This is a genomic window from Streptomyces sp. NPDC056231, assembly GCF_048270745.1.
Lineage (GTDB): Bacteria > Actinomycetota > Actinomycetes > Streptomycetales > Streptomycetaceae > Streptomyces.
In genome coordinates this window covers 1-50312 of the sequence record NZ_JBLVKW010000032.1, presented here as the reverse complement: position 1 = coordinate 50312, position 50312 = coordinate 1, and the positions used below count along the sequence as shown (strand labels likewise).

Below are 50312 nucleotides of genomic sequence, written 5' to 3'. Positions count from 1 at the left end.
GCGTGTTGTACAGATGAATATCTGCGCTGGGCTACCAGGACTCGAACCTAGAATGACGGTACCAGAAACCGTAGTGTTGCCAATTACACCATAGCCCATGGTGAAAACCGTACCCCCGACCGGATTCGAACCGGCGCTACTGCCGTGAGAGGGCAGCGTGCTAGGCCGCTACACAACGGGGGCCCTAGCGATCCTGCATCGAGATCGTGGGTGCGACCCAGATGATCTCGCGGGAAGGATCTGTACCCCCGACCGGATTCGAACCGGCGCTACTGCCGTGAGAGGGCAGCGTGCTAGGCCGCTACACAACGGGGGCGTGTTGTACAGATGAATATCTGCGCTGGGCTACCAGGACTCGAACCTAGAATGACGGTACCAGAAACCGTAGTGTTGCCAATTACACCATAGCCCACCAAAACTCAACCCCCAGAGGGGATTTTGTTCGGCTTGCGCTTCCCGACCGGATCTTCCGGCCCGCTCGGGCGGCGCAGAAAGAACATTACCCGAAGGTGTCCGGCGCTCCAAAACGGGTATCGCCTGCCAGCAGTCCGGGGAGCTGATCGAGGCCGGTGATGCGCTCCAGTTCGGGCCGTCCGCCGCGCCCTCCCCGGTCCAGCCAGATCCCCTTCAGCCCCGCCGCCACTGCCCCGGCTGCATCGATGTCCGGATGGTCTCCGACGTACACGACGTCCTGCGGCTCCAGCCCGAGCGCCTCACAGGCGGCATGGAACGCGCCGGCCTCGGGCTTGGAGATGCCGAGCTCCACGGCGCACACCACGGCCTCGAAACGGTCCCGCACTCCGAGGATGCGCAGCTTGCGGTCCTGATTGACGATGCTGGAGTTCGACAGGACGGCCTGCCGGTAGCGGCCGGCCAGCACGTCCAGGACCCGCAGGGCGTCCGGGAAGAGCGACCAGGCGGCCTCGTAGTGCGCGAGATGCCGGGCAAACCACTCGTCGGCCTCCGCGTCCGTGAGGGGCCGTCCGAGGAACGAACGGACCCGGTCCCGGCGCTGCCCCTGGAAGTCGGTCTCCCCGGCGGCGAAACGCGCCCAGTGGACGTCGGTGATCGCCCGCCACGCATCGAGGGCCTGCGCGGCAGAACCGTATCCGCCGGGCAGGCCCTCGCCCTCCAGATGTTTCTGCAGGCCGACGCGGTCGGCGCCCGTGTAGTCGAAGATCGTGTCGTCGATGTCCCAGAGCACGGCTCGGATCGGCATACGGCCACGCTACCGCCCGCCCCGCGAGGGGGCCGGGAAATGCCCTGGACGCCGTCCGCGACGCCCGGCCTGTGACAATGCGTGCATGAGTGAGCGCGACAGAGACGGTCTGCTGGCCGAGGCCATCGGGCTGCGCGAGCAGGGGCAGGCGGAAGAAGCCAGAGAGCGGCTGCTGATGCTTGCCGCCGGGCATCCCGAGGACGCGGAAGTGGCGTACCAGACCGCCTGGGTCCATGACGTGCTGGGCCTGGAGGCCGAAGCCGTCCCCTTCTACGAACGCAGCCTGCGGGGCGCCGGGCTGCCGGAGGAGGACCGCCGCGGTGCGCTGCTCGGGCTCGGCAGCACCTACCGGGTACTGGGTCGGTGCACAAAGGCCGTCGAGACGCTGCGACTTGGCGTCGCGGAGTTCCCCGAGGACGGCGCCCTGCAGTCCTTCCTCGCGATGGCCCTGTTCAACACCGGGCAGCATCACGAAGCCGTGCAGATCCTGCTGAGACTGATCGCCACGACCAGTCAGGACGCCTATGTGCAGCGGTACCGGCGGGCCATCGAGCACTACGCGCGGGACCTCGACGAGACCCTCTGAGGCATGCAGAAGGGGCGGTCACCGGTACGGACCGGTGACCGCCCCCTCGGGCGTACAGGAGACGCTTACGCGGCCAGCTTCGCCATGGCCGCGTCGATGCGGGCGATCGTCCTCTCGCGGCCCAGGATCTCCAGGGACTCGAAGAGCGGCAGACCGATCGTGCGGCCGGTGACGGCGACGCGGACCGGGGCCTGGGCCTTGCCGAGCTTCAGGCCGTGCTCCTCACCGGCGGCGAGGATGGCGTTCTTGAGCGCCTCGGCGTTCCACTCGGCGCCGATCAGCTTGGCCCGGGCAGTGGTGAGCAGGGCGTCGGAGCCCTCCTTCATCGCCTTGTTCCAGGACGCCTCGTCCTCGACCGGCTCGTCGAGGAAGAGGAAGTCGACGTTGGCCGTGATGTCCGAGAGGACGGTGACGCGGGTCTGTGCGTGCGGGGCGATGGCCTCGAACTGCGCTGCGTCGAAGGCCTCCGGGGCCCACGGGGCGAACGGCGCCTTCAGCCAGGGGCCACACGCCTCGGTGAAGGTCTTCACATCGAGCATGCGGATGTGCTCGGCGTTGATGTGCTCGCACTTCTTCAGGTCGAAGCGCGCCGGGTTGGCGTTGACGTCCTTGATGTCGAACGCGGCCACCATCTCCTCGACGGAGAAGATGTCGCGGTCCTCGGCGATCGACCAGCCGAGCAGCGAGAGGTAGTTGAGCAGCCCCTCGGGGACGAAGCCGCGCTCACGGTAGAGGTTGAGCGAGGCCTGCGGGTCGCGCTTGGAGAGCTTCTTGTTGCCCTCGCCCATGACGTACGGGAGGTGACCGAACGCGGGGGTGTCCTTGGCGATGCCGAGCTCGATCAGCGCCTTGTAGAGCGCGAGCTGGCGCGGGGTGGAGGAGAGCAGGTCCTCACCGCGCAGGACGTGGGTGATCTCCATCAGCGCGTCGTCGACCGGGTTGACGAGCGTGTAGAGCGGGGCACCGTTGGCCCGGACGATGCCGTAGTCCGGCACGTTCTCCGGCTGGAAGGTCAGCTCACCGCGGACCAGGTCCGTGAAGGTGAGCGCCTCGTCGGGCATCCGGAAGCGGACGATGGACGTCCGGCCCTCGGCCTCGTACGCGGCAATCTGCTCGGCGCTCAGGTCGCGGCAGTGACCGTCGTAGCCGGACGGCTTGCCGGCGGCGCGGGCGGCTTCGCGGCGGTCGTCGAGCTCCTCGGTGGTGCAGTAGCAGTGGTACGCGTACCCGCCGGTCAGGAGCTTCTCGGCGACATCCTTGTAGATGTCCATGCGCTGCGACTGCCGGTACGGGGCGTGCGGGCCGCCGACCTCGGGACCTTCGTCCCAGTCGAAGCCGAGCCAGCGCATCGAGTCGAGCAGCTGGTTGTACGACTCCTCGGAGTCGCGGGCCGCGTCGGTGTCCTCGATGCGGAAGACCAGGGTGCCGCCGTGGTGCCGGGCGAACGCCCAGTTGAACAGTGCGGTGCGGACGAGGCCCACGTGGGGGTTGCCGGTCGGGGAGGGACAGAAACGTACACGGACGGGTGCGTTAACCACGCTTGATCACCTTGTTGGTGAGAGTGCCGATGCCTTCGATGGTGACGGCGACCTCGTCGCCGACGTGCAGGGGCCCGACCCCTGCCGGGGTGCCGGTGAGGATCACGTCGCCCGGGAGCAGCGTCATCGCCTCCGTGATGTGGACAACCAGGTCCTCGATGGAGCGGATCATTTCGCTCGTACGGCCCAGTTGGCGTTGCTCGCCGTTGACCGTGGTCTGGATGGCGAGGTCGCTGGGGTCGAGGTCGGTCTCCACCCAGGGGCCGAGCGGGCAGGACGTGTCGAAGCCCTTTGCCCGGGCCCACTGCTTCTCACGCTGCTGGGCATCGCGGGCGGTGACGTCGTTGGCGCAGGTGTAGCCGAAGATGACGTCCTTGACCCGCTCACGCGGCACTTCGCGGCACATACGGCCGATGACGACGGCCAGCTCGGCCTCGTAGTGCACTTCGTTGGAGAAGGAGGGGTACTCGATGGCGTCCCCGGAGCCGATCACCGAGGTGGTGGGCTTGAAGAAGGCGACCGGTACGTCCGGGACCTCGTTGCCGAGTTCGGCGGCGTGCTCCGCGTAGTTGCGGCCGATGGCCACGACCTTGTTGGGGAGCACGGGCGGCAGAAGCCGGACCTTGCTCAGCGGGACCTTGGTGCCGGAGAGCTCGAAGTCGGCATACGGAATGCCCTTGATGATGTCGAGGACGAGGTCGGAGCCGACGGTGCCGTCGCCCTCGACTGCGCCGAAGGCGACATTGCCGTCGATGGAGAACCTGGCGATGCGCACGGGATGCTGTCGCCCCTCACTTGCTGGCTGGCGGAAGACTGACGCTCCAGGCTAACGCGGGTGAGGGGGACAACCGCGCCCATTACCCGGCGGTCGAGGCGGCTGCTGCGGCCGGGGCCACCATGAGGACGGTGCGACGCGGGTTGGCCGTCTGTGCCGGCAGCTCGACGGCGTGCTCCGGCTGCTCCGGCGTCTGCAGCGCTTCGGCGTCCTTGAGGTGCGCCAGCGTGATGCGCCGGGGGTTGGCAATGGTGCGGACCATCATCGTCGTCTTCATCTGCCGTTCGGACCCTGTCGGTACGGGCGCCACCCGGAGGGGCGCCGGTTGTCGGATTTGCCATCCCTGTAAAGCGCCAGGCTAAACATTCAATTCCCTCCGGATCTCCGGAAGAGACGGCGATCATGATGTGAGTTTGCTCACGACCGCGTGGATAATTACCTCATTTCGGGCGGTCGATCCAGGTCGGGGAAACGGACATTGCACCACTGAATGAATCATTCCGCTCCCGATCATCTCGACTGGGACACTCTCCACTCCCACCCGTTGCGCCCTCTATCGCCCCCTTTGACCATGAACACGCTCCACGGTTGGTGACTCGTCCATCACAACGTGTCACCCAGGTCGCAGCCCGGTACGCGGGCCTTGTTGGAGATCCGGCACTGTGCTGGAATTCCACGCACCGCCGCGGGTTTCAGGCCGGCGAGCAGGGGGCGCAACGCAGCGCCGAGTGGCGGCGGGAAGGGGAAGAGCGCCGGTCACTCACGACCACCAGGGGCGGGTACAACGCCCCACGACGCCGACACCGTCCCGCCCGTCTACGCGGAGGGACGCCTGGTCCAGAGGTTGCGACGCTAGTGCAGGGACGTTTCAAAAGGGATGGCAGCGCTGCGGCGGAACAGGAGCCGCGCGGCGGGACCGACCGCGGTTCCTCGCCCCAGCACGCCCAGAACCCGGGACCGGCCGCGGCCGGCGACAACGGCGAGCGCGCTCCGCGCTCCGGTGCCACGGAGAACAGCGGAACCGACCCGGCCGCTCCGCTCAAGCCCCGGGGGCCCGTCAGTGCGGGTTCACGCGTGGCTCTGCGCAACTGGCGCATCAGCACGCGCCTGGTCTCCCTGCTCGCTCTTCCGGTAGTCGCCGCGACCACCCTGGGTGGTCTGCGCATCAACGACTCCATGAACGACATGCAGCAGCTGGACCACATGCAGCTGCTCACCAAGATGACCAAGCAGGCGACCTTTCTCGCCCAGAAGCTCCAGGAGGAGCGCGACAGGTCGGCGGGTCCGCTGTCCAACGGCGTGAAGGCCGATGACTTCAAGGTCACCGAGCCGCGCAAGACCACCGACCGGGCGAAGACCGCCTTCCTGCAGACGACGAACGAGATCGGCGACACCCAGGGCGACGACGCCCTGAAGTCGATCAAGGCGAGCGTCGACCAGATCGCCACCCAGCTCGGTCAGATCCACGACATCCGCAAGACGGCGTACGAGGACGGCAGCCCGAGTCTCCAGACCGTCGACAAGTACAGCCAGCTGATCACCTCGCTGCTGAGCCTCTCGCAGGACATGGCGCAGGCGACCAGCAACCCGGAGATGATCAAGCGGACCCGTGCCCTGGCGTCCTTCTCCTCCGCCAAGGAGTACGCGTCGATCGAACGGGCGATCATCGCCGCGGCCCTGCCGGGCGGGGGCGGCAGCCTCAAGGGATCGCACCTCGACGAGAACGACAAACAGTTCGGCAAGGCCGCCCTCGCCAAGGAGCGGCTGGCCATGAAGGCGTTCAGTGCGAACTACGCGGCCACCGGTCAGAACGCCGACCAGCTGACGGCGTCGCTGAAGAACGGCAACCCGGAGATCAAGGCCGCCGACGCCTACGCCTCGCAGGTGCTCGAAACCCCCAACGGCATGGCGGGGGCGCAGCGGCGCTCGTACCTGGACTGGTACGAACAGAGCTCCACCAAGCTCAACGCGATGCAGACCATCGAGCAGACCCTCCTCAGCGACATGGAGGGCAAGGCCCGCGAGCTCCGCGACGCGTCGAAGCGCGAAGCCATCATCAGCGGTGCGCTCATCCTGCTCGTCCTCGGTGTCTCCCTGGTCGGTGCCTTCGTCGTCGCCCGGTCCATGATCCGCTCGCTGCGGCGGCTGCAGGACACCGCGACCCGGGTCGCCCAGGACCGGCTGCCCGAACTCGTCAAGCAGCTCTCCGAGTCGGACCCGCAGGACGTCGACACCTCGGTCGAGTCCGTCGGTGTGCACTCCCGGGACGAGATCGGCCAGGTGGCCGCGGCCTTCGACGACGTGCACCGCGAGGCGGTCCGCCTCGCCGCCGAGCAGGCCCTCCTGCGGGGCAACGTCAACGCGATGTTCACCAACCTCTCGCGGCGTTCGCAGGGTCTCATTCAGCGTCAGCTCTCGCTCATCTCCGAGCTGGAGTCCCGCGAGGCCGACCCGGACCAGCTGTCCTCGCTCTTCAAGCTCGACCACCTCGCGACCCGTATGCGCCGTAACGGCGAGAACCTCCTCGTCCTCGCGGGCGAGGAGCCGGGCCGCCGGTGGACCCGCCCCGTCCCGCTGGTCGACGTGCTCCGTGCCGCCGCCTCCGAGGTGGAGCAGTACGAGCGCATCGAACTGGCCGCGGTGCCCGCCACCGAAGTGGCCGGCCGCGTGGTCAACGACCTCGTGCACCTGCTCGCCGAGCTGCTGGAGAACGCCACCTCGTTCTCCTCGCCGCAGACGAAGGTCCGGGTCACCGGTCACGCACTGCCCGACGGGCGGGTGCTCGTGGAGATCCACGACACCGGCATCGGTCTCTCCCCCGAGGACCTCGCGGCCATCAACGAGCGGCTCGCGTCGCCGCCCACCGTGGACGTCTCCGTCTCCCGCCGCATGGGTCTGTTCGTGGTCGGTCGGCTGTCGCTGCGTCACGGCATCCGGATCCAGCTGCGGCCGTCCGACTCCGGTGGCACGACCGCACTGGTCATGCTCCCCGTCGATGTCGCACACGGCGGCAAGCAGCCGGTCTCGAAGCAGACGCCGGGTCAGCAGCAGTCCGCCCCGGGCGGTCTGCTCGCCGGCGGCAACGGCGCGGGCAACGGCAACCGTCCGGGTCCCGGCGGTGCTCCGCGGGGTCTCGGCGCGGCTCCCCGTGGACAGCGCGAGCAGGTCGGTGCGGGACCCGGTCCGCGCGCGGCGCTGCCGGCGCGCGACCAGGGTTCCCACCAGCAGCCGAACCAGCAGCATCAGCAGGGTCAGCAGAACGCCGGCTTCCAGAACTCCGGTTTCCAGAACGCCGGCCCGCAGGACGCTTCGCGGCAGGATCCGCCGCGTCAGGGCGGCGGGCTGTCCGGCGCCTTCGGCGGCAGTGCGCGGCTCGGCGCCCGCGGCGACCAGGGCGATTCCGGTCGTACGGAGTCGGGTCAGACCGACCTGTTCGCTCAGAACCGGCCGGGTCAGGCCGGTCAGCAGAACGGTCCGGGTCCCTGGCAGGCCCCGCAGCAGCCCCGGTACAACGCTCCCGACGGCCAGGACGGCTTCCAGCAGCCTGGCGGTCCGGGTAACCCCGGCCGTCAACTGCCGCCCGTCGGCGGTCCGCGCGCCGAGCTGCCCGGTGGCAACCCGCAGCCGCAGCGCCCGCAGACCACCAGCTGGGGCACCGAGGACCCGTCGGTCCCGCGGCATGCTCCGCTCGACGCCCCGCGCGGTCACGAGGAGCCTGAGTCCACCGGCCAGTTCCAGCAGCCGATGAGTCCGTCCATGGACCGGCGCCCGCCGATGGACGACCTGCAGGGGCCGGGCTCCACCGCCGAGTTCGCCCGCCCGGACTTCTCGGCCCCGGCCCCGCAGCACCAGGACCCCGCGAGCACCTCGCAGTTCGCCCGCCCGGACTTCGGTGTCCCGCAGTCCTCCCAGGACCAGGGCATGCCCGGACCGCGTCAGCGCGGCCTGGACACCGGGGACTTCGGTGCGCCGCGTCCGGCCGCCGCTCCCGCCCCCGAGGCGCAGTACCGCCCGGTGCTGCCGCCCCAGCCCCAGCCCGAGGCACTGCCTCCGTCAGGTCTCGGGGACGGTCGTACCCCGCTGTACGACACGCTGGAGACGAACTGGTTCCACGGCCCGCAGCAGGGCGGCCAGCAGCCGTCCGCCGAGCCGCAGGCGCCGGGCGCCCCTCAGCAGTCCACCCCTGATCGTCCCGCTCCCCCCATGCCGCGCCGCGGCGCGGGCGACACCGGCACCACCAGCTCCTGGCGTGCCTCGCCGAACGACGAACTCGTACGGCAGGCAGAGCGGGCCAAGAAGCCCGCAGCAGGCGGAATCACCACTTCCGGACTGCCTCGCCGGGTGCCGCGTGCCAATCTGGTGCCGGGCACCGCCCAGCAGCAGAACCACCAGTCCGGTCCTCAGGTTTCGCGTGCGCCCGATGATGTACGCGGGCGCCTGACCAATCTCCGCCGGGGTATCCAGCAGGGTCGGCAGGCCAACAACGACCAGTCGACCGGCAGTTTCCCACTCGGCCCCACTCACCAGCAGGAGCGTTAGTTGAGCCCGATGAGTCAGGCCGCGCAGAATCTGAACTGGTTGATCACCAACTTCGTGGACAACACCCCCGGGGTGTCGCACACGGTGGTGGTCTCCGCCGACGGACTCCTGCTGGCCATGTCCGAAGGATTCCCGCGCGACCGTGCCGACCAGCTGGCGGCCGTTGCTTCCGGGCTCACCTCGCTGACCGCGGGCGCCTCCCGGATCTTCGAGGGCGGCGCTGTCAGCCAGACCGTGGTGGAGATGGAACGCGGGTTCCTCTTCCTGATGTCCATCTCTGACGGCTCCTCACTGGCCGTGCTCGCCCACCCGGACGCCGACATCGGTCTGGTCGGGTACGAGATGGCCCTCCTGGTCGACCGCGCGGGCACGGTCCTCACCCCGGACCTCCGTGCCGAACTCCAGGGCAGCCTGCTCCACTAGGCGGCGATGAACCGGTGACCGACACGATTGCCCCAGGTACCGCACCCCAACCCTCGCCCGTCCGGCCGTTTCAACCCCCCACCGGCCCCTTCAGACGGCAAGCCGACCCCTTGCTGTCACGCCCGGAGGATTCATGACCCCGCCACCCGCCTCACCCGATCCGTACGGCGCACTGCACCACGCGTCGTACGAAGGTGAAGGCGACCAGCCGCTGGTCCGTCCCTATGCCATGACCGGTGGCCGGACCCGGCCGCGCTACCAGCTCGCCATAGAGGCCCTGGTCTCCACCACGGCCGACCCGGCGCATCTGGCGACGCTGCTCCCGGAGCACCAGCGGATCTGCCACCTCTGCCGTGAGGTCAAGTCGGTGGCCGAGGTATCGGCGCTGCTGTCGATGCCACTCGGTGTGGCCCGGATTCTCGTCGCGGATCTGGCGGAAGCCGGCATGGTGGCCATCCACCAGCCGGGCAACGGAGAGGCCGGCGGCACGCCGGATGTGACACTGCTCGAAAGGGTGCTCAGTGGACTTCGCAAGCTCTAGCGGCGGAGCGGCCCGGGCCACCACCTCGGCGAAGATCGTGGTGGCGGGCGGCTTCGGCGTGGGTAAGACCACGTTCGTCGGTGCCGTTTCGGAGATCAACCCGCTGCGTACCGAAGCCGTGATGACGTCCGCGTCCGCGGGCATCGACGACCTGACTCACACCGGCGGCAAGACCACCACGACGGTGGCCATGGACTTCGGCCGTATCACCCTGGACCAGGACCTGATCCTGTACCTCTTCGGTACCCCCGGTCAGGACCGCTTCTGGTTCATGTGGGACGACCTGGTCCGCGGCGCGATCGGCGCCGTCGTCCTGGTGGACACCCGGCGTCTCGCCGACTGCTTCCCGGCCGTCGACTACTTCGAGAACAGCGGCCTGCCCTTCGTCATCGCCCTCAACGGCTTCGACGGACACCAGCCGTACACACCGGACGAGGTGCGCGAGGCCCTGCAGATCGGCCCCGACACCCCGATCATCACGACGGATGCCCGCCACCGCGGCGACGCGAAGAGCGCGCTCATCACGCTCGTGGAGCACGCGCTGATGGCCCGGCTGAAGTAGCCGAAAGCTCGCCGCAAGTCGGTATGGGCATACGGCAGTTGCCGTAGTCGCACGGGGGCGGACTGTGTCCTTTGACACGATCCGCCCCCGTGTTCATAACGTTTCGACAGAGAATTGCCCGGGCTTCGACACCCGATGCGTTCGGCCGGTATCACTGTGCTCACATGAGCCCCGCCTTTTGACGGGGCTCGCTCTTTATGCCCGTTTTATCTGAGGCTTGGACCGCTCGGAATGGCTCATTCCGAGTGTTTGGAACGCGGCCGGTCCCCGTGCTGCAATTCGACGAAACTCCCGAGTAGTACGGCCCTGAACGAAAAACGGCACAGCGTAGGTGCCGACGCCGAGAGGTTGTTGGTCGAGTGAGGCGTAGCAGCAAGGGCTCCGCAGTTCAGCCGGAGCGGGACAATTTCACCCCGCCGCCGCGCACCGCGGCGTCACCCGCCGACGTGTCCGAACAGGCACCGGCCGGTGGCAGCACCAGCCGGCTGTCCCCCCGCAACTGGCGGGTGCCCACCCGGCTGAACGCCATCCTCCTGATCCCTGTACTGGTCGGCCTCATCATGGGCGGCTTCCAGGTGAAGGGGTCGATCGACACGTGGAAAGAGGCCGAGGATGCCGAGAAGACCGCGCTGATCGTCCGCGCGGCCTCGGAGTACGGGCAGGCACTGCTCAACGAGCGTGACCTCACCGCGCAGTCCCTGTTGTCGAACAAGCGTGACGCCGCGGTCGTCTCCGAGGCGCGCACCACCACTGACGCCGCCGCCGCCAAGTTCGACGACGCCGTGCAGGGCATGCCGAAGGATCAGGGCCTGGAGCGCCGTCTCCAGCTGTTCAAGCAGGAGGAGCCCAACCTCCCCGACCTGCGCAAGGCCGCCTACGCCGAGGCCATGGACCCGGTGAAGACGGAAGAGGGCTACGTCAAGGTTCAGCACTCCCTGATGGAGTTCAGCAACGAACTCGGCCTCGGCACCGGCAACATCACCAGCTACGGCCGTACGGTCTACGCGATCGAGCTGGCCAAGGCGGCAGAATCGCTCCAGCGCTCCATCGGTATGCACCTGCTGGTGCGCCCGAGCCAGGAAGGCCCCAAGTTCGACGCCCAGGTCAAGGCGTTCGGCTCGTACAACTACCTGGAGCAGATCGCCCTCGGCGAGTTCGTCTCCGGTGGTACGGAGGCCGACTCCGCGCGGCTGAAGCAGGTCATGGCCGATATGGCGGCCGAGGGCGCGAAGAAGCTGAAGACCGCCAAGGAGCAGGCCGACGCGGCCGGTGTGCCGTTCGTCGCGCCGCCCAGCATCGACGGCTCGGTCTACGACGGGATGGCCCAGCAGATCGGTCAGGGCAAGTCGCCTCAGAAGCTGGCCGCCAAGGGCATCACGCCCGAGACCTGGATGGCCGCCGCGACCGCCAAGTTCGACGGCTACACCACGGTCGAGGACGAGCTCGTCGACAAGGCGGTGACCGAGGCCGCGGACATCTCGTCCAGCGCCAGGACCGACGCCGTCGTCAACGCCGCGATCGTGCTGGTGGCCCTGCTGGCCGCGTTCTTCCTGGCCGGGCTCATGGCCCGGCAGATGAGCCGCTCGATGCGCCAGCTGCGTACCGCTGCCTTCGGGATCGCCGAGCAGCGGCTGCCGATGCTGGTCGACCAGCTGTCGCGGACCGAGCCGGGCCGGGTCGACACCCGGGTCCAGCCGATTCCGATCACCAGCCGGGACGAGATCGGCGAGGTCGCCCGCGCCTTCGACCAGGTGCACCGCGAGGCGGTGCGGCTCGCGGCCGAGCAGGCCATGCTGCGGGGCAACGTCAACGCGATCTTCACCAACCTGTCGCGCCGCAACCAGTCGCTGATCGAGGGCCAGCTGACCCTCATCACCCACCTGGAGAACAACGAGGCCGACCCGGACCAGCTGGAGAGCCTCTTCCGGCTCGACCACCTCGCGACCCGTATGCGCCGCAACGGTGAAAACCTCCTCGTCCTCGCCGGCGAGGAGCCGGGCCGCCGCTGGAACCAGCCGGTTCCGCTGGTCGACGTCCTGCGGGCCGCCTCCTCCGAGGTGGAGTCGTACGAGCGCATCGAGCTCGCCGGTGTCCCGGAGACCGAGATCCACGGTCAGGCCGTCACCGACCTCGTGCACCTGCTTGCCGAACTGCTGGAGAACGCCACCACGTTCTCCTCGCCCCAGACCAAGGTCCGCGTCACCGCCACCCGGCTGCCGGACAGCCGCGTGATGATCGAGATCCACGACAAGGGCATCGGCCTCACCGCCGAGGACTTCGCGGACATCAACCACAAGCTGGCCAACCCGCCGACCGTGGACGCCTCGGTCTCCCAGCGGATGGGACTCTTCGTGGTCGGCCGGCTGGCCGACCGGCACGGCATCCGGGTCCAGCTGCGCCCCTCGGGCGAACAGGCCGGAACCACCTCGCTGGTCATGCTGCCGGACGCGATCACCCACGGCGGCGGGGGCGAGAGCATCGGCTCCACGGACCCCCAGGACGACTTCGCCGTCTCCTCGATCATCCCGCAGCAGTCGTCGTTCGAGCCGGAGCCGCAGCAGCCCCGACTGCGCACGGCGGCCGAACTCGGCTTCGACGACTCCCGGTACGAGCAGCCGGCCGACGCCGCGCAGCTGGACCCGGTGGGCCGATCACTGATGCGTGAGGAGCGCCGGGCGGCGATAGAGGCCCAGACGGGCGGTGAGCGCCCGCAGTTCGCGGACGCGCCGTTCGCGGACGCCTCCCTCTCCCACACCTCGTACGCCGAGGACCCGTACGCACAGGAGCCGCAGCAGGGTCAGCAGCAGGAGCAGTACGCACAGACCTCGTACGACGGTTCCTACGACCCGTACCGCGGCGGGACCGGCTATCCGGAGCAGTCCGACTACGCACCGCAGGACGGCTATCCGGAGGCAGCATATGCCGCCCGGGAGAGCGCTCAGCAGGGTTACGAGGAACAGTTCGCGGCCCAGCCCCACCAGGAAGAGTGGGCAGATCAGGGCACGTACCAGGACGCGTACGAGCCCACACCGCAGGCCGAACCGGAATCTGTCCCCAGCGCTCCCGCGGAGCCGCAGGAGCGCGTAGGCTTCGACCGTCCGGGTCCCACCCCGAACGCCGGCCACGAGCTGACCGATGCCGGTCTGCCGCGCCGGGGCGGTCAGCAGCACTGGCAGCCGACCGGCCGCGGAAACGACCAGCCCGTCTCAGCCGAGCAGCAGCCGCTGCGGCAGCAGAAGTTGCCGCAGCGGCCGTCGCCCGCGCACCAGGACGGGAACGGCTCCGACGACTGGCGCTCGACGAACGACGAGCGCTGGGAGCGGGCCGAGAAGCTCCGGGAGCCGAAGGCGGGCGGGGTCACCCCGTCCGGACTTCCCCGGCGGGTGCCCAAGGCCAATCTGGTCGAGGGCACGGCGGAGCAGACCCAGCAGGGCGGCCCTCAGGTCTCCCGCGCCCCTGAGGACGTCCGAGGCAGGTTGAGCAACCTGCGCCGGGGCATTCAACGGGGACGTAACGCTGGTTCGGACGCAAGTACTACCTACAACCAGGAGCGTTAGTGTGAGCCCGATGAGCCAGGCGGCGCAGAATCTCAACTGGTTGATCACCAACTTCGTGGACAACACCCCCGGGGTGTCGCACACGGTGGTGGTCTCCGCCGACGGACTCCTGCTGGCCATGTCCGAAGGATTCCCGCGCGACCGTGCCGACCAGCTGGCGGCCGTTGCTTCCGGTCTGACCTCGCTGACCGCGGGCGCCTCCCGGATCTTCGAGGGCGGCGCCGTGAACCAGACAGTCGTGGAGATGGAGCGAGGATTCCTCTTCATCATGTCCATCTCTGACGGATCTTCACTGGCAGTTCTTGCACATCCGGACGCCGATATCGGTCTGGTTGGGTACGAAATGGCACTTCTGGTCGACCGCGCGGGCAGTGTCCTCACCCCCGATCTCCGTGCCGAACTGCAGGGAAGTCTTCTTAACTAATAGACAGGCGGTGCGTTTCGCGCCACCGCGCCATAAGGTGCGGTGGCGCGGCCCCACTGGGACCAGGACCGGCAGTCGGAGGAGGAAACGTGGCAACACCCTCAGGCGGACACCAGTACAACGGTGGTCAGCAGGTACCGGGTGAGCAGGGGGACAACCGTTTCAACTTTCCCTCCACGCCCAGCAGACAGGGCTCGCAGCAGCCCTATCAGCCTCCTCAGCAGCCCTATCCGCCCCGACAGGCGCAGGGTGGCGGGTGGCCGCAGGCCCAGGACGGTGGGTGGCCCCAGCAGCCGCAGCACCCTCAGCGGCCGCACCGGTTGGACGCGCCCCAGCAGCCCGGGATTCAGCCGGTGCAGCCGCGGCGGGCCGCCGAGCCCGCCGCACCGGAGGCGCACAACCCGCTGGTCCGTCCGTACGCCATGACCGGCGGCCGGACCCGACCGCGATACCAGCTCGCCATTGAGGCGTTGGTCAGTACCACGGCCGATCCGTCCCGGCTGCAAGGGCAGTTGCCCGAGCACCAGCGGATCTGCCGGCTGTGCTTCGAGATCAAGTCGGTCGCCGAGATCTCGGCGCTTCTCTCGATCCCCCTCGGCGTTGCCCGGATCCTCGTAGCCGACCTGGCCGAGGCCGGACTCGTCGCTATCCATCAGCCCGGCGGCGACGAGTCCGCCGGCGGCCAGCCAGATGTGACACTGCTCGAAAGGGTGCTCAGTGGACTTCGCAAGCTCTAGCGGCGGAGCAGCCCGCTCCACTACCTCCGCGAAGATCGTGGTGGCAGGGGGCTTCGGCGTGGGTAAGACCACGTTCGTCGGTGCCGTTTCGGAGATCAACCCGCTGCGTACCGAAGCCGTGATGACGTCCGCGTCCGCGGGCATCGACGACCTGACTCACACCGGGGACAAGACCACCACGACGGTGGCCATGGACTTCGGCCGTATCACCCTGGACCAGGACCTGATCCTGTACCTCTTCGGTACCCCCGGTCAGGACCGCTTCTGGTTCATGTGGGACGACCTGGTCCGCGGCGCGATCGGCGCCGTCGTCCTGGTGGACACCCGGCGTCTCGCCGACTGCTTCCCGGCCGTCGACTACTTCGAGAACAGCGGCCTGCCCTTCGTCATCGCCCTCAACGGCTTCGACGGACACCAGCCGTACACACCGGACGAGGTGCGCGAGGCCCTGCAGATCGGCCCCGACACCCCGATCCTGACCACGGACGCCCGCCACCGTGCGGATGCCAAGAGCGCGCTCATCACCCTGGTCGAGCATGCGCTGATGGCCCGCCTGCGGTAGTCTCCGGCAGCCATGCGGAAGGCCCCGCGCTCCTTCGGGAGTACGGGGCCTTCCGCGTTGCGGGGCTTCGGCTGAAAACGAATCGCCGGACCGGCTTGATTCCAAGCCGGTCCGGCGATCGAGGACAGAGGGCCTCAGCCCTGCCAGGAGTGCGGGGCGCGGAAGCCCGGGGTGCGCTCCAGACGGCGCCAGCCCGCGGAGGTACGGCCATGGTGGGCCGGAGCGGCGGATGTGGCTGCGGCGCGGGCGAGCAGGACCGCGGTTATGGCGGCCAGCTCCTCGGGGTCGGCAAGACCCTTCTCGACGCGCAGCACGGACTCGGCAGGAACAGCGCTCATGGGATGTATCTCCGTCTTTTCGGCAGTACGTGGCGGACTGTGCGGGTGGTACGGCAGTCGCGGTTACTGCGGGGGGTTCCCGTGCTTGCGGGACGGCAGATCGGCGTGCTTGGACCGGAGCATCGCGAGCGAGGCGATCAGTACCTCGCGGGTCTCCGCAGGGTCGATGACGTCGTCGACCAGGCCGCGCTCGGCGGCGTAGTACGGATGCATCAGTTCGGCCTTGTATTCCTTGACCATGCGGATCCGCATGGCCTCCGGGTCCTCGGCGTCGGCGATCTGCCGACGGAAGATGACGTTGGCGGCACCTTCGGCGCCCATCACGGCGATCTCGTTGGTGGGCCAGGCGTAGGTCAGGTCCGCACCGATGGACTGGCTGTCCATCACGATGTACGCACCGCCGTAGGCCTTGCGCAGGATCAGCGAGATCCTCGGCACCGTGGCGTTGCAGTACGCGTAGAGCAGCTTCGCACCGTGCCGGATGATTCCACCGTGCTCCTGATCGACGCCGGGCAGGAAGCCGGGTACGTCCAAAAGGGTGATGATGGGAATGTTGAACGCATCGCACATCTGAACGAAACGGGCCGCCTTCTCCGACGCCTCGATGTCCAGGACACCGGCGAGGGACTGCGGCTGGTTGGCCACGATGCCGACGACCTGACCGTCGAGCCGGGCCAGGGCGCAGACGATGTTGCGGGCCCAGCGCTCGTGGATCTCCAGGTAGTCGCCGTCGTCGACGAGCTCCTCGATGACCTTGTGCATGTCGTACGGGCGGTTGCCGTCGGCCGGCACCAGGTCGAGCAGGACGTCGCCGCGCCGGTCGGCCGGGTCGTCGCTCGCCACGGTGGGCGGGTTCTCCCGGTTGTTGGACGGGAGCATCGACAGCAGGTACCGCACCTCGGCGATACAGGTCTCCTCGTCGTCGTACGCGAAGTGCGCGACGCCCGAGGTCTCGGCGTGCACATCGGCGCCGCCGAGGCCGTTCTGCGAGATCTCCTCGCCGGTGACCGCCTTCACGACGTCCGGTCCGGTGATGAACATCTGGGAGGTCTCGCGGACCATGAAGACGAAGTCGGTGAGAGCGGGGCTGTAGGCCGCACCGCCCGCGCACGGGCCGAGCATCACCGAGATCTGCGGGATGACGCCGGAGGCGCGCGTGTTGCGCTGGAAGATGCCGCCGTACCCGGCGAGCGCGCTGACGCCCTCCTGGATGCGGGCGCCGGCGCCGTCGTTCAGCGAGACCAGCGGGGCACCCGCCGAGATCGCCATGTCCATGATCTTGTGGATCTTGGTGGCGTGGGCCTCGCCCAGCGCGCCGCCGAAGATCCGGAAGTCGTGTGCGTAGACGAAGACCGTGCGGCCCTCGACCGTGCCCCAGCCGGTGATGACACCGTCGGTGTACGGCTTCTTCTCCTCCAGGCCGAACCCGGTCGCCCGGTGCCGGCGCAGCTGCTCGACCTCCTTGAACGAATCCGGGTCCAGGAGCAGCTCGATGCGCTCACGCGCGGTCAGCTTGCCCTTGGCGTGCTGGGCCTCGGTCGCCCGGTCGCTCGGTCCGCGCCGGGCCTGCTCGCGCAGCGCCAGCAGTTCGGTCACCCGGCCACGGGTGTCACTCGGCTCGCCCGGGGTTTCGTCCACAACGGTCATGTATCGACCCTACGAACCCGGCCAAGAAAATCCTGCCGTCGACTCTGTACAGTCTCCTGACCCGTTTCCTGGTGGAGCCGGACAGAAACGTTGCCCCATGCAGGCGAACCACCAGGGGAAGGCGGTCCTGCTTTGTGGGAGCTCTACAAAAACGGACTGTGGTGTACCGCACAAGCCCGTCACCCCGGCCGTGTGGGCCATTTGTGCTCACCGCACGCCGCCCGCCCTACGGGCGGACGACGCTGCTTTCGAAACACGCCCTAGCGGACCTCACAGCGAAGGCTAGCGCCTGCCGTGCCCGGCGCGACTCGCAGGACCAGGCGTCGGCCGGTGGCGCGCACCTCGATCCCCGGGTCGGCGGAGACGGCCTCGCGCACCGGACGCTCCCACACCACGTCCACGGGCGTCCCGCTCCGGTCGGGCCCGCTCACGCACACCGTCGTCGAGTGACGCCTCTCCCGTACGAGCACGCTCGCCGGGGCCGTGACGGAGAGCGGGCCCGCCGTGCCCGGCTGCCAGAAGTTTGCGGCGGTCAGCCCCAGCGAACGGACGGCGACGCCCTGCTGGTCCGCGGTGTTGGCCAGGACGGTCAGCCATTGCCGGTCCGCCGCGCGGGCGGCGAGCGTGCGGCGGGAGGCGCCCGGCATCAGCAGATAGAGGTACGTGGCGTCGGTGGGGTCGGTGCCGTGGTCGAGCCAGAGGGTCTGCCAGTGGCGGGTCCGCTGCTCGGTGGAACTGGTGGTGTTGATGTCGGACCAGGCTCCGTTCCTGGCCTCCCGCAGCGTCCGCAGGGCGGCGCCGCCGGGCAGCACCCAGCCGCCGTGTCCGTCGAGGTGTGCCCAGCGCGGACGGTGCCCGCCGTCGAGGGTGAACGCGGCGGAGGGTTCAGGACCGAGATTGCGGTTGTCGACGATCGTCTCGACCGGGACCCCGTCGGCGGCGCTGATGCCCGCGCCGAGACAGATGACCGTATCGGCGGCGCAGAACCAGGATTTGCGGGCCTGCAGGGTGGATCCCAGGCCCTTGACGTGCTGTCCGACGGCGGCGAACTCGCCGTCGTGCGTGCCGCCGACCCACTGGACAGCGGGCCGGGGTTCGCCCCATTCGCCACCCGCGCGGTCGGTGAGGCGCTTGGTCGAGACGGTGGTGCCGGGTAGGCGGTACCAGTCGACGGTCGGCCAGAACCAGTCGGTGTACTGGTCGCCTCCCGAACGTCCCTGCCACCAATAGAGCATCCCGGCCCCGGTGTGCCAGCCGCGCGGGTTCTCCCCGTTGCAGCATTCGTACGAGCTGATCCGCTCCGACGCCATGGAGAGGTTGGCGACCCAGCCCGGGCGGCGGTGCACGGCCCGGTCCATGGCGGTGAAGAGCGTGTGCCCGACGGGTTCGGGGGCGGCGGGTACGGCGTCGGCGGCGACGGCCGCCAGCCGGGACAGATCGGCGACACCGAACTGTGGCGCAGTGAGGATCGGGGTGACGGTGTCCCGTTCGATCCACCCCTTCACCATGGCGTTCCACCGGTCGCGCTCGGCGGCCGAGGCGCCACCGGCGAGGAGCGCGATGGCGGCGATCAGCCCCTGCCCGTGGAAGTGGTCGCTCCGCATGACCTTGCGCTCGTCGCCCTTGAGCAGCCCCCGGCTGATGGCGCGGCCGTTGACGCTGTCCATCATCAGACCGTCGTGGATGAGCGGCGCGTAGGCGTGCTCGACACTGTCGAGGATGATCTGCCGGTTGGGGTCGGTGACGGCCCAGCTGGACCCGGCGAGCAGCGCGAAGAGCCGGCCGAGGCCGTCGAGCATGACCTGCCCGTACGTTCCCGAGTAGGCGACCCAGGTGTGCTGGACGAACGACCCGTCGGCGTAGAGGCCGTCCCCCTTCGTCACGTACGGGAAGACGGGCGAGAGGGCGTCGCGGGCCAGGGCGGTCTTCACGGGGTCGCGGCCGAGGATGCCGCGCAGGGCGACGGAACGGCAGAGGTCGACGCGGTTGGCGCCGGTGGACGTACCGCTGTAGTCGCCGAGCATGGCATCGGGGATGAAGTGGTCCACCGCGGCGCAGGCGGCCTGCCGCTGTTCCTCGGTGAGGTGGTCGTGGAGGACGGCGACGATGTCCATGAGGAGACGTGGGCTGCCGATCTGCCATTCCCACCAGTTGCCGTACCGGGTGGTGGCGGGGCTGTAGATCGTCGTGGCGAGGTGGTCGAGGCCTCGGACGATGTCGGCGAGGAGCGCGGTGTCACCCGTGTGGCCGGTGCCCTGCTGGGCGTACGCCTGGGTCATCACCCACAGGCGGCTGTAGCTCGCGGTGATGCCGGACGGCGGGTCGAAGGGACGGTCGGCCCAGAGGGAGGCCGCGGCGGGGGCCATGGTGGCGCGGAACCCCGCGGCGAGTCCACCGGTCTCGGCGAGCCTAGAGGCATAGGGCTCGGCGGCGGCGTCGTATCCGGTGCCGAGCGAGAGATCGACCCAGCGCAGCCGGAGGGTGTCGAACTCGTCGGCAGGTGCGTCGGTGGCGTGGGCCTGTCCAGGGAGGGCCAGGCCCAGTGCGGTGGCGGTACTGGTGGCCAGAAAGGCACGACGTGACCAGGCGGGCAGGAGTGACACGACAAGACCTCCGGAACCTCAGTGGTATGGACCGGCCACGCGCCGGTCCATACCGGCGACGCCGCCTCCCGTGTGCCGGTCGGTCGTAACACGCGCCCACGGGAACGGGAAGGGGGCGGGACCGAGACCGCCCCCACCCCCTCACCGCTTGTTCACTCAGTGCTCACCGATCGCTCAGTCAACTCCCGCAGTGGAATCGTGCGTTGCCCCAGTCCGCGTGGTCGTTTCCGTTGCCGTCGCCGCCGTCCCCGACGACCAGCTCGACGTACTTCGCTCCGGTGACGTCCGCCGTGAGCGACCAGGCGGTGTCGGCCGCCTTGAGCACCGGTGACTTCACCTTCTCCGTGCCGTCGGCCGTGACGCTGAACTGCACACTGCCCGCGCTCTTCTGGACATCGTCCACGCCGACCTCGGCGGTGAACGAGGTGCACTGGCCGCCCAGGTAGTAGCGGATCTTCGCGGGGGCGTGGCTGCCCAGGCCCTTGGCGTAGACGGTGCCACCGATCGTCAGCGGGGATCCGTCGCCGGCGCCCGTCTCACCGTTGGACATGTCACGCTCGACCGGTCCCCAGCCGTTGCTGGCAGAGGTCCAGTCCAGGTCGCTGGCCCAGCTGTCCGTAGTGGGCGGCGGCGGCAGTGTCCGTACGGACGTCTGCGCGCCGAGGGTCCGCTTCGCGCTGCCGACCGTGTAAGACACCTCGGAACTCAGCTTGTACGTCTGGTACTTGGCGTCCACCGGCGGAGTGACCCGCCAGCCGGCGGTGGCCTTGGCGCCCGCCGCGACCGAGTCGAAGGTGATCGCGCCCACGGGCTCCGCCTTCCAGCCGTCCGGGACGGTGAGGCCCACCGAGACACCGGTGACCGCCGTCGCCTCGTAGTTGGTGAAGCTCGCCTCGACGACGCCTGCGACGCCCGGCTCCAGGGTCTCCGCGGGCGGGTCGATGCTGAGCGTTCCGCAGGCGGCCATCTCACCGGCCGGGGCGGCGCCGAGGTCGGTCACGGTGAACCCGTCCAGGACGAAGTCGGCACCGTCGGGTGCGTCGTCACGCTTGCGCAGCCCGGTCCAGGTGTCACCGCAGCCCGCCGTGACGGTCTCGGAGAAGTGTCCCGTGGTGCGCTGCTGACCGATCGCCGTGGTGCGGGTCTCGACCGAGTCCGGGGTGCCGTCGGCCGTGATCCGGTCGTACCCGTCGACCCACTCGTAGGCGCCGGCGTGGCTGGACTGGTAGTCGTACTCGACCTTGTAGCGGTGGCCGTCGGCCATCGGCACGGTCCAGGGCGCGGTCCGGTAGACGAGCCCGCCGTTCTCCTCGTGGGCCTTGAGGGACTCCTTGCCGCCGATCACGTCGTCGACGAGCTTCCCGTTCCAGCCGGCCTGGGTGTACGGGGCGTGCAGCTGGGAGATGACGGTGCGGGGGTCGGTGGAACCGCCCGCGTCGCCCTTGAGGAAGGGGCCCCAGCCCTGGTCGACGTCCTCGAAGTCCTCGTGGACGACGGTGTTCTCCTTCGTCGCCGGGGCGTTGGCGACGATACGTACGTCATCGGCCCGCACGCTCGCCGTGCTGCCTCCGGCCGCTTCGATACGGAACGTGGTGCGGCCGCTCGCGGGCGCGGTGAAGTTCACCTTGGCGCGCTGGAAATACGTGCCGTGCCAGTCGGACGCAGCGACGTAGTCCTTGGCCGTGGAGCGGTCCACGACGACGGACTTCCCGCCGGCCGAGAGTGTCGTGTGCCGGGTCTTTCCGGGCTGGACCTCGATGAGCGCGGACGCGGTGTAGCGCTTGCCGGGCGTGAGGCCGGAGATGCGCTGCGAGAGTGCCGTCGTGCCCGTGCCGGAGAGCTTGGCGCTGTTGCGGCCCCGGCCGTCGGTGTCGCGGGCGACGGTGCCGGTCTTCGACCAGGCGTCGAGCCGGCCGTCGTTGAAGCCGGGGTCGCCGACCGGGGTGCCCTCGCCCCACTTGGCGTCGGCGGCCTTCGGCGCCTCGTCCGGGTAGAGGACGTACGGCTGTCCGGCCTCGGCCGTCAGCGTGATCCTCCCGCCGACGGGCTTGACCGTGCCGGCCTTGACCCGGCCGTTGTCGGTGAGCTTGTAGACGGTGTACTCCCCCGTGGACGGCACGGCCCAGCTGCTCGTACCACCGGACTTGCTGTAGTGGTAGAGCTTCTTCCCGCCGTCCCACGGAAGCAGGTAGTCGGTGCCGCTCAGCACCTTGCGGCCGTGGTCGTAGAAGGTCCGCTTGCCGTCCTCGACGGTGCCCCGGACATCACCGGTGAAGGTGATGTCGTTGCCGTCCCAGCGGATGATCTTCTGGTGCTGGAGGTACTTGGCCGGCAGGTTGCGCTGCCAGATGTTGTCGTAGAAGGCGTTCCAGTCGGTCTCGCCGGTCCAGCCCTCGAACTCGCTGATGGCGGTCTGGCCGAGGACCGGGTTGTTGTTCCAGACGTCCTTCTCGCTGTTCCGGATGAACCGGATGATCTGCGAGTTGAGGCCCTTGTTGGCGGCGCCGCCGTAGTCGAGGTCGTTGGCCCAGTGGGACCAGAGCGTGCCGCGCTCGAACTTGTCGGACCACTCGCTGCCGACGTTCCAGCCCTGCTTCTGCAAGGTCTGGAGGGTCTTGTCGGCGATCCAGCCGTGCGTGTAGTAGACGTCGATGTAGAGGAAGCTCAGGTTGCGGTCGGTCTCGTCGCGCAGTTGCTGGAAGCGCTTGGCCAGGTCGCCGCTGTTGATGTCGCGGCGCTGGTCGATGTAGTAGCTCTGGCCGAGCCAGTTCCAGCCGGGCCTGGTCTTGTCGACGAGCTTCTCGTCGAAGGCGTTGGCCTCCGCGTACGCCTCGGTGGCGTTGACGTGGACGCCGAAGGTGGCGCCCCACTTCTTGCCGTCCTTGAGAAGCTCGTTGAGGTCCTTCAACCCGCCGGCGCGCTTGTTGTAGTTGCCGCCGTAGTCGGGGTGGGCGGAGTCGTGCCCCTCGGAGGCGTACCCCTTGAGGATCGCCCTCTGCCCGAGACCGTCCGTGGACAGCGAGACCCGCTTGACGTCGTCGAGGGTCCGCAGGAAGGGGTGGGTGGCCTGGCTGGCGAAGTTGAACGGAATGTGGGTGATGACCCGGTCCGGGGTGTCGTCGCCGCCGGGAGCGGTCACGCCGATGGTGCGGAACGCGACCGCGCCGTCCTGCCAGTCGACGGTCTTGTCGCCGTTGGCGTCGGGCGTGACGACGACCTTCGCCCAGGGGAGGTTGTCCCCGCTCGCCGGCTCCGGTGCTCCGGCGCCGCGGTAGGTCCACTGCCCGGACCAGACACCGACCCGGACGCTGCCGTCGTCGGCCTTGCGTGCCTGGTGCCAGAACCGGGCGCCGTCGCCGCCGGTGGCGCCGGACGGCTTGTCGTACGAGGAGTTGGACTCGATGGCCGCCGCGAGCGAGCCAGTGTTGACGATCGCGTACGAGGCGCCGACCGGCGCCTTGTCGGCGGCGGTGTCCGCGGTGACCTTGGCGAAGACGTCGGCGGTCCGCGTGGAGTTCGTGTCGAGCCGGGTGAACGCGGTGGCGGCGCCGGTGTCGGTGGAGCCGACGGAGACCAGGTCGTGGCCGGGGATGTCGATGGTGCCGACCCGGAACGCCTCGGTGTCGCGGACGGCCGTCACCTCGAAGGTGGTGGCGCGCCCGGAGACCGAGAGCGAGGCGTCGATCTCGACGCCGGGCAGATCGGTGAAGGTCAGCGTGTACCGGGCGGTCGTGTCCGTGACCTCGGGTGCGGCCTTGAGCTTCACGGCGTGTGCGGTGCCGTTGAGGGTGACCTCGGTGACCGGTTTCGTGGAGCCGGACAGCTGGTTGCCACTGGCCCGGTCGGTGTACGACAGGACGCGCGGGAAGTCGTCGGCAACAGCGACCGAGAGCTGCGGCGATCCGATGACGGCGGCGTCCGCGGGGACGGCTGCGCCGACTGCGGCGGGTGACTGGGTGGCGGCTGTGGCGGGGAGCGCGGTCCCCACCAGCGCCAGGACGGCGGCTGAGGCGGCGGCGACAGCGCCCGCCGAAGTGAATCTTCGCGACATGTTCCCTGAGTAGTCCCCCTGTCCGGACACCGTCAATGACCTGCTACGACTCGGGGCGTTCCAGTCCAACAACCCCGTTGCGTAAGTCCAAGTGGACGGTGTGCGTCCATCGGTCGACGCCTTGGGGGCGGGATGTCAGGGAACGGAACGGGGCGGCCGGACCGCCTCGCGTCCCGTGCCGATCGCACCGATGCGGCTGCCCCGGACCGCGGCGGCCCGCAGGGCGTCGGCGACGCGGGTGCCCCCGGTTCCGCCGGAACCGGGGGCACCTGTGCAAGCAGATACAGCGCGCGGTCAGCAGCCGCCGCAGTTGTAGTACGTCACGTCCCAGTGATTGCCCTCGTCCGCATAGATGTTGCCGGAGGCGGACTTGTACTGGGGGGCGCCGTCACCGCGGAGCCCTATGTAACTGAAGACACCGTGGACGTAGTTGGTGAGACAGGTGGACTTGCCGAAGTCGAGCTTGTAGCCGTTCCAGTGCGAATACGTACCGCTGGCGTGCCCGGTCTCGGTGCCGCCGGTGATGTTGAGGGCGCAGCCCGTGGCGCTCTTGAGGGTCTGGGCGCCCTGGGCGGTGGCCAGGTTCAGCTGTTCGAACGAGGTGCAGGTGGAGTTGTTCCGGTCGGAGCAGCCGCCCGAGGACGACCAGGTGATGCCCGACGCGCGGAACATCGACGTCGCCTGCGCGTGCGTGAGCTTGGTGACGGCGTGCGCCTCGGTGGCGCCGCTGCCGAGGGCGCCGACTCCGGGGGCGAAGAGGGCGCCGAGAACGAGGGCGAGGGCGGTCAGGACGGGGCGCAGGGTCATGCGGGACACCATGGGGGGACTCCTCCTGCTCATGACAACTAGGGCAGGGAGATAGTGCCCGAGTTCTACGCGCGTCCGCCAGAGGGCCTCACGTGACCGCGAGGTGAATGTCGCCCTTCCGGAAACGAATCGGCCCCTTGATGTTGAACTTTGAACAAGATGGGTCTACAGTCAATCTCGTTGAAGGTTAAACATCCACTTCGACCGCCGCTCGATCACGCCCCCCGAGGAGGAGCCATGGCTCTGTTCAACCGCAAGTCCACCGCCGCCCCGTCCGCCCCCGCCCCCGCCACCGTCGCCGTGGACCCGGCCCTGACCGCCCTGACCGGCGAGTACGCCATCGACCCGGCCCACAGCAGCATCGGCTTCACCGTGCGTCACGCCATGGTCACCAACGTGCGTGGCTCCTTCGGGGAGCACGAGGGCACCCTGAAGCTGGACGGTCACAACCCCGCGAACTCGGCTGCCTCCATCGACGTCAAGATCGCCAGCGTCGACACCGGCATCACCGACCGTGACGGCCACCTGGTCAGCGGCGACTTCTTCGACGCCGAGAAGTTCCCCCTCATGTCGTTCCGCTCCACGCAGGCCGAGCAGCTCGGTGGCGACAAGTACCGGATCACCGGCGACCTCACCATCAAGGACGTCACGCGCCCGCTCGCCATCGACCTGGAGTTCAACGGCTCCGCCACCGATGTTTACGGCAACGAGCGCGTCGGCTTCGAGGGCAGCGCGGACATCCTCCGCTCCGACTGGGGCCTGACCTGGAACGCGGCGCTGGAGACCGGCGGCGTGATGGTCAGCGACAAGGTCAAGCTGAACTTCGACATCTCCGCGATCAAGGCCGCCCCGCAGGCCTGATCCCCGGAAATCCTCGGGCCCGGGCGCGCCCGCCTTCCACTTCCCCGCCGGGGAGGAAGGCGGGCGCTCGGCATTTCCTTCCGCCGCGGCCCTGACGCCGTCCGGGCCGGGAGCAAGAGGATCTGCGGCGCTCCCGGACACGGGGAACGACACGCGATTCGCCCGGAAGTTGACCCCATTGGGCTCTCTGGAGTCGCTGATTGCTTGCACACAGTGTGATCTGACATTGCGCACCGCGACGAGAAGCGGGCGCCGGACGGGGCAGCCCGGGCTGAAGAGCCGGGGGCGGCCCTTGCCAGTCAAGATCGAGAAGTGGAGAACTCAATGCAGCACAACGAGGGTCAGCGCGTGGAGTACCGGGACGCGGACAACAAGAAGTGCCAGGGCGAGATCACCAAGGTCAGCGGCACCGGCCCGTCGACGACGTACACCATCAAGAATGACAAGACGCACCGTGACGACAAGGTCCGGGAGATGCAGATCGACCAGAACCTGTAGGTGCGACTCCCCCGCTGATCCGCTGCCCCTGCCCCCGGTAGGCCGGGCTCGGGCAGGACGCTGATCCAGGGAGTACAGGGGCGCCCGCCGCCGCGGCAAAGCGGCCGTGCGGGCGCCCTCACTTCTGCGCGGTGGCGGACGGAGCCGGTGGGCGGGCAGCACCGACTCTCAGAAGCCGCCGCCGCCCCTGAAAGTCCTCAACTCCGGAGCGCCTCAAGCGGTCCGGTACGCCGTCTTCAGCTCGGCCGGCGCCCGGCCGGATCACCGGTGAGCGGGGGGTGGCCGGCGTCGGACCGCGCAACTACTCCGTGGGCTCGACCCCGGCCCGCAGCAGGCCGTAGGTGTACGCGTCCTCCAGCGCCTGCCAGGACGCGGCGATGACGTTCTCCGCGACGCCGACAGTCGCCCAGTCACCGGTGCCGTCGCTCGTGGTGATCAGCACGCGGGTGGTGGACTCGGTGCCGGTGCGGCCCTCCAGGATGCGGACCTTGTAGTCGACCAGCTCCAGCTTGGCGAGCTGCGGGTAGATCCGCTCCAGGCCGACGCGCAGCGCCCGGTCGAGGGCGTTGACCGGGCCGTTGCCCTCGGCGGTGGCGACGATCCGCTCGCCCTTCGCCCAGAGCTTCACGGTCGCCTCGTTGGCGTGCGTGCCGTCGGGTCGGTCCTCGACGATCGCGCGCCAGGACTCCGTACGGAAGTAGCGGCGTACCCGGCCCTCGGCCTCGGCACGCAGCAGCAGTTCGAAGGAGGCGTCCGCGGCTTCGTACGTGTAGCCCTTGAGCTCACGCTCCTTGACCCGCTCCACGACCCGGCCGACGAGCTCGCGGTCGCCCCCGAGATCGATGCCGAGCTCCTTGCCCTTGAGCTCGATGGAGGCACGGCCCGCCATGTCGGAGACGAGCATCCGCATGGTGTTGCCGACGAGCGCCGGATCGATGTGCTGGTAGAGGTCGGGGTCGACCTTGATGGCGGAGGCGTGCAGTCCGGCCTTGTGGGCGAAAGCGGAAACACCCACATAGGGCTGGTGAGTGGACGGCGTGAGGTTGACGACCTCGGCGATGGCGTGCGAGATACGGGTCATCTCGGCGAGTGCGCCCTCGGGGAGGACGCTCTTGCCGTACGTGAGTTCCAGGGCGGCGACGACGGGGAAGAGGTTGGCGTTGCCGACCCGCTCGCCGTACCCGTTGGCGGTGCACTGGACGTGCGTGGCGCCCGCGTCGACGGCGGCCAGGGTGTTGGCGACGGCGCAGCCGGTGTCGTCCTGGGCGTGGATGCCGAGCCGGGCGCCGGTGTCCGCGAGGACGGTGGAGACGACGGCCTGGACCTGGGCGGGGAGCATCCCGCCGTTGGTGTCGCAGAGGATGACGACATCGGCGCCGGCCTCATGGGCGGCCCGGACGACGTCCTTGGCGTACTCGGGGTTGGCGCGGTAGCCGTCGAAGAAGTGCTCGCAGTCGACGAAGACCCGGCGGCCCTGTTCGCGCAGGTAGGAGACGGTGTCGCGGACCATCTCCAGGTTCTCTTCGAGGGTGGTGCGCAGGGCGAGTTCCACATGCCGGTCGTGCGATTTGGCGACCAGCGTGATCACCGGGGCTCCGGACTCCAGCAGCGCCTTGACCTGGGGGTCATCCGACGCCCTGGCACCGGCCCTGCGGGTCGCACCGAAGGCGACCAGCTCGGCGTTCTTGAACTCGATCTCCTGCTGGGCCCGGGCGAAGAACTCCGTGTCGCGGGGGTTGGCGCCGGGCCAGCCGCCCTCGATGAAGCCCACGCCGAAGTCGTCCAGGTGCCGTGCAATGGTCAGCTTGTCCGCGACCGTCAGGTTGATGCCTTCACGCTGTGCACCGTCGCGCAGTGTGGTGTCGAAGACATGGAAGCTGTCGTCGGTGGGCTTGGCCTTGGTGGTCATGCTGGTCTGACTCCTGTCGGATGAGTGGATCCGGACGATTGGGCTCCACTTGCCCCCATCATCCCGCGCGCATCGCTCCGGCCGAGGTGAGGGCCGGAAAACGAAAAAACCCCTCGCGGGTGCGAGAGGTCTGCGCGCGGGTCTGGGGCACGGTGGCCGCTCCGTATCTGGTGGTACGGGACGGTCACTGCGGACCGGCGCGCCTGTTGCCAATAATCATGACGAACGAGGACACGGAGGCAGTCTCGCACAGCACTGCCTCCGCGCCCCCGGCCGTCTCAGGATGCGGGCGTGACGCTCGCCGCTCCGGCCGGCTCCGTCCGCCCGCCCTCGGCAGCCACCGCGCCGACCCGGCCCAGGTCGATGTCACGGGTCTCACGCATCGTCGGATAGACGACCAGGGAGACCGCGGCGCACCCCGCCACGTACGCTTCGTTCACGGCCGGGGGAACGACAGCTCGGTCTCGGCGAGTTCCAGGTACCACGCGTCGTCCGGTACCGGGCAGAAGCGCTCGATCGCGTAACCCTGTCCGGCGTGCCGGCAGGTGCTCAGCATGGATCAGACCTCAGGCTGCCGCTCTGCCGGGCGTCCGCGCACGACATTCAGCCGAGCGTCTCGTCGATGAACTCACCGATGTGGGCAAGGACTTGAGGCCGGTCGGAACCAGGGAGACCCATCGCCACATGGGTGCTGAAGCCGTCCAGCAGGGCCCGTATCCGAGTGGCGTACCTGTCCGCGTCGACCGCGCGCAGCTCGCCGCGGGAGGCTCCCTCGACAAGGAGGGCGACCAGGTCGCGGTGCCAGGAGAGCTCGATGTCGAAGAGGCGGTTGCGGGACTCCTCGTCGACCCCGTGGGCGCGGTTCCACAGCTCCAGCCAGAGCGTCCAGTGCGGATCGCGGGGGCCGTCCGCGACGTACAGATCGATGTACGAGTCGAGACGCTCGCGGACCGGGACCTGGCGGGCGAGGGCCGAACGGCGCTGCGCCCCGAGCTGTTCCTCGCTCCACTCCAGGGTCTGGAGCAGCAACTCGTCCTTGGTGCGGAAGTAGTAGAGCAGGTGCCCGCTGCTCATGCCGACCTCGCGGCCGAGGCCCGCCATGGTGAGCTTCTCCAGCCCGTGCTGGGCGATGTTCTCCATCGCGGCGGCCAGCACGGTCTCCCGCGGCGGGGCGGCGTTCCGCCGCCGCGTGGTGCGAGCGGGCTCGGGCATGGGATTCTCCGTGGTCGGCGGGGATCTCAGCATACGGGCAGGCGGTACAGCGCCGCCGGGGCCGGAGAGGGTGAGGACCCCGTCCGGCCCCGGCGGTGTGCCGTGGGGGTGATGGGCGGTGTCAGACGCGCGGCTGCTGCTGGGTGATGCAGTGGATGCCGCCACCGTTGGCGAAGATCGGGCGGGCGTCGACCGACGTCACCTCGCGGCCCGGGAAGAGGCCGCGGAAGATCGCCGCCGCGTTCTCGTCGCGCTCGGCGTCGCCGAAACCGCACAGCACCACGCCGCCGTTGCAGATGTAGTGGTTGATGTACGAGTAGTCGACCCAGTCGCCGTCCTCCTTCAGGACGGTCGGTGCGGCCACCTCGATGACCTCCAGCGTGCGGCCCTTGGCGTCCGTCCGGGTGCGCAGGAAGGCGGCAATCTCCTTGCAGACCTCGTGGTCGGGGTGGGCCGGGTCGGGCTGGGTGTGGACCAGGACCGTACCGGGACGAGCGAAGGAGGCGACGATGTCGACGTGGCCCAGGGTGCCGTATGTGCCGTAGTCCGCGGTCAGGCCGCGCGGCAGCCAGATGGCCTTGGTGGTGCCGAGGTGGGCGTGGATCTCGGCCTCGACTTCCTCCTTGGTCCAGTGCGGGTTGCGCTCGGGGCCGAGCTGGACGGTCTCGGTCAGCAGGACCGTGCCCTCGCCGTCGACATGGATGCCGCCGCCCTCGTTGACGAGCTTGGAGGCGTACGAGGCCACGCCCGCCAGGTCGGCGACATACGCGGCGATCTTGGAGTCGTGCTCCCAGGCGGCCCAGTCCTGGGCGCCCCAGCCGTTGAAGATCCAGTCGACCGCGCGCAGTTCGGTGCCGTCGGTGACGAAGGTGGGGCCCATGTCGCGCATCCAGGCATCGTTCAGCTCTCGCTCGACGATGTCGATCCCGTCACCGAGGTAGGTACGGGCGTTGTCGGTCTCGCCGGGACCGACGACCACGGTGACCGGCTCGAAGCGGCGGACGGTTCGGGCGACCTCGGCCCAGGCGGTGCGGGCCGAGTCCAGTTCCTCGGCGTCGGTGAAGGTGGCGTTGAGGCTGGGCCAGGCCATCCAGGTGCGCTCGTGCGGAGCCCACTCGGCGGGCATGCGGAAGCCGTCGGCGACGGGGGTGCTGCTCATGCGGGGAGGGTCCTCACAGGAAGTACAGGCGGTTGAGGGAGACGGATTCGGCGGGCTCGGAGCGGATCGGGTCGCCGTCGAGGGAGACGAGGCCGGTGCGGCCGTCGACCTGGACGTCTCCGATACGGGAGTTGAGCATCAGGTCGGCGGGGCCGATGCCACGGGTGCCGCGGACAGCGACCCGACGGCGGCGCGTGAGCATCCGGTCGTTGCCCTGCTCGAGTGCGGCACCGGCGACGAACGCGACCGATATGTCGGCGGCGGTGGCGCCGTGGCCGCCGATCTGCGGGCCGAGGACGAGCGGCTCGCAGGTGTCGGTGGCGGCGTTGGGGTCGCCGGTGACGCCCCAGGCGGGGAAGCCGGACTTCAGCACCAGCTGCGGCTTGGCGCCGAAGTACTCCGGACGCCACAGCACGATGTCGGCGAGCTTGCCGGCCTCGATCGAGCCGATCTCGTGGGAGAGGCCGTGGGCGATGGCCGGGTTGATGGTGAGCTTGGCCATGTAGCGCAGCACACGCGCGTTGTCGTCGTGTTCGCCGTCGCCGGCCAGGGGGCCGAGCTCGGCCTTCATCTTCCCGGCCATGGCGAAGGTGCGGCGCACGGTCTCGCCGGCGCGGCCCATGCCCTGGGCGTCGGAGGAGGTGATGCCGATCGCGCCCAGGTCGTGCAGGACGTCCTCGGCGCCCATCGTGCCCGCGCGGATACGGTCGCGGGCCATGGCGGCGTCGCCGGGCAGGTCCGTCTTCAGGTCGTGGACGGAGACGATCATTCCGTAATGCTCGGCGACCGCGTCCCGGCCGAAGGGCAGGGTGGGGTTGGTGGACGAGCCGATGACGTTCGGCACACCCGCCATCTTGAGCACGTTCGGTACGTGTCCGCCGCCGCAGCCCTCGATGTGGAAGGCGTGGATCGTACGGCCGTCGAGGACGCGCAGGGTGTCCTCGACCGAGAGGCACTCGTTGAGGCCGTCGCTGTGCAGCGCGACTTGGACGTCGTGCTCCTCGGCGACCCGCAGGGCGGTGTCCAGAGCACGGGTGTGCGCGCCCATGTCCTCGTGGACCTTGAAGCCCAGGGCGCCGCCCTCGGCGAGGGCCTCGACCAGTGGCGCGCCGTGCGAGGAGGAGCCGCGGCCGAGGAAGCCGATGTTGACGGGCCAGGCGTCGAAGGCGTTGAAGGCGTGGTTCAGGGCCCATGGCGAGTTGACGCCGACGCCCCAGACCGGGCCGAACTCCTGGCCGATGATCGTGGTGACGCCGGAGCTGAGCGACGCCTCCATGATGCGCGGCGACAGCACATGCACATGGGTGTCGATGGCGCCGGCGGTGGCGATCATGCCCTCGCCGGAGACGATCGAGGTGCCGGTGCCGACGACGACGTCGACGCCGTCGAGGGTGTCGGGGTTGCCGGCCCGGCCGATCGCGTGGATGCGGCCTTCCCGGATGCCGATGGACACCTTGCGGATGCCCTGCACCGCGTCGATCACCAGGACGTTGCTGATGACGACGTCGCAGGTCTCACGGACCGCGGCGGCCTTCAGGTGCAGTCCGTCGCGGGCGGTCTTGCCGAAGCCGGCCAGGAATTCCTCGCCCGGCTTCTGGGCGTCGGACTCGACACGTACGACGAGGCCGGAGTCGCCGAGGACGACCCGGTCACCGGCACGGGGGCCGTGTACGGCGGCGTAGTCACGAGGGTCGATGGTGGTCATCCCTCAGCTCCGTTCTGCTCGGACCGGTCGGCACCCAGGTATCCGCAGGCCACTGCCCTGCGCAGGGCCTCCTCCTTGGCGCCCGGCGCGTCCAGCGGGCCGTCGACGAGGCCGGCGAAGCCGATGGCGACGCGCTCGCCGCCGATCGGCACGAGGCCGACCTCGGCCTCGCCGCCCGCGTCGAAGCGGGCGGAGGAGCCGGCCGGGATGCTCAGCCGCATGCCGTAGGCAGCGGCACGGTCGAAGTCGAGGCGGGGGTTGGACTCGAAGAAGTGGAAGTGCGAGGTGACGCTGACCGGGACGGCCGCGGTGTTCCGCACGACGATGCGCACCTCCGGCTCCGGCTCCTCGTGGGCCGGTCCAGGCAGCACCGCGCCGGGGGCGGCGTCGCCGAGGGAGCCTCCGCCGATCGGGGCGGAGACGACCGCGAGCCGGGAGCCGTCGTCGAACACGGCCTCGACCATCACCTCGGTCACCACGTCCGCCACACCGGGCAGCACGTCGTCGGGGCCGAGCACGTTGCGGGCCGCCTCGATGGCCTCGGCGAGCCGACGACCGTCGCGGGCCGCCTCGCAGACGGTGTCCGCGATGAGAGCGGTCGCCTCGGGGACATTGAGCTTCAGCCCGCGAGCACGGCGGGCCCGTGCCAGTTCGGCGGCACCGAAGAGCAGGAGCCGATCTCGCTCGGTAGGGGTAAGTCGCACGTCAGTACACCTCCAATTTGAACATCACTCTAATCAAGATTTTCCCATCTGGAAACCATTGACGGAGAGCCTTGCTTGGGCTCATATAGAGCGGCACTCAAACTGTCGAACGTCAGGGGCGTCCGAATGCCGATAGAACAGCGCGGAGTCGACACCATCCCGGAGGCGGAACGCACCAGCGCCCCGCGCGACCTCGTCTCGATCCTGCTGGGGTCCAATCTCTGCCTGGGCGTGATCGTCTTCGGCTGGCTCCCGGTCTCCTTCGGCCTGGGCTGGTGGGCCTCGGTGAGCTCGATCGTCGCGGGCACCCTGCTCGGCACCCTGCTGACGGCACCGCTCGCCCTGGTCTCGCTGCGCACCGGAACCAACCTCTCCACATCGTCCGGCGCCCAGTTCGGCGTGCGCGGCCGCCTGGTCGGCTCGATCGTGGGTCTGCTGCTCGCCCTCGGCTACACAGCGCTGACCGTCTGGATCGGCGGCGACGCGATGGTGGGCGCCATGCATCGCCTCTTCGGGCTGTCGACCGGGGGTCTCTCGTACGCGGCCGTGTATGCCCTGCTCGCCGCCGCCACCGTGATCGGCGCGGTCTACGGCTACCGGATTCTGCTGCGTCTCTCCCGCGTCCTCGCCGTCGCGATGAGCGCGCTGCTGATCCTGGGCATCGTCGCGTACGCACCGCACTTCACCACCGCCGCATTGCCCGGCACCGGCGGCTATCTGCTCGGATCCTTCTGGCCGACCTGGCTGCTGGCCGTGGTCGCAGCAGGACTGAGCGGCCCGATCGCGTTCATCACCCTGCTCGGCGACTACACGCGGTACATCTCCCCGGCCCGTCACTCCTCCCGGAGCGTGCTGCGCGCAAGCTGGATCGGCCTGCTGATCGGTCTGCTCGTCCCGCAGCTCTTCGGTACGTTCACGGCGTACGCCTCCCGGGCGGCCCTCGACTATGCGGGACCGCTCGTCGACGCCTCCCCCACCTGGTACCTGATCCCGCTGCTGATCGCCGCCTCCGCCGGTTCGGTCGGCAACGCCGGCCTGATGCTGTACTCCATGGGCCTCGATCTGGATGCGATCCTGCCGCGGGCCTCGCGCCCCCAGGCCACTTTCGCGGTCGCGGGCGTCGCCACGGCGTGCGTCTTCGTCGGGCACTACGCCTGGGACGCCGAATCCGCGATGACGTCGTTCGTCCTGCTGCTGACCGCCATCGGCACCCCATGGGCGGTGATCACCCTGATCGGCTTCGTCCGATGTCACGGTGTCTACGACTCGGAGGCCCTCCAAGTCTTCAACCGGCGCTCGCGCGGCGGCGCCTACTGGTACACGGCCGGCTGGAACCTGCCCGCCACGACCTCCTGGGCCCTGGGCGCGGCAGTGGGCCTCTCCGCCGTCTCGCTGCCCTCGTACGAGGGTCCGCTGCTCTCCCTGACCGGCGGGGTGGACTGCAGCTTCCTGCTGTCGGGCCTGGTGGGCGGTGTCGCGTACACGGCGCTGACGCGGGGCAGGCGTACGGAGCCCGCGGTGTCGGCCGACCCGGAGGCACAGCCGTCCACCGTGTCCTGAACAGGAACGACGACGCCCGCCCCGGCTGCTGCCGGGGCGGGCGTCGCGGTACGGGACCGTGGCTCAGCCGAGCGGGTGCATCCAGCCGTGCGTGTCCTGCGCGACACCGCGCTGGATGTCCAGCAGGCGCTCGCGCAGCTTCAGCGTGACCTTGCCGGGCTCCCCCTCGCCCTGGGTCCACTCGCCGCCCGCGGACTTGACGACGCCGACAGGGGTGATGACGGCGGCGGTGCCGCAGGCGAAGACCTCGGTGAGGGTGCCGTTCTCGGTGTCGGCGCGCCACTGGTCGATGGAGACGCGGCCTTCCTCGGACTCGTAACCGAGGTCGCGGGCGACCTGGAGCAGCGAGTCACGGGTGACGCCGGCGAGCAGGGAGCCGGTCAGGGACGGAGTGATGATCTTGTTCCCGTACACGAAGTACAGGTTCATGCCGCCGAGCTCCTCGACCCACTTGTGCTCCACGGCGTCGAGATAGGCGACCTGGTCGCAGCCCTTCGCGGACGCCTCGGCCTGGGCCAGCAGGGACGCCGCGTAGTTGCCGCCGGTCTTGGCGTCGCCCATGCCGCCGGGGACGGCGCGGACGCGGTCCTCGGAGAGCCAGATCGAGACCGGCTTGACGCCACCGGCGAAGTACGCGCCGGCGGGCGAGGCGATGACGATGAAGAGGTACTCGTTGGCCGGCTTCACACCGAGGCCGACCTCGGACGCGATCATGAACGGGCGCAGGTAGAGCGACTCCTCGCCGCCGTGGGCCGGAACCCATGCCTTGTCCTGCTGGACCAGCGCGTCGCACGCCTCGATGAACGTCTCGACCGGGAGCTCCGGCATGGCGAGCCGGCGCGCGGAATGCTGGAAGCGCTTGGCGTTGGCCTCGGGGCGGAAGCTGGCCACCGAGCCGTCGGGCTGGCGGTAGGCCTTGAGCCCCTCGAAGATCTCCTGCGCGTAGTGCAGGACGTTGGTGGCGGGGTCGATCGACAGCGGGCCGTAGGGAACGAGCTGGCCGTCGTGCCAGCCGCGGCCTTCGGTCCACTTGATGATCACCATGTGGTCGGTGAAGTAGCGGCCGAATCCGGGGTTGGCCAGCATCGCCTCGCGCTCCGCGTCGGACAGCGGGGTCGAAGAGGGCTTGAGCTCGATCGTGGGCGTCGTCATGTGCATGTCCTTCACCGGTTTTGTGTGTGATGGACCGCGCTCACGCCGGCTCCTGTCAGACAGGTGCTGGGATGTCCGAGCTTTACCGCAAGCCACGGCCCGTTCGATTATCTCTCGCGGGGACCCGTGCACGAAATGACGCGAATGCGGTCCAGGGTTCGATGGTGGCACCCGGGACCACGCAGGAGAAGCCGCCGGGTGCGGTGGCGACCCGGCGGCTTCGAAGTAGAGTCGTCGGGTCAGCTCGCTACGCGTACCGCGAGCGCGTCACCGATGTCCGAGGTCGTACGAGCGGTGTCCCCGCGCTCCGCGAGGTCGGCGGAGACGGCCTCCTCGATACGCACGGCCTCGGCCTCGTAGCCCAGATGGCGCAGCAGGAGGGCGACGGAGAGCACCGCGGCCGTGGGGTCGGCCTTGCCCTGCCCCGCGATGTCCGGGGCGGATCCGTGGACCGGCTCGAACATCGAGGGGAACTCGCCGCTCGGGTTGATGTTCCCCGAGGCCGCGACGCCGATGCCGCCGGAGACGGCCGCGGCAAGGTCGGTGATGATGTCGCCGAAGAGGTTGTCGGTGACGATCACGTCGAAGCGTTCGGGCTGCGTGACGAGGAAGATCGTCGCCGCGTCCACGTGCAGGTAATCGGTGGCGACGTCCGGGAACTCGGCCGCGACCTTGTTGAAGATGTTGGTCCACAGGTGCCCGGCGTAGGTCAGCACGTTGTTCTTGTGGACCAGCGTCAGCTTCTTGCGCGGGCGGGCCTGGGCGCGGGCAAAGGCGTCACGGACCACGCGCTCGACACCGAAGGCGGTGTTGACCGAGACCTCGGTGGCGACCTCGTGCGGGGTGCCGGTGCGGATCGAGCCACCGTTGCCGGTGTACGGACCCTCGGTGCCCTCCCGGACCACGACGAAGTCGATCTCCGGCTGCCCCTCGAGGGGGGTCGCGACACCCGGGAGGAGCTTCGACGGCCGCAGGTTCACATAGTGGTCGAAGAGGAAACGGAGCTTCAGCAGGAAGCCGCGCTCCAGGACTCCGGACGGGACCGAGGGGTCACCGATCGCGCCGAGCAGGATCGCGTCGTGCTGCTTGAGCGCCTGGACATCGGCGTCGGTGAGGGTCTCACCGGTCGCGTGGTAACGCTTGGCACCGAAGTCGTATTCCTTGGTCTCCAGCTTCACATCCTGCGGGAGGACAGCGTGGAGGACCTTGAGGCCCTGAGCCACGACCTCCTGGCCGATACCGTCACCGGGGACCACTGCGAGATTGATGCTGCGAGTCATGTCGACACCCTACTGCTCGTCCCACTTCATGACATTTCACGTCCACTATTCGGACGCATGGGGAGTTGCACGCGTGCCGTTCACCCATCCGGCGGGGCGGGGGCAGCCCACAGGGGCTCGCTGGTCGCACCGTTCGGCCGGCTCTCGCGTACGGCACCGGCCCGAAGACGCAGATGCGGGTCTCCTGGCAGGTCCCGTTCGCCGTCCGGCGCCCGCACCGAAGGTCACCGCGCTCGCCGAGCCGGGCGAGCGCATCGGCCACTTCGTGCTCAGCCGCGGCTGAGCACTTCCGGACGGACCGGCCTCAATGGCCGGTGGAGCCGCCGTTGTCCCTGCGGTCGAGGGCTCGCTGCAGGGCGGCGGCGGCATTCTGGCGCTCCGACTCGGTCGGGCGGTGGGCGTGTCGGACGCGGCGGACAGTCGTCTCGGCCATGGTGGATCGACTCCTTGAGATCGCGAGGATTTCGAGATCGAAAAAACGTGAGCGTGATTTCGAGATCAGGATTTCGAGGCGCCGGAAGGGGCGGGGAGCGGGTGCCGCAGGGGTTGCCTGCGCAGGGGCACGCGCTCACGACCGCCAGTCGCTGGATCTAGCGAGACGTTCGGCTTCTACAAAGCTAGGACAGCTCGGCCGGTCTGTCTCCACAATTACTCGGACTTCCTACTATCTGAGACGGGGGTTTACGGCCTGCTGCCCCCGGTTTTCGGATCAGAGCCCGGGCGGCGGGGGATTGTGCCTGCTCAGGGGTGGTGACACAGCCGACCGCACGGGTCGGCCGCTGCGGTCCGAGATCCGTGATCCCGAGCTGTCAGGTACTCCTTCGAGGGAGATTTCCCGACGTTCACGGCCGCCGCACCTGGCGGCGCGCTGCACGACCGCGGTATCGCGTCCGTGCCGGGACACCACCTGGTCACGCGGGTACACGGGCCCATCGAGACGGGCGCGGCGAGCGTCGGCGGCTGACGGATCCGGTCCTGGCTTCAGGTCCTGACCGGTCACGGCCCGACGGTCAGGTCCTGAAGGCCCACCACACGCAGCAGCTGCAGCCGTTCGTACGCGTCCGTGCCGGGGCGGGCCGTGTGGATGACCAAGACCTGTCCGTGGTCGGCGCTGAGCAGGGCCTCGCATTCCAGGTCCAGCTCCCCGACGACAGGGTGCACGAACCGCTTGTGCTCGGCGCGCCGCACGGCGACCACGTGCTCGGCCCACAGCAGATCGAACTCCTCGCTCGCCGCACGCAGTTCGTCGACGAGGGCGACGAGCGCGACATCGTCGGGGCGGGCGGCGAGCACCGCGCGGAGCTGGCCGACATGGGTGCGGGAGTGGGCCTCGTGGTCCTCGGCCGGGAAGAGCGCCCGCCCTTCGGGGGCGGTGAACCAGGACCGGATGATGTTGTACCCCGGCTGGTACTCACCGGTCAGCGCCACGGCCATGGCGTTCTGAGCGAGGACCTCCCCGCGGTCGCTCAGGACCTGGGCGGGTGCGTCGTGCAGCCGGTCGAGGACCATCAACAGCCCGGGGCGCACATGCTGGGTGGGGCCGTGGCGGTCGCTCGGCGGCTCCTCCCCGGCCAGCCGGAAAAGGTGGTCGCGCTCGTCCTCGCTCAGCCGCAGCGCCCTGGCCACCGCGGAGAGCATCTGACGCGAGGGGCGTGAGCCGCGGCCCTGCTCCAGGCGCGTGTAGTGGTCCACGGAGGCACCGGCGAGATGGGCGACCTCCTCCCGCCGCAGCCCCGGGGTGCGTCGCCGGGAGCCGGCGGTCAGCCCCACGTCGGCCGGTTCGAGGCGGGCGCGGCAGCGGCGCAGAAAGTCGGCGAGTTCCGATCGGTCGAGGTCCACGTCCCCAGCATGGCCCGGGCACGGATCCGTATCCAGGGAGTGCCGGTCCTCGGATAACCGCGTCTCTCCCGCCGGGCGGCGGCCCGTCGCAGGGTGATGGGCATCGGAAGCGACGAGAGGAACCGATGATGCTGATTCTGGTGACGGGTGCCACGGGTGAGGTCGGCCGGCGTTTCGTACCGCGGCTGCTGCGGCGGGCCACCGCCGGTGACACGGTGCGGGTGATCGTGCGGGACGAGGAGCGGGGTACGCCCTTCGCGGCGCTGGGGGCCGAGGTCGTCGTCGGTGACCTGCGGGACCCGGAGGACATACGGAAGGCGCTGGCCGGAACGGACGCGGTGGTGAACATCGCGGCGGCGTTCCGCGGGGTGCCGGACGAGGAGGCGTGGGCGGTCAACCACGCCGCCGCGGTGGCGCTGGGCCGGGCGGCCGTGGAGGCGGGCGCGCAGCGGTTCGTGCAGGTCGGCACGAACCTCGCGTACGGCGCGGGGCGCGGCAGGCCGCTGACGGAGGACGACGCCCCGGTGCCGAGCGGACAGCTGTGGGGTGCGTACACCGAGTCCAAGGTGGCGGCCGAGAAAGGCCTGCTCGCGCTCCACCGCGACCACGGGCTCGATGTCCGGATCGCCGTCCTGGCCTTTGTGTACGGCGAGGGCGATCCGCACCTCGCGCAGGCGATGGCCTGGGCCGGGCAGTGGGCGGCCACCCAGCGGCTCGCGATGGTGCACCACGCGGATGTCGCGCAGGGACTGCTGCGGCTGCTGTACGCGCCGGGCCTGGCGGGTCGCCGCTACAACTTCTCGGACGACGCGCCGGTGACGGCGGTGGAGCTGCACCAGCTCAACGGCGTCGCGTTGCCGGCCGATTCGGCGGACCGGGTCGACCCCGACCCGTGGTACGGAATCATGTCGACGCTGCGGGCCCGGGACGAGCTGGGCTTCCGGCCGCTGTATCCGTCGGTGTGGACGGCGCGGGACGCGGGGGCCCTGTAGGGATCAGAGCACGTCGCCGTCGCGCCAGTCGAAGATCAGCATCCGGGACGGGGAGGGCAGTGGACGGCTGCCCGCCGCCCTGACGTACGTGCTGCCCTCCTCGTCCGGCAGCAGCTCCACCCGGCCCAGCCCCTGCACGCCGATCCGCCCCTGCCACACCTGCCAGCCACGCGCCGCGTACAGGCCGGCCCCGGTGGCGGAGGCGGACAGCGCGCCGAACGTGTACGCCCCGTCGATGACGCGTTCCAGCGCAGCCATCACCCGGCCGCCGAGCCCCTCGCGGCGCCGGTCGGCGCGGACGGCCACGCCCTCGACATACCCGATGCGGTACGAGCGGTGGGCGTGGATCACCCGGCGCTGGACGACACTGCCGTGGACGAGGAGACCGCTGTTGTCACGTGCGTAGGCGTGGATGCCGCCCAGAGTGTGGTCCCAGTCGTCGTCGCTGAAGTCGCCCTCGAAAGCGGTGTCGAGGAAGGCGCGGATCCCGTCGCGGGCGGTCGGGGTCAGCTCGTACGTGTGCGCGATGTGCCACAACGGCTCAGTCATGTCGCCCAGCCTCTCAGGCACCTGCGCCACCAGGGACTCAGGACGCGTTCGAGTAGCTGCACGTGTCGAAGGGTGCTGCGCCGGAAGAGAGTTGGCCCCATGAACGGCCTCTACGCTCTCCGGCCCTGATACGCGGACGGGCGGTATCCGGTGCCGCTCGACGCTGTCAGTGGGCACCCCTACTGTTCATGGGCAGGGGCCGCGTGCGGCGGCCCGGCGGAAGGGGACAGCGATGAGCTTCAGCATGCAGGCACGGGCCGTGCCTGCAACCGGGCTGCCGCAGCACTTTGCCGGGGTGGCGGCTGTCTTCGCCGACACGGACGACGAGCTCGACCGCCTGGAGACGGATCTGCACATCTCCAAGGATTTCTCCGAGGTGCACAAACTGTGTCTCACCGCACCGCCCGGCCACGGCAGTTGCGAGCTCCCGGTCTTCGGCGGGGCCATCCATGAGGACCCGGCAGGGATCGAGGCACCGTCGGTGACTGTGGAGGCCGGGGAGGTGTGGGAGGCGGCGGAATTCCTCCGCGCCCATCCGTTCGACGAGCTGTGGCGCGCGGCCGCCGGTGGCGTCGCCGCGCACTGGGGTCTGCCGGAGCCCGAGATCCGCAATGTCTTCGCCCACCACTACCGGCGGGTGCTGGACTTCTACGAGCGGGCTGCGGATTCGGGTGACGCGGTGGTGAAGCGGTTCCTGTACTGAGCGGCCGTGCAGCGGAGGGGCCGAAATGGAAACCGCCTCCCGGCCGGCAGGGGAACCGGGCGGGAGGCGGGAATCATGGCGGGGCGCCGGGGTGCGGCGCCCCGGGGGGCGTCAGCCCTGGTGGGGGTAGGTGTAGTCGGTCGGCGGGACCAGCGTCTCCTTGATGGCGCGGGTCAGCGTCCAGCGCTGCAGGTTCTGCGGGGCGCCCGCCTTGTCGTTCGTACCCGAGGCGCGGCCGCCACCGAAGGGCTGCTGGCCGACGACGGCACCGGTCGACTTGTCGTTGATGTAGAAGTTGCCCGCGGCGTACCGCAGCTTCTCCATCGTGTGCGCGGCCGCGGCGCGGTCGTTCGCGATGACGGAACCGGTCAGCGCGTAGTCGGAGACCGACTCCATCTGCTCCAGCATCTCGTCGTACGCGTCGTCCTCGTAGACGTGCACGGCGAGGATCGGGCCGAAGTACTCGGTCGTGAAGACCTCGTTCTCCAGGTCGCTGCACTCGATGACGGTCGGACGGACGAAGTAGCCCACCGAGTCGTCGTACGTGCCGCCCGCGATGATCGTGCAGGACGGGTCGGACTTGGCGCGGTCGATCGCGGCCTTGTTCTTGGCGAACGAGCGCTCGTCGATGACGGCACCGATGAAGTTCGACAGGTCGGTGACGTCACCCATGGTGATGGAGTCGACCTCGGCCGCGAACTTCTCCTTGAAGCCGGAGTTCCAGATGGAGGCCGGAACGTACGCGCGGGAGGAAGCCGAGCACTTCTGGCCCTGGAACTCGAAGGAGCCACGGGTCAGCGCGGTCTTCAGGACGGCGTGGTCGGCCGACGGGTGGGCGACGACGAAGTCCTTGCCGCCGGTCTCGCCGACGAGCCGCGGGTAGGTGCGGTAGTTGGCGATGTTGTTGCCGACCGTCTTCCACAGGTGCTGGAAGGTCGGGGTCGAACCGGTGAAGTGGATACCGGCCAGGTCGCGGTGGTTCAGGGCCACCTCGGAGACGGCGATGCCGTCGCCGGTCACCAGGTTGATGACGCCCTTGGGCAGACCGGCCTCCTCCAGGAGCTGCATCAGCAGCACCGCGGAGTGGGTCTGCGTCGGGGACGGCTTCCACACGACGACGTTGCCCATGAGGGCGGGGGCGGTGGGCAGGTTGCCCGCGATGGCCGTGAAGTTGAACGGCGTGATCGCGTAGACGAAGCCCTCCAGCGGGCGGTGGTCCATGCGGTTCCACACGCCCGGCGCGTTGGCCGGGGGCTGCTCGGCGAGGATCTGGCGCGCGTAGTGCACGTTGAAGCGCCAGAAGTCGACGAGCTCACAGGGGGTGTCGATCTCGGCCTGCTGGGCGGTCTTCGACTGGCCGAGCATCGTGGACGCGGCCAGCGTCTCGCGCCAGGGGCCGGACAGCAGCTCGGCGGCGCGCAGGATGATCGCGGCGCGGTCGTCGAAGGACATCGCACGCCACGCCGGGGCGGCGGCGAGGGCGGCGTCGATCGCGTCCTGGGCGTCCTGCTCGGTGGCGCCGGCGAAGGTACCGATGACGGCCTTGTGGTTGTGCGGCTGCACGACGTCGAAGCGCTCGCCGCCGCCCATCCGCTTCTCGCCGCCGATGGTCATCGGCAGGTCGATCGGGTTCTCGGCGAGCTCCTTGAGCTTCACCTCCAGGCGGGCACGCTCCGGGGAGCCCGGGGCGTAGGAGTGGACCGGCTCGTTGACCGGCGCGGGGACCTGGGTCACAGCGTCCATGAGTTCCGTTGCTCCTTAGGTAGAGGGGGAAGGGGGGCTCAGCCCTTGGTGAGGATGGAGCGGGCGAAGAACAGCAGGTTGGCCGGCTTCTCCGCGAGGCGGCGCATGAAGTAGCCGTACCAGTCGGTGCCGTACGCCGTGTAGACGCGCATCCGGTGACCCTCGGCCGCGAGCCGGACGTGCTCGTCGCTGCGGATCCCGTACAGCATCTGGAACTCGTACTCGTCCAGTTTGCGCCCGGCCTTGCGTGCCAGCTCCTGGCTGATGGCAATCAGCCTCGGGTCGTGGGACCCGATCATCGGGTAGCCCTCGCCGTCCATCAGGATCTTCAGGATGCGGACGTACGCCTTGTCGATCTCGGCCTTGTCCTGGTACGCGACGGAGGCGGGCTCCTTGTAGGCGCCCTTCACGATGCGGACGCGGCTGCCTGCGGCGGCGAGGCGGCGGGCGTCCTCCTCGGTGCGGAACAGGTACGCCTGGATGACACAGCCGGTCTGCGGGTAGTCCTTCCGCAGCTCCTCGTGGATGGCGAACATCGAGTCGAGGGTGGTGTGGTCCTCGGCGTCCAGGGTGACCGTGGTGCCGATCGCCGCGGCGGCCTCGACGACGGGGCGGACGTTGGCGAGCGCCATCTCGTGGCCGCCCTCCAGCGCCTGGCCGAACATCGACAGCTTGACGGACATCTCGGCCCTGGTGCCCAGGCCGAGGTCCTTGAGGCGGTCGATCAGCTCCAGGTAGGCGTCGCGCGCGGCGGTGGCCTGCTCCGGCGTGGTGATGTCCTCGCCCACGACGTCGAGGGTGACCTCCAGGCCCTTCCCGGTGGCGTCCTTGATGATCGGGACGACCTGCTCGACCGTCTCACCGGCGATGAACCGGTCGACGACCTGCTTGGTCCCCGGGGCGGCCGAAATGAATCGGCGCATCTTGTCACTGCGCGACGCAGCGAGAATCACGGGAGCCAGCACGGGGCACCTCCAACGGAAAGGTATGTGTGAGGGCCGTATCGGCAGGAACTGAGTCAGACCGGTACAGCACGGAGAACCACCGTGAAATCTAAGGATCTCCCCGATCCTGTGCCATCGACAGCTGTCACGCATCCGTGCACTCGATCTCAGACATATGTCTGAAGGGGGTGCGAGAATGGCCGGGTGAAGGGCGATTACCAGGAGCTGGTCGACGAGATCTCCGCGCTGCTCGGGGTCCCCGCCACGCTGGAGGACCGGGACTTCGGCCTGGTCGCCTTCGGGGCGCACGACAGCGACGACGACACGGCGATGGATCCGGTCCGCACCCGGTCGATCCTGACCCGGCGCTCCACCCCGGCGGTCCGCGCGTGGTTCGAGGGCTTCGGTATCGCCCGCGCCACCGGCCCGGTCCGGATCCCGGCCGCCCCGGAGGCGGGTGTGTTCCGGGGCCGGATCTGTCTGCCGGTGCGGCATCGGGGTGTCGTGCTCGGATACGTATGGCTGCTCGACGCGGACCCCGGGCCGACCGACGAGAAGCTGACCGCGGCGATGGACGTGGCGGCCCGGATCGGGGCGCTGCTCTCCGACGAGGCGCGGGCCGGCACGGACCTGTCCCGGGAGTTCGGCGCGGTGCTCACCGCCGGGCGGGGGTGGCAGCGCGACATGGCGGTGGCCGCGCTCCGGGAGGCGCTGGGCCCGGACGCGGACGGCCTGCACACGGTGGTCTGTGTGACGCCGTGGCCGGAGGAGACCCCGTCGGCCCGTACGGTGCCGTCGGCTGCGGCACTGTCCACCGTCCCGTCACCGGCGCGGGCGGGCACCCTGTCGCTGGCCGCGCTGGTCCGGCTGCGCTCCTCCGACGTGCTCGACCCGGCTGTCACGGCCGCGGACCGGCTGCGGACCACCGCGGGCCGCACGGCGACCGCCGGAATCGGAGTCCCCCGCCGAGGCCTGCCGGAGCTGGCCTCGGCCTGGCACGAGGCCGCGGCCTCGGCCCGCGCGGCGGCTGCGGAATCCCGCCTCGGCCCGGTCGCCGAGTGGTCGGCCATCGGCCCGTACCGTCTGCTGACCTCCCTCCCGCCGACCACGGACACCGCCCCGGACCTCACCGTCCGGACGCTGCTCACCCCTCCCCACGCGGAGCTGGCCCGCACTGCCGAGGTGTTCCTCGACTGCGCGGGCCAGGCGAGCCGGACGGCGGCCGAGCTGGGCGTCCACCGTCAGACGCTCTACTACCGGCTGTCCCGGGTCGAGCAGCTCACCGGCCTGGACCTCAACGACGGCGAGGACCGGCTCCTGCTGCACATGGCGCTGAAGGGTGCCCGGCTCTGAGCCCCGGCCGCGCTCAGTGCGCCGCCCGCTCGTCCGTGCCGGCCACCTTGGCCGTGCTCAGTGCGATGCGGTTCCAGGTGTTGATCGTGAAGATCAGGGCGAGCAGCCCGGCCAGTTCGGCCTCCTCGAAGTGGGCGGCCGCGCGGGCGTAGACCTCGTCCGGGACGCCGCCCCTGGAGACCAGGGTGACGGCCTCGGTGAGGGCGAGCGCCGCCTGCTCCTTCTCCGTGAAGAAGTGCGCGGCCTCCGGCCAGACGGCGACCATGTGCAGCCGCTCCTCGCTCTCACCGGCCTTGCGGGCGTCCGTGGTGTGCATATGGAGGCAGTACGCGCATCCGTTGAGCTGGGAGGACCTGATCTGGACCAGCTCGACGAGTGCGGGGTCCAGGTCCTGCCGGGCGGCGGCGTCGAAGCCGATGAGGGCCTTGAACGCCTTGGGCGCGGCCTTGGCGAAGTTGATCCGAGGGGTGCGGGTGACTGCGTCGTTGTTCGTCATGACCACTACGCTACGGAGCCGGGCGACCTCGCGTAGGGTGCATTTTCATGGCGGAACCATGGGTCAATTCAGCGGAACGGATCGGCAGCGACCTGCTGTTGGAGCTGACCGGTCCCGGCGGTCGCCGGACCGTTCTCATCCGCGCACTGCGGGACGCCGTACGGGACGGCAGGCTGGCCCCGGGCACCCGGCTGCCGCCCTACCGCTCGCTCGCCGCCGACCTCGGCCTGGCCCGCAACACCGTTGCCGACGCGTATGCCGAGCTGGTCGCCGAGGGCTGGCTGACCGCCCGGCAGGGCTCCGGCACCCGGGTCGCGCACCGCGCTGCCCCGGTGGCCCCGGTCCGCGTACCGAAGAGGGCGCCGACCCGCCCGGCCCCTCCCGTGCACAACCTCCGGCAGGGCCAGCCGGACGCGGGCTCCTTCCCCCGTACACCCTGGCTGGCCGCCTCCCGCCGCGCCGTGAACGCGGCACCGAACGACGCCTTCGGGCCCGGAGATCCGCAGGGCCGGATCGAGCTGCGCCGGGCGCTGGCCGGCTATCTGGCACGCGCCCGAGGGGTGCGCTGTGCGCCCGAACGGATCGTGATCTGCTCCGGCTTCGCGCACGCGCTGCGACTGCTGTTCGGCGGCGGGGTGCTGCGCGGACCGCTGGCAGTGGAGTCGTACGGGCTCGGTTTCCACCGCTCCCTGCTGGCTGCCGCCTCGGTGCGTACGGTACCGCTGGCGCTCGACGAACACGGGGCACGCACTGGCGAGTTGACCGGACTGCCGGGCGTGCGGAGTGTGCTGCTCACCCCGGCCCACCAGTTCCCGACGGGCGGTCCTCTGCACCCGCAGCGGCGCACGGCCACGGTCGACTGGGCGCGCACCCGCGACGGGCTGGTCCTGGAGGACGACTACGACGGGGAGTTCCGCTACGACCGCGAACCGGTCGGCGCCCTCCAGGGGCTCGACCCGGAACGCGTCGTCCACCTCGGCTCCGTCAGCAAGAGCCTCTCCCCCGCGGTCCGGCTGGGCTGGATGGTGCTCCCCGAGCAGCTCGTCGGCGCCGTACTGGCCGCCAAGGGCGAACGCGAGGGCTGGGCAAGCGTCCTGGACCAGCTCGCGCTTGCCGAGTTCATCGAGTCCGGCCACTACGACCGGCACATCCGCCGGATGCGGCAGCACTACCGGCGCCGCCGCGACCAGTTGGTCGCCGCGCTCGCCGAACACGCCCCGCACATCACGCCCACCGGCATCGCGGCGGGTCTGCACGCCGTTCTGCGGCTGCCGCCCGGCACCGAGCGCTCCACCGTCAAGGCCGCGGCCTGGCAGGGGCTCGCTCTGGACCCGCTCGCCGACTTCCGGCATCCCGCCGCCACGATGCGCGCCGAGGACGGCCTGGTCGTGGGCTATGCGACGCCGTCGGACCATGCGTACGGCGCGGCCCTGGAGGCACTGTGCCGGGCCCTTCCGCCGCCTTCCGTCTGACCGGTCCCGCGGATGACTGGGCCGGGCCCGCGGGAGGCGGACCCGCCGCCACCCCTGGCGCTGGGGCGGACTCTCACGGCGCCCCACGACAGCAGCGCACCCGGCATGCAGACGTCCGTTCAGGACGCCCGTATGCCGGGTGCGGCTGAGAAGGCGGCGGAATCAGTCGGTGAGGTTCACCGAACGGGCCGAGGTCGCGCCGATCTCCTCGGCGATCTCGCTGAGCACCGCCTGCGGGACGTTGTCGTCGACGGTGAGCACGACCAGCGCCTCGCCGCCCACGTTCGCGCGCGAGACCTGCATGCCCGCGATGTTCAGCCCGGCCTCGCCGAGGATCTTGCCGACCGTGCCGACGACGCCGGGACGGTCCTCGTAGCTCAGGACGACCATGTGGTCGGCGAGCGCCAGGTCCACATCGTGCTCACCGATCGCGACGATCTTCTGCAGGTGCTTGGGCCCGGCCAGCGTGCCGGAGACCGCGACCTCCTCGCCGTTGGCGAGCGTGCCCCGCACGGTCACCACATTGCGGTGGTCCGGCGACTCGGAGCTGGTGGTGAGGCGGACCTCGACACCTCGCTCCTGGGCGAAGAGCGGGGCGTTGACGTAGGACACGGTCTCGTCGACGACGTCCTCGAAGACACCCTTGAGCGCGGAGAGCTCGAGCACCTTCACGTCGTGCTGGGTGATCTCGCCGTACACCTCGACGTCGAGGCGGGCCGCGACCTCGCCCGCGAGCGCGGTGAAGATACGGCCGAGCTTCTCGGCGAGGGGCAGCCCGGGACGTACGTCCTCGGCGATGACGCCGCCCTGGACATTGACCGCGTCCGGCACGAGCTCACCGGCCAGCGCGAGGCGCACGGACTTGGCGACCGCGATGCCCGCCTTCTCCTGGGCCTCGTCGGTGGAGGCACCGAGGTGCGGGGTGCAGACGACCTGATCGAACTGGAACAGCGGGGAGTCCGTGCAGGGCTCCTTCGTGTACACGTCCAGACCGGCGCCGGCGACGCGGCCCTCCTTGAGGGCGGAGGCGAGCGCTTCCTCGTCGACGATGCCGCCGCGCGCGGCGTTGACGATCCGCACCGAGGGCTTCACCTTGTGCAGCGCCTCGTCGCCGATCAGGCCGAGCGTCTCGGGGGTCTTGGGCAGGTGCACGGTGATGAAGTCGGAAACTCCGAGCAGCTCGTCCAGCGTGAGGAGCTTGACGCCCATCTGCGCGGCACGGGCCGGCTGCACGTAGGGGTCGTACGCGACGATCTTCATGCCGAAGGCCGACATTCGCTGCGCGACCAGGACACCGATGCGGCCGAGCCCGACGACACCGAGGGTCTTCTCGCTCAGCTCGACGCCGGTGTACTTGGAGCGCTTCCACTCGCCCTTCTTGAGGGCGGTGTTGGCCTGGGGGATGTTGCGCGCGGTGGCGACCAGCAGACCGCAGGCCAGCTCGGCGGCGGTGACGATATTCGAGGTCGGGGCGTTGACGACCATCACGCCGGCCTTGGTGGCCGCGGAGACGTCGACATTGTCCAGACCGACGCCCGCGCGGGCGACGACCTTCAGCTTCGCCGCGGCGGCGATGGCCTCGGCGTCGACCTTGGTGGCGGAACGCACCAGGATGGCGTCGACATCGACGATCGCGGGGAGGAGCTCGGCGCGGTCCGCGCCGTTGCAGTGCCGGATGTCGAAGTCCGGGCCCAGCGCGTCAACCGTGGCAGGCGACAGCTCTTCAGCGATGAGTACGACAGGTTTCGAGCTCACGTGAGTCCTCACAGGTCCAGTGCGGACGGCCGTCCCGACGGCCGCAGGCGGTGGAGGTGCTTGCCGCGTGGAAGACGCACGACACTGTGGGCCTGACGCGTGTTATGTGCAGAAGTGTAGTCATGCGCGAGGGCGCATTCTGCGCCCCGTTGGAAGGATCACCCACACGGGGCTGGACGACTTGTACACACGTACGACGCCGCTTCTTCCAGCGGTGTTGCGACGGAAACGCTGCGGGGCGGGTCCGAAGACCCGCCCCGCAGCGAGGGACTTACGCGTCCTCGTCGTTGACCCAGCTCATGAGCTTGCGCAGCTCACGGCCGGTGGTCTCCAGCAGGTGGTCGCTGTCGGCCTTCTTGTACTCGTTGTACTTGGGCAGACCGTTGTGGTACTCGGCCATCCAGTTCTTGGCGAAGGTGCCGTCCTGGATCTCGGCGAGGACCTTCTTCATCTCGGCCTTGGTGGCGTCCGTAATGATCCGCGGGCCGGTGACGTAGTCGCCCCACTCGGCGGTCTCCGAGATGGACCAGCGCATCTTCTCCAGGCCGCCCTCGTACATGAGGTCGACGATCAGCTTCAGCTCGTGGAGGCACTCGAAGTACGCGATCTCCGGCTGGTAGCCGGCCTCGGTCAGGGTCTCGAAACCGGCCTTGACCAGAGCGGCGGTGCCACCGCAGAGGACGGCCTGCTCACCGAACAGGTCGGTCTCGGTCTCCTCGGTGAAGGTCGTCTTGATGACGCCGGCGCGGGTACCGCCGATGCCCTTCGCGTACGAGAGGGCGAGCGCCAGGCCGTTGCCCGAGGCGTCCTGCTCGACGGCCACGATGCACGGAACGCCGCGGCCCTCCTCGTACTGACGGCGGACCAGGTGGCCCGGGCCCTTCGGGGCGACCATGCAGACGTCGACGTTGGCCGGCGGCTTGATGAAGCCGAACCGGATGTTCAGACCGTGGCCGAAGAACAGCGCGTCGCCGTCCTTGAGGTTGTCCTTGATGGACTCCTCGTAGACCTGGGCCTGGATCGGGTCCGGGACGAGGATCATGATGACGTCGGCCTCGGCGGCGGCCTGAGACGGGGTCACCACGCGCAGGCCCTGCTCCTCGGCCTTGGTCTTGGACTTGGAGCCCTCGTGCAGACCCACACGGACGTCGACACCCGAGTCACGCAGCGACAGCGCGTGGGCGTGGCCCTGGCTGCCGTAGCCGATGACCGCGACCTTGCGGCCCTGGATGATGGACAGGTCGGCATCGTCGTCGTAGAACAGCTCGGCCACTGGGTCTTCTCCTTGGTGTGCAGGTGGTGCGTCCCACCGTACGGCGGGGTGCGTCAGAAACGTTTTCGGGTCTCGCCATGCGAGCGGCGAGGGGGTAGCGGCTAGGGCGTGTCTCGAAAGTAGCGTCGTCCGCCCGTAGGGCGGGCCGGGCGGCGTCCGGTGCGTGCGATCGCAAGGCGGAGGGCCGCCCCGATACCGGTCGTATCGGGGCGAGCCCGACAACGCGGCGAGCGTGCGTGCCAGG

The 50312-nt window shown here is 69.6% G+C and carries 40 protein-coding genes, 4 tRNA genes and 1 pseudogene; 16 read left to right on the top strand and 29 right to left on the bottom strand.

Going from position 1 to position 50312, the window contains the following annotated elements; translation table 11 throughout:
* Window positions 1-26: 26 nt before the first annotated feature.
* The 5 genes from ACNPQM_RS23635 to ACNPQM_RS23615 form a co-directional block, all read right to left on the bottom strand.
* Window positions 27-98 (bottom strand) — tRNA-Gln (locus tag ACNPQM_RS23635).
* A gap of 12 nt (window positions 99-110) precedes the next feature.
* A tRNA-Glu gene (locus tag ACNPQM_RS23630) sits at window positions 111-183 on the bottom strand.
* A gap of 60 nt (window positions 184-243) precedes the next feature.
* A tRNA-Glu gene (locus tag ACNPQM_RS23625) sits at window positions 244-316 on the bottom strand.
* 24 nt (window positions 317-340) lie between these two features.
* A tRNA-Gln gene (locus ACNPQM_RS23620) sits at window positions 341-412 on the bottom strand.
* A gap of 87 nt (window positions 413-499) precedes the next feature.
* Complete coding sequence (locus tag ACNPQM_RS23615; protein WP_418085618.1) at window positions 500-1219, bottom strand: HAD family hydrolase; 720 nt, start codon at window positions 1217-1219, stop codon at window positions 500-502.
* A gap of 85 nt (window positions 1220-1304) precedes the next feature.
* Between ACNPQM_RS23615 and ACNPQM_RS23610 the strand changes: the two genes are divergently transcribed.
* Window positions 1305-1805, top strand: coding sequence for a tetratricopeptide repeat protein (locus ACNPQM_RS23610; RefSeq protein ID WP_418085617.1), 501 nt, complete (start codon window positions 1305-1307; stop codon window positions 1803-1805).
* A gap of 65 nt (window positions 1806-1870) precedes the next feature.
* On the opposite strand, the gene gltX is transcribed toward ACNPQM_RS23610, so the two are convergent.
* From gltX to ACNPQM_RS23595, 3 genes are all read right to left on the bottom strand, one after another.
* Entirely contained in the window at window positions 1871-3343 is a 1473-nt protein-coding gene (gltX, locus tag ACNPQM_RS23605) for a glutamate--tRNA ligase (RefSeq protein WP_418085616.1), read from the bottom strand.
* Window positions 3336-4118 (bottom strand): fumarylacetoacetate hydrolase family protein, encoded by a 783-nt coding sequence (locus ACNPQM_RS23600; protein WP_358861098.1) that lies wholly within the window; start codon window positions 4116-4118, stop codon window positions 3336-3338. Before ACNPQM_RS23600 ends, gltX begins: the two co-directional genes overlap by 8 nt.
* An 82-nt stretch (window positions 4119-4200) precedes the next feature.
* A complete protein-coding gene (locus ACNPQM_RS23595; protein WP_418085615.1) occupies window positions 4201-4395 on the bottom strand; it encodes a hypothetical protein in 195 nt (64 codons plus the stop codon).
* Between the two features lie 578 nt (window positions 4396-4973).
* On the opposite strand from ACNPQM_RS23595, the gene ACNPQM_RS23590 reads away from it, so the two are divergent.
* The 8 genes from ACNPQM_RS23590 (at window position 4974) to ACNPQM_RS23555 (ending at window position 15463) form a co-directional block, all read left to right on the top strand.
* Window positions 4974-8657, top strand: a complete 3684-nt coding sequence (locus ACNPQM_RS23590; RefSeq protein WP_418085614.1) for a nitrate- and nitrite sensing domain-containing protein — start codon at window positions 4974-4976, stop codon at window positions 8655-8657.
* A 9-nt stretch (window positions 8658-8666) separates the two neighbouring features.
* The gene (locus ACNPQM_RS23585; protein WP_006127850.1) at window positions 8667-9080 is read left to right on the top strand and encodes a roadblock/LC7 domain-containing protein; all 414 of its coding nucleotides are present in this window, start codon (window positions 8667-8669) and stop codon (window positions 9078-9080) included.
* 133 nt (window positions 9081-9213) lie between these two features.
* Window positions 9214-9621, top strand: a complete 408-nt coding sequence (locus ACNPQM_RS23580; protein WP_358861101.1) for a DUF742 domain-containing protein — start codon at window positions 9214-9216, stop codon at window positions 9619-9621.
* Complete coding sequence (locus ACNPQM_RS23575; RefSeq protein ID WP_358861102.1) at window positions 9602-10183, top strand: GTP-binding protein; 582 nt, start codon at window positions 9602-9604, stop codon at window positions 10181-10183. The genes ACNPQM_RS23580 and ACNPQM_RS23575 overlap by 20 nt, the downstream gene beginning before the upstream one ends.
* A gap of 359 nt (window positions 10184-10542) precedes the next feature.
* On the top strand, window positions 10543-13740 hold the full coding sequence (locus ACNPQM_RS23570; protein WP_418085613.1) for a nitrate- and nitrite sensing domain-containing protein: 3198 nt from the start codon (window positions 10543-10545) through the stop codon (window positions 13738-13740).
* A 10-nt stretch (window positions 13741-13750) separates the two neighbouring features.
* On the top strand, window positions 13751-14164 hold the full coding sequence (locus ACNPQM_RS23565; RefSeq protein ID WP_006127847.1) for a roadblock/LC7 domain-containing protein: 414 nt from the start codon (window positions 13751-13753) through the stop codon (window positions 14162-14164).
* A gap of 89 nt (window positions 14165-14253) precedes the next feature.
* The gene (locus tag ACNPQM_RS23560) at window positions 14254-14901 is read left to right on the top strand and encodes a DUF742 domain-containing protein (RefSeq protein WP_358861104.1); all 648 of its coding nucleotides are present in this window, start codon (window positions 14254-14256) and stop codon (window positions 14899-14901) included.
* On the top strand, window positions 14882-15463 hold the full coding sequence (locus ACNPQM_RS23555; RefSeq protein WP_014048542.1) for a GTP-binding protein: 582 nt from the start codon (window positions 14882-14884) through the stop codon (window positions 15461-15463). The genes ACNPQM_RS23560 and ACNPQM_RS23555 overlap by 20 nt, the downstream gene beginning before the upstream one ends.
* A gap of 134 nt (window positions 15464-15597) precedes the next feature.
* Here ACNPQM_RS23555 and ACNPQM_RS23550 read toward each other — a convergent pair whose 3' ends face one another.
* The 5 genes from ACNPQM_RS23550 to ACNPQM_RS23530 form a co-directional block, all read right to left on the bottom strand.
* A complete protein-coding gene (locus tag ACNPQM_RS23550) occupies window positions 15598-15801 on the bottom strand; it encodes an acyl-CoA carboxylase subunit epsilon (RefSeq protein ID WP_358862745.1) in 204 nt (67 codons plus the stop codon).
* A gap of 63 nt (window positions 15802-15864) precedes the next feature.
* Window positions 15865-17448: an acyl-CoA carboxylase subunit beta gene (locus ACNPQM_RS23545; RefSeq protein ID WP_358862744.1), complete on the bottom strand. Its 1584-nt coding sequence runs from the start codon at window positions 17446-17448 to the stop codon at window positions 15865-15867.
* A gap of 260 nt (window positions 17449-17708) precedes the next feature.
* Entirely contained in the window at window positions 17709-20042 is a 2334-nt protein-coding gene (locus ACNPQM_RS23540) for a polysaccharide lyase 8 family protein (RefSeq protein WP_418085632.1), read from the bottom strand.
* Between the two features lie 187 nt (window positions 20043-20229).
* Window positions 20230-24102 carry an endo-alpha-N-acetylgalactosaminidase family protein gene (locus ACNPQM_RS23535; protein WP_418085612.1) on the bottom strand — a complete coding sequence of 1291 codons (3873 nt, stop codon included), beginning with the start codon at window positions 24100-24102 and terminating at the stop codon, window positions 20230-20232.
* Window positions 24103-24396: 294 nt separating this feature from the next.
* On the bottom strand, window positions 24397-24921 hold the full coding sequence (locus tag ACNPQM_RS23530; protein WP_366136785.1) for a hypothetical protein: 525 nt from the start codon (window positions 24919-24921) through the stop codon (window positions 24397-24399).
* Window positions 24922-25146: 225 nt separating this feature from the next.
* On the opposite strand from ACNPQM_RS23530, the gene ACNPQM_RS23525 reads away from it, so the two are divergent.
* Together ACNPQM_RS23525 and ACNPQM_RS23520 are read left to right on the top strand one after the other, a co-directional pair.
* A complete protein-coding gene (locus ACNPQM_RS23525; RefSeq protein WP_418085611.1) occupies window positions 25147-25770 on the top strand; it encodes a YceI family protein in 624 nt (207 codons plus the stop codon).
* 324 nt (window positions 25771-26094) lie between these two features.
* The gene (locus tag ACNPQM_RS23520) at window positions 26095-26268 is read left to right on the top strand and encodes a hypothetical protein (protein WP_358862740.1); all 174 of its coding nucleotides are present in this window, start codon (window positions 26095-26097) and stop codon (window positions 26266-26268) included.
* A 301-nt stretch (window positions 26269-26569) separates the two neighbouring features.
* Here ACNPQM_RS23520 and cimA read toward each other — a convergent pair whose 3' ends face one another.
* The 6 genes and pseudogenes from cimA to ureA form a co-directional block, all read right to left on the bottom strand.
* A complete protein-coding gene (cimA, locus tag ACNPQM_RS23515) occupies window positions 26570-28177 on the bottom strand; it encodes a citramalate synthase (protein ID WP_358862739.1) in 1608 nt (535 codons plus the stop codon).
* A gap of 278 nt (window positions 28178-28455) precedes the next feature.
* Window positions 28456-28605 (bottom strand): annotated as a pseudogene (locus tag ACNPQM_RS23510) (alpha-ketoglutarate transporter); the annotation flags it as partial.
* 175 nt (window positions 28606-28780) lie between these two features.
* The gene (locus ACNPQM_RS23505; protein ID WP_418085610.1) at window positions 28781-29389 is read right to left on the bottom strand and encodes a TetR/AcrR family transcriptional regulator; all 609 of its coding nucleotides are present in this window, start codon (window positions 29387-29389) and stop codon (window positions 28781-28783) included.
* 121 nt (window positions 29390-29510) lie between these two features.
* A complete protein-coding gene (locus tag ACNPQM_RS23500; protein ID WP_418085609.1) occupies window positions 29511-30548 on the bottom strand; it encodes an agmatine deiminase family protein in 1038 nt (345 codons plus the stop codon).
* Between the two features lie 13 nt (window positions 30549-30561).
* Window positions 30562-32253: an urease subunit alpha gene (locus tag ACNPQM_RS23495; RefSeq protein WP_358862159.1), complete on the bottom strand. Its 1692-nt coding sequence runs from the start codon at window positions 32251-32253 to the stop codon at window positions 30562-30564.
* The gene (gene ureA / locus ACNPQM_RS23490; protein ID WP_358862160.1) at window positions 32250-32957 is read right to left on the bottom strand and encodes an urease subunit gamma; all 708 of its coding nucleotides are present in this window, start codon (window positions 32955-32957) and stop codon (window positions 32250-32252) included. Before ureA ends, ACNPQM_RS23495 begins: the two co-directional genes overlap by 4 nt.
* Before the next feature lie 126 nt (window positions 32958-33083).
* On the opposite strand from ureA, the gene ACNPQM_RS23485 reads away from it, so the two are divergent.
* Window positions 33084-34517: a cytosine permease gene (locus ACNPQM_RS23485; RefSeq protein WP_418085608.1), complete on the top strand. Its 1434-nt coding sequence runs from the start codon at window positions 33084-33086 to the stop codon at window positions 34515-34517.
* A 63-nt stretch (window positions 34518-34580) separates the two neighbouring features.
* Here the strand turns inward: ACNPQM_RS23485 and ACNPQM_RS23480 are convergent, their stop codons facing one another.
* The 4 genes from ACNPQM_RS23480 to ACNPQM_RS23465 all read right to left on the bottom strand — a co-directional run bounded on the left by ACNPQM_RS23480 (window position 34581) and on the right by ACNPQM_RS23465 (window position 38788).
* Window positions 34581-35669: a branched-chain amino acid aminotransferase gene (locus ACNPQM_RS23480; protein WP_358862162.1), complete on the bottom strand. Its 1089-nt coding sequence runs from the start codon at window positions 35667-35669 to the stop codon at window positions 34581-34583.
* 239 nt (window positions 35670-35908) lie between these two features.
* Window positions 35909-36949: a 3-isopropylmalate dehydrogenase gene (locus tag ACNPQM_RS23475; protein WP_358862163.1), complete on the bottom strand. Its 1041-nt coding sequence runs from the start codon at window positions 36947-36949 to the stop codon at window positions 35909-35911.
* A 304-nt stretch (window positions 36950-37253) separates the two neighbouring features.
* Window positions 37254-37382 (bottom strand): hypothetical protein, encoded by a 129-nt coding sequence (locus ACNPQM_RS23470; protein ID WP_260255582.1) that lies wholly within the window; start codon window positions 37380-37382, stop codon window positions 37254-37256.
* Between the two features lie 563 nt (window positions 37383-37945).
* Window positions 37946-38788 (bottom strand): helix-turn-helix transcriptional regulator, encoded by an 843-nt coding sequence (locus ACNPQM_RS23465; protein ID WP_358862164.1) that lies wholly within the window; start codon window positions 38786-38788, stop codon window positions 37946-37948.
* Window positions 38789-38916: 128 nt separating this feature from the next.
* Here ACNPQM_RS23465 and ACNPQM_RS23460 point away from each other — a divergent pair, with 128 nt between their 5' ends.
* On the top strand, window positions 38917-39780 hold the full coding sequence (locus tag ACNPQM_RS23460; protein WP_418085631.1) for an NAD-dependent epimerase/dehydratase family protein: 864 nt from the start codon (window positions 38917-38919) through the stop codon (window positions 39778-39780).
* A gap of 3 nt (window positions 39781-39783) precedes the next feature.
* Here the strand turns inward: ACNPQM_RS23460 and ACNPQM_RS23455 are convergent, their stop codons facing one another.
* Window positions 39784-40329: a GNAT family N-acetyltransferase gene (locus tag ACNPQM_RS23455; protein ID WP_358862166.1), complete on the bottom strand. Its 546-nt coding sequence runs from the start codon at window positions 40327-40329 to the stop codon at window positions 39784-39786.
* A 232-nt stretch (window positions 40330-40561) separates the two neighbouring features.
* Here ACNPQM_RS23455 and ACNPQM_RS23450 point away from each other — a divergent pair, with 232 nt between their 5' ends.
* The gene (locus tag ACNPQM_RS23450; protein ID WP_418085607.1) at window positions 40562-41032 is read left to right on the top strand and encodes a DUF1877 family protein; all 471 of its coding nucleotides are present in this window, start codon (window positions 40562-40564) and stop codon (window positions 41030-41032) included.
* Window positions 41033-41143: 111 nt separating this feature from the next.
* Here the strand turns inward: ACNPQM_RS23450 and pruA are convergent, their stop codons facing one another.
* Both pruA and ACNPQM_RS23440 read right to left on the bottom strand, forming a co-directional pair.
* Window positions 41144-42775, bottom strand: coding sequence for an L-glutamate gamma-semialdehyde dehydrogenase (gene pruA, locus ACNPQM_RS23445; protein ID WP_418085606.1), 1632 nt, complete (start codon window positions 42773-42775; stop codon window positions 41144-41146).
* 38 nt (window positions 42776-42813) lie between these two features.
* The gene (locus ACNPQM_RS23440; RefSeq protein WP_327244201.1) at window positions 42814-43740 is read right to left on the bottom strand and encodes a proline dehydrogenase family protein; all 927 of its coding nucleotides are present in this window, start codon (window positions 43738-43740) and stop codon (window positions 42814-42816) included.
* A gap of 183 nt (window positions 43741-43923) precedes the next feature.
* Between ACNPQM_RS23440 and ACNPQM_RS23435 the strand changes: the two genes are divergently transcribed.
* Complete coding sequence (locus tag ACNPQM_RS23435; protein ID WP_358862169.1) at window positions 43924-45072, top strand: PucR family transcriptional regulator; 1149 nt, start codon at window positions 43924-43926, stop codon at window positions 45070-45072.
* A gap of 13 nt (window positions 45073-45085) precedes the next feature.
* On the opposite strand, the gene ACNPQM_RS23430 is transcribed toward ACNPQM_RS23435, so the two are convergent.
* Entirely contained in the window at window positions 45086-45568 is a 483-nt protein-coding gene (locus tag ACNPQM_RS23430; protein ID WP_358862170.1) for a carboxymuconolactone decarboxylase family protein, read from the bottom strand.
* Between the two features lie 47 nt (window positions 45569-45615).
* Between ACNPQM_RS23430 and ACNPQM_RS23425 the strand changes: the two genes are divergently transcribed.
* Window positions 45616-47040, top strand: coding sequence for a PLP-dependent aminotransferase family protein (locus tag ACNPQM_RS23425; protein ID WP_418085605.1), 1425 nt, complete (start codon window positions 45616-45618; stop codon window positions 47038-47040).
* Between the two features lie 162 nt (window positions 47041-47202).
* Here the strand turns inward: ACNPQM_RS23425 and serA are convergent, their stop codons facing one another.
* Both serA and ilvC read right to left on the bottom strand, forming a co-directional pair.
* The gene (gene serA / locus ACNPQM_RS23420; protein ID WP_418085604.1) at window positions 47203-48795 is read right to left on the bottom strand and encodes a phosphoglycerate dehydrogenase; all 1593 of its coding nucleotides are present in this window, start codon (window positions 48793-48795) and stop codon (window positions 47203-47205) included.
* A 271-nt stretch (window positions 48796-49066) separates the two neighbouring features.
* The gene (gene ilvC, locus ACNPQM_RS23415; protein ID WP_358862173.1) at window positions 49067-50068 is read right to left on the bottom strand and encodes a ketol-acid reductoisomerase; all 1002 of its coding nucleotides are present in this window, start codon (window positions 50066-50068) and stop codon (window positions 49067-49069) included.
* Between the last annotated feature and the right edge of the window lie 244 nt (window positions 50069-50312).

Excerpts from the sequence above, each read along its gene's own strand:
- ACNPQM_RS23615 (WP_418085618.1), bottom strand. The coding sequence starts at position 1,219 with ATGCCGATCCGAGCCGTGCTCTGGGACATCGACGACACGATCTTCGAC.
- ACNPQM_RS23610 (WP_418085617.1), top strand. The coding sequence starts at position 1,305 with ATGAGTGAGCGCGACAGAGACGGTCTGCTGGCCGAGGCCATCGGGCTG.
- ACNPQM_RS23595 (WP_418085615.1), bottom strand. The coding sequence starts at position 4,395 with ATGAAGACGACGATGATGGTCCGCACCATTGCCAACCCCCGGCGCATC.
- ACNPQM_RS23585 (WP_006127850.1), top strand. The coding sequence starts at position 8,667 with ATGAGTCAGGCCGCGCAGAATCTGAACTGGTTGATCACCAACTTCGTG.
- ACNPQM_RS23580 (WP_358861101.1), top strand. The coding sequence starts at position 9,214 with ATGACCCCGCCACCCGCCTCACCCGATCCGTACGGCGCACTGCACCAC.
- ACNPQM_RS23565 (WP_006127847.1), top strand. The coding sequence starts at position 13,751 with ATGAGCCAGGCGGCGCAGAATCTCAACTGGTTGATCACCAACTTCGTG.
- ACNPQM_RS23550 (WP_358862745.1), bottom strand. The coding sequence starts at position 15,801 with ATGAGCGCTGTTCCTGCCGAGTCCGTGCTGCGCGTCGAGAAGGGTCTT.
- ACNPQM_RS23545 (WP_358862744.1), bottom strand. The coding sequence starts at position 17,448 with ATGACCGTTGTGGACGAAACCCCGGGCGAGCCGAGTGACACCCGTGGC.
- ACNPQM_RS23535 (WP_418085612.1), bottom strand. The coding sequence starts at position 24,102 with ATGTCGCGAAGATTCACTTCGGCGGGCGCTGTCGCCGCCGCCTCAGCC.
- ACNPQM_RS23530 (WP_366136785.1), bottom strand. The coding sequence starts at position 24,921 with ATGGTGTCCCGCATGACCCTGCGCCCCGTCCTGACCGCCCTCGCCCTC.
- ACNPQM_RS23525 (WP_418085611.1), top strand. The coding sequence starts at position 25,147 with ATGGCTCTGTTCAACCGCAAGTCCACCGCCGCCCCGTCCGCCCCCGCC.
- ACNPQM_RS23520 (WP_358862740.1), top strand. The coding sequence starts at position 26,095 with ATGCAGCACAACGAGGGTCAGCGCGTGGAGTACCGGGACGCGGACAAC.
- cimA (WP_358862739.1), bottom strand. The coding sequence starts at position 28,177 with ATGACCACCAAGGCCAAGCCCACCGACGACAGCTTCCATGTCTTCGAC.
- ACNPQM_RS23505 (WP_418085610.1), bottom strand. The coding sequence starts at position 29,389 with ATGCCCGAGCCCGCTCGCACCACGCGGCGGCGGAACGCCGCCCCGCCG.
- ACNPQM_RS23500 (WP_418085609.1), bottom strand. The coding sequence starts at position 30,548 with ATGAGCAGCACCCCCGTCGCCGACGGCTTCCGCATGCCCGCCGAGTGG.
- ACNPQM_RS23495 (WP_358862159.1), bottom strand. The coding sequence starts at position 32,253 with ATGACCACCATCGACCCTCGTGACTACGCCGCCGTACACGGCCCCCGT.
- ACNPQM_RS23485 (WP_418085608.1), top strand. The coding sequence starts at position 33,084 with ATGCCGATAGAACAGCGCGGAGTCGACACCATCCCGGAGGCGGAACGC.
- ACNPQM_RS23480 (WP_358862162.1), bottom strand. The coding sequence starts at position 35,669 with ATGACGACGCCCACGATCGAGCTCAAGCCCTCTTCGACCCCGCTGTCC.
- ACNPQM_RS23475 (WP_358862163.1), bottom strand. The coding sequence starts at position 36,949 with ATGACTCGCAGCATCAATCTCGCAGTGGTCCCCGGTGACGGTATCGGC.
- ACNPQM_RS23470 (WP_260255582.1), bottom strand. The coding sequence starts at position 37,382 with ATGGCCGAGACGACTGTCCGCCGCGTCCGACACGCCCACCGCCCGACC.
- ACNPQM_RS23460 (WP_418085631.1), top strand. The coding sequence starts at position 38,917 with ATGCTGATTCTGGTGACGGGTGCCACGGGTGAGGTCGGCCGGCGTTTC.
- ACNPQM_RS23455 (WP_358862166.1), bottom strand. The coding sequence starts at position 40,329 with ATGACTGAGCCGTTGTGGCACATCGCGCACACGTACGAGCTGACCCCG.
- ACNPQM_RS23450 (WP_418085607.1), top strand. The coding sequence starts at position 40,562 with ATGAGCTTCAGCATGCAGGCACGGGCCGTGCCTGCAACCGGGCTGCCG.
- pruA (WP_418085606.1), bottom strand. The coding sequence starts at position 42,775 with ATGGACGCTGTGACCCAGGTCCCCGCGCCGGTCAACGAGCCGGTCCAC.
- ACNPQM_RS23430 (WP_358862170.1), bottom strand. The coding sequence starts at position 45,568 with ATGACGAACAACGACGCAGTCACCCGCACCCCTCGGATCAACTTCGCC.
- ACNPQM_RS23425 (WP_418085605.1), top strand. The coding sequence starts at position 45,616 with ATGGCGGAACCATGGGTCAATTCAGCGGAACGGATCGGCAGCGACCTG.